The sequence below is a fragment of the Microbispora hainanensis genome (assembly GCF_036186745.1).
Lineage (GTDB): Bacteria > Actinomycetota > Actinomycetes > Streptosporangiales > Streptosporangiaceae > Microbispora.
Genome location: NZ_CP108086.1, coordinates 2,783,867 through 2,839,997, shown reverse-complemented (window position 1 = coordinate 2,839,997; position 56,131 = coordinate 2,783,867). Strand labels below are relative to the sequence as shown.

Sequence of the window (56,131 nt, the reverse complement as noted above, 5' to 3'; positions counted from 1 at the left end):
GGGCGGACGCCTCGTGGACGCCCACGAAGGCGGGGTTGTCCTCGGTGCCGATCCCGTAGCGCAGGTCGGGGCGGCCGTCCTTGGAGACGTTCTTGACCGCCTCGATGTAGTCGCGGTTGTGCACCAGCGCGATCTCGTCCTCGGTGGCGGGGACGCACCCGGTCGTCTCGGTGCCGTCCAGCACGCCCAGGTCGCGGGCGAGCGCCATGGTGAGCTCCACGCGCACGGGCGCGAGCGGATGGCCGGGCCCGAAGTCGTACGAAACCAGAGCGTCGTCCCAGACGACCCGCACCGCCTGACTCATGCCGCGACGCTATCGCACATGCCGTCACCGGCGTCCAGGCGGGCATCACACGCCCGCTCAGTCCGTACGCAGGGCCACGACGGGATCGAGCCGGGCGGCCCGCCGGGCGGGGGCCACACCGAAGAAGACGCCCACGGCCGCGGAGACCCCGAAGGCGAGCACGATCGACCACCAGGTGATCGACGCGGGCACCGGCGAGACCGCCTGGATCAGCAGCGCGCCGCCGACCCCGCCCAGGATGCCGATCACCCCGCCGATCGTGGTCAGCAGCACGGCCTCGATCAGGAACTGGCCGAGGATGTCGCGGCCCCGGGCGCCGAGCGCCTTGCGCAGGCCGATCTCCTTGGTGCGCTCCCTGACGCTCACCAGCATGATGTTGGACACCCCGACGCCGCCGACCAGCAGCGAGATGCCCGCGATGGCGGCCAGCACGCCGGTCAGCATGCCGAGGACCGTGCCGATCGTGCCGAGGAGCTGGGTCTGGGTGACGGCCGAGAACGTCTCGCCCGGATAGCGGGAGGCGAGGGCGGCCACGACCCGCTGCCGCAGCGGCTCGATCTCGTCCGGGCCGGAGGCGCCGATGGCGATGCCGTTGATCCTCGGCAGCCCGATCAGCCGCTGGGCGGTGGTGACCGGCAGATGCACCTCCTGGTCCCGCGCGACCCCGAACGTGGATCCGACGGTCTCGTAGACCCCGATCACCCGGAACCGCACCCCGGCGATCGTGACCTGGCGGCCGATCGGATCGACGTCCCCGAACAGCTTGGCCGCGACCTCCGAGCCGAGGATCACCACGCGCCGCCGGGTGTCCACGTCGGTCTCGGTCAGATAGCGGCCCCGGCGCAGCGGCCGGTCGAAGACGTGCGGCATGTTCTCGTCGGTGCCGGTGAGCGTGGCGAACACCTCCACGCGGCCCACCCGCACCGGCTCGCCGGAGTTCACCGCGACCGTCACCTTCGAGGGGTCGCCGACCACGCGGCGCACGTACGCGACGTCCGACAGGTCGAGGCGGCTCTGGGTGGGGGCCGCGCCGAGCCCCACCTGTCCGGGGACCACGAGGATGATGTTGCTGCCGAGCCCCGCGATCTCCTTCTCGACGGCGTTCTTGGCCCCGGTGCCGATGGCGACGAGGATCACGACCGACAGCACGCCGATGATCACGCCGAGCATGGTCAGCATGCTGCGCAGCCGGTTGACCCGCAGCGCCTCCACCGCCATCCGCAGCGCCTCGGCCGTCCTCATGACGCCGCCCTCATGTGTCGCGCTCGATCCGGCCGTCGCGTACGTGGATCTGGCGGCGGGCCCGGGCCGCGACGTCGGCGTCGTGGGTGACGAGGACGACGGCGACGCCGCCCTCGTTGAGCCGTTCGAGCAGGCCCATCACCTCCTCGCCGTTGCGGGTGTCGAGGTTGCCCGTGGGCTCGTCGGCCAGCAGCACCCGAGGATCGCCCACCAGCGCCCGGGCGATCGCCACCCGCTGCTGCTCGCCGCCGGACATCTGCGACGGCCGGTGGGTGAGCCGGTGGCCGAGCCCGACCGCCTCAAGCGCCGCCCTGGCCCGCTCCCTGCGTACGGCGCGGGGCACGCCCCGGTAGACCAGCGGCAGCGCCACGTTGTCGAGCGCGGACGTACGGGGCAGAAGGTGGAACGACTGGAACACGAAGCCGATCGCGCGGTTGCGCAGATCGGCCAGCCGGGCGTCGTCGAGCGTCGCGACGTCCACGCCGTTCACCCGCAGCGTGCCCGAGGTCGGCCGGTCGAGGCAGCCGAGCAGGTGCATGAGCGTGGACTTGCCCGAGCCCGACGGGCCCACGATCGCCGCGAACTCCCCCTGCCCGATGCGCAGGTCCACACCGCGCAGTGCGTCGACCTGCACGCCGCCGTCCAGCCGGTAGGAGCGGGTGAGGCCGACCGCCTCGAACGCCGGCGCCCCGGCCGCCCCCGGCTCCGCCGGTGCGCCGGCGCGCTCGTCGTGGTTCACGACAGCGTCTGGCCGGGGCGTACGGCGTCGGCGCCCTTGACCACCACCCGCTCACCGGGAGACACCCCGCTGAGGATCTCCACGACCGCGTCGCCCTGCGCGCCCAGCCGGACGACCCGCCGCTCGGCTCTGCCGTCGCGCACCGCCCACACGATCGACTCCCGGCCGCTCGTCACGATCGCCGACGCGGGCACGGCCGTGGCGTTCTCCGAGCGGCGTACGGTCAGCCGCACCACGGCGCTCATCCCCGGCTTGGGCGCGGGGGCCGCGCCGCCGTCGTCGTAGGCGCCCCGGCCCAGGCGCAGCCGTACGGGATAGCTGACCCCGCCGGTCGCGCCCTCCTTGGGGGTGACCCCCACGCCCGTCACGGTGGCGATGTAGGTCGCGCCGGTCACCGCGTCGAACTCGACGTCGGCCGGGGTGCCCTCGCGCACGAGCAGCACGTCGGTCTCGTCCACGTCGGCCGACAACGTGAGCACCGACACGTCGGTCACGGTGACGATCGGGTCTCCGGCGGCCACCGGGACACCGGTGGCGATCGTCCCGCCGGAACGGCCCGCGGGTGCGGCCGCGGCCGCACCCGCCTGGCCCGCCAGACCGGCGGGCAGCTGTGAGACCAGCGCGCCGAGACCGGCCGCGCCCCCGGTGGAGGACGCCCCGCCCAGGGTGACCACGCCGCCGAACGGCGCCCTGACGACCAGGGCGTCCACGGTCTGCTCGGCCGCGCGCACGGCCGCCTTGGTCTGCGACCTCGACGCGGCCCGCAGCGACGCCATCGACGCGCTCAGCCCGCTGATCCCGGCGCTCATCTGGCCGCTGACCTGCGACAGGCTCTGGCCGATCGCCCGGGTGAGCCCGTCGAGCACCTCGCCGAGCGCCCGCCGCTGGGCCCGCTGCCGCTTCTCGGCGGTGTCGATGGCGGCCAGCAGCCGGGCCCTGGCCCCGCGGTCGCCGATCGATTTTGCCGCCTTCCTGGCCTGGGCGAACGACCGGGCGACGTGTGCGTCGAGCGAGCTCGGCAGCCGCAGGCTCGGCAGCCGTACGCTCACCGGGGCGCCGCCGCCGAAGGAGACGGGCTTGGCGGCCTGCCGGTCTGCCTCACGCGCGGCCGAGAGCTGCTGCTTCGCCTGAGGAGAGCTGATCCTGGCGAGGACCTGGCCCTTCTTCACCGTGTCGCCGTCCTGGACGTACAGGCGGGCGATCGTGCCGGACGCGGGGGCGGTCAGGGTGGCCGTCGCACGCGCGCCCACCGTCGCGGGGGCCTCGACGACCTCGCTGACGGTGGTCCTCGTGACCTCGGCCACGGCGGCCTTCTGCGGTTCGGACGACGTGCACCCGGCGGCGAGCAGGACGGCGATGAGCGGGACGACCACGCGACGACACGTCACGCGCCAATCGTAAAGCGGTGGTCATCTTCCGTCCCGGGAATGCCGGTCGTCACAGGGCAAACTGCGGCAACCGGCACAGCCGCTCGCGAACCGGACGCCGCGTCAGCCGGCGGCGAGACGGCGGCTGCGCTCGCAGGCCGCCTCGATCGCGTCGAGGAACGCGGCCCGCACCTTGTGGCGCTCCAGCTCGGCGATGGCGGAGATCGTGGTGCCTCCGGGCGACGTCACGGCCTCGCGCAGGATCACCGGGTGCTCCCCGGAGTCGCGCAGCATGATCGCTGCGCCGACGATCGACTGGGTGACCATGTCGAGGGCCGCGGCGCGCGGCATGCCCAGCAGGATCCCGGCGTCGACCATGGCCTCGACCAGGTAGAAGAAGTACGCCGGACCGCTGCCGGACAGCGCGGTGGCGGCGTCCTGCTGCGACTCGGGGATGCGCAGCACCTTCCCCACCGGGCTGAGCAGCTCCTCGGTGCGCTTCAGGTGCTCCTCGGAGGCGTGCGCCCCGGCCGAGATGACGCTCATGGCCTCGTCCACCAGGACGGGCGTGTTGGACATGACGCGGACGACCGCCACGCCGTCCGCGAGCCGCGCCTCCACGAACGCGGTCGTGATGCCGGCGGCCACCGAGATCACCAGCCGATCGGCGGCCACATACGGGGAGATCTCGGTCAGCAGCGCGTTCATGTCCTGCGGCTTGACCGCGAGGATCAGCGTGTCGGCCAGCTTGGCCGCCTCTGCGTTGCCCGCGACCCGGACGCCATAGCGCTCGCGCAGCGCCTCGGCCCGCTCGGGCCTGCGGGCCGTCGCCACGATCTCGTCGGGCCCCAGACCTGCGCGTACGAGCCCGGAGAGCAGGGCCTCGCCCATCTTTCCTGTCCCGAGAATCGCGATCATTCCTGCACCTCTTCTGGGCTTCGCCGGGATCTCCCCGCAGCTTACCGACCCTGCCGTACGGAGCCGAACGCGATGGGCCGGCCCGGAGGGTCAGTTCCAGTGGCCCGCGGCGGCGGTCTCGGCGACGTAGTCCTCGAACCGCCGGGGCGGCCTGCCGAGGGCCTGCTCCACGCCGTCGGAGGGGGCGGCGCCCTGCCCGTCGCGGATGTCCACGAGGAGACCGGTGAGCAGCCGCGCGGCCTCGGGCGGGACGCCGTTCGCGACCTGGCGTTCCACGAAGGTCTCGGGGGCGACGTCGACGTGCCGGATCGTGCGCCCCGTGGCACTGCCGATGAGATCGGCCGCCTCTCCGAAGGAGACGGCCCGCGGGCCGGTGAGGTGATAGATCCGGCCGCTGTGCCGCTCGTCGGTCAGCGCCGCCGCGGCGACCTCGGCGATGTCCTCGGCGTCCACGAACGGCGTACGCCCGTCTCCGGTGGGCAGGGCCAGGGCGCCGGCGAGGATGCCCTGCCGCCAGAACGCCTCGCTGAAGTTCTGCGCGAACCAGTCGGGCCGCAGGATGGTCCAGCCGACGCCCGAGTCGCGTACGGCCCGCTCCGCGGACTTCAGCGGGTGATCGTCACCGGCCTCGCCCACGCCGTAGGCGGACAGCAGCACCAGCCGCCGAGCTCCGGCGGCCACCGCCTCGGCGACGAGAGCGGGGACGCGCGCCCGGCGGTCCAGGCCCGGCCGCAGGTCGGGCTCGACGATGTAGACGGCGGCGGCCCCGTCGAGCGCGGGCGCCCAGGTCTCCGGCCTGCCCAGATCGAACGGGACGTCCCCGCCGGTGCGGGACGCCGTACAGGCCTGCACACCGGCGGCCTTCAGGCGCCGGACGACGCGGCGGCCGGTCTTGCCGGTGCCGCCGATTACGAGGATCTTCTCCATGCCCCAAGGAAACCGGGGAACACCGAGACGATCCATGGGAGAACGTCCCTCATTTCTTTGTCAGCGTCTAGCGTGACGGCATGGACGTGCTGAGCGACCTGCTCCATCGGGCTCACGCCAGGAACGCGCTGGTCAGGCAGTTGATCCAGCGGCCGCCATGGGCGCTGGCCTTCACCGGCGCCCCGCCTCTCACCGTGGTGGCCGCGCTCGGGGGCCACGCGTCGGTGCGGCTCGACGGCGCGGGCGTCGCCCCGATGCGCCTGGCCCCGGGTGACATCGCCCTCATCGGCGGCGCCCACCCGCACACGATCGCCGACGATCCGTCCACCCCGCCGCAGGCCGTGATCCACGGGAGCAGGAAACACGTCGTCGGCGACGGCGAGGCGGCGGCCGGGGCGCAGCGGAGTCTCGGCCCGCGCACCTACGGCGACGGCCTGCCCGGGGCCACGATCATGCTCAGGGGCGCCTGCGAACTGCGTGGTCAGGCAGGCGCCCGGCTGCTGGGCATGCTGCCGCCGCTGGCGGTCGTGCCGGCCGGGCCGAGCACCCGGGCCGCCCTGGACCTGCTCGCCGCCGAGGTCGCCCCCGACGAACCCGGCCAGGACGCCGTCCTCCACCGGCTGCTCGACCTCGTGCTCGTGCTGGCGTTGCGGGCCTGGTGCGCCGGGCCGGGGGCCGCGGCCCCCTCCTGGCACCGGGCGCTGGCCGATCCCGCCGTCGGCGAGGCGCTGCGCCTGCTGCACGAGCGTCCCGCCCGTCGGTGGACGGTCGCCGAGCTGGCCGCGGGGGTGGGCATGTCGCGCGCCGCCTTCGCCGCGCGCTTCCGGAGCATGGTGGGCGAGCCCCCGCTCGCCTACCTCACCGGCTGGCGGATGACCCTGGGAGCCGATCTGCTCAGCGACACCGACGCCACCATCGCCGCCGTGGCTCGCGAGGTCGGCTACGGGGACGCGTTCGCCTTCAGCGTGGCGTTCAAGCGCGCCCGCGGCGTCAGCCCCTCGGCCTGGCGCCGCCGGGCGCGTTGAGCCCGATTCCCGAGACGTACGGCCGACGTGCAGGGGGTCGCGCAGGGGACTCGGCCAGGGGGTTCGGCCAGGGGGTTCGGCCAGGGGGTTCGGCCAGGGGCTGCGCTCAGGAGGTCCGGCGGCGCAGCGTGGCGGCGCCGAGCAGCAGTGCCAGCACTGCCGACCCCGCCACCACGACGACGTCGCGCCAGAACTCGCCGCTCGGATCGGTGTCCGCGACCGCGTGCGCCATCGCCTCGATCGCGTACGACATGGGCAGGACGTTCGAGATCCACTCCAGCACGGTCGCCATCTGCCCGCGCGGCACGAGGATCCCGCCGAGCAGGATCTGGGGGATCATCACGATCGGCATGAACTGCACGGCCTGGAACTCCGTGCGGGCGAACGCGCTGCACAGCAGGCCGAGCGCGGTGCCGAGCAGGGCGTTGAGCAGGGCCACGAGCACCAGCGGCCACAGCGGGCCGGGCAGGTCGAGGCCCAGCCAGGTGAGGGAGACGGTCAGCGCCAGCGCCACCTGGACACACGCCGCCAGCCCGAACGCGAGGCCATAGCCGAGGAGGAGGTCGAGCCGTCCGAGCGGCATCGCCATGAGCCGCTCAAGCGTGCCCGACGTGCGCTCGCGCAGCGTCCCGATCGAGGTGATGAGGAACATCACCAGGAAGGGGAAGACGCACAGCAGAATCGGCGACCAGTGGCCGAACGCGCGCTCGTCGTCCATCACGTAGTAGAGCAGGATCATCACCAGCGTCGGCACCAGGACCATGAGCGCGACCGTCCGCCGGTCGTGGCGAAGCTGGGTCATGATCCGCCTGGCGGTGGCAAAAGTGATCGCGAAGCTCATGCCGACTCCTCGCCTTCGGCTCGGAGTGAGGTCGTGCCGGAGGCGCGCAGGGAGGTCGTGCCGGAGGCGCGCGGTGAGGCCGTGCCGGAGGCGCGCGGTGAGGCCGTGCCGGAGGCGCGCAGGAGACCGCCGCGCCGGACGCCGCGTCTGTCGATTCGCTCGCGAAGCGCGTTCATGCCGCCGCCCTCTCTTCGATCAGGCGCAGGAACGCCTCCTCCAGGTCGGTCGTACGCGTGTGGTCGCGCAGGGCGCCGGGGGTGTCGTCGGCGAGGATCTTCCCCTCACGCAGCACGATCAGCCGCTCGCACCGCGCGGCCTCGTCCATGACGTGGCTGGAGACCAGGATCGTGGTGCCGCCCTCCGCGAGGCGGTTGAAGAGCGTCCACAGCTCCTGCCGCAGCACGGGGTCGAGCCCGACCGTCGGCTCGTCGAGCACGAGCAGCTCCGGACGGCCGAGCAGGGCCACGGCGAGCCCGGCGCGGCCCAGCTGACCGCCCGAGAGCGTGGACGCGAGCTGGTGGGCGGCCCCGGAGAGCCCCACCTCCGCGAGCACCCGCTCGGGGTCGTCCTTCGGCGCGCCGAGCACGGCGGCGAAGTAGCGCAGGTTCTCCAGCACGGTCAGGTCCCGGTAGACCGCCGGGCTCTGCGTCGAGTAGCCGATCCTGCGGCGCAGGCCCGCGCTCCCGGCCGGCTCGCCGAGCACGCTCACCTCGCCGCCGGACACGACCTGGACGCCCACGATCGCCCGCATGAGCGTCGTCTTGCCGCAGCCGCTCGGCCCGAGCAGGCCGGTGACCTGCCCTCGCGGCACCTCGAAGGTCAGGCCGTGCAGGACCTCGGCCCCGCCCCTGACCACCCGCAGATCCCGTACGGCGATCGCGGGATCCGATAAATTCATCATGTGATGAATTTAAACCCGCGGCAAAGGGCCGTCAATGCGTCCATCGCGGTGACATTCCGGCCCCCGCGGCGCGCACCGACCGCGAAAAGCGATTTGTCCGAGGGTGCGCCGCATGGGTAACTTCACGCCCCATGACCCCGACTCTGCGGACCGAGCGCCTGCTGCTGGAGCCGTACGTCCCCGAAGACGAGGACGACTTCGTCACCCTGTTCCTGGACGGGCGGGTGTCGCGGTGGATGGGCGACGGTCCCGCCCCCGAGGCGGACTACCGCGCCCTGTTCGGGCGGATCTTCACGAAGGTCTACGCCCAGGAGCTGTTCGACGTCTGGGCCGTGCGCCGGGACGGCCGCTTCGCCGGGCACGCCGAGATCAAGCCGGCGAAGGTGGCGGACGGCTACGAGATCATCTACGCCCTGGCCCCCGGCATGTGGGGATTCGGCCTGGGGAGAGAACTGGCCGGGGCGATCGTCGCCTACGGCTTCGACACCCTGGGGCTCACCGAGGTGTACGCCACCGTGGCGGCGCCGAACACCGCCTCGCTGGCCGTGCTGAACGGGATCGGCTTCGAGCACGTGCGGGACGTGACCGAGGACGACGGAGGCGTCACCCACGTGCTGAGGCGCAGCCGGGCCACAGGGTGAACCGGTCGCTCCGCACAGCCGTGTATGGGACATGAGAAAGCTCTGGCTCGTGGCCCTCCTGTTCCTGGCGGTCGCCTGCGGAGGGACCTCCTCCACCTCGGCCTCACCCGAGCAGCCGGACGGCTCTCCCACCGGGACCGATGCCGATCAGGCCGTCAGCGTGCCGGCCGCGCCTGCCGCGCCGTCCGGCGCGCCGAGCGGCACCCCGTCTCCCGTGGCCCCGGCCGGGCCCACGCTGCACCCGCGCAAGGTGCCGTGGGAGAGCGCCACCCCCACCGACGACGGCAGGGCCCTCGACATCGTGTGGTGGTCCGGGGTGGAGCCCTGCAACGTGCTCGACCACGTCGAGGTGACCGAGACCGCGCGCGAGGTCACCGTCACCCTGTACGAGGGACAGGACCGGCGCTCGCCCGACGCCGTCTGCATCGCGATCGCGATCCTCAAGACCACGAAAGTGCAGCTCAAGGCCCCGCTCGGCGACCGGAAGGTCGTGGACGGCGCGAAGTAGAGAGGACAGACCGTACGAGTTCCCGGCCACGGGATGAAATCCGCGCGCTCCAGGGTTGAGCCACATAGACTCAAGACGATTGACAGACCCCTCGGCGGGGCTAGTATTTGAGTCTGACCGACTCAACTTTGACTACAAGGACGTACTCATGGCACGTGCGGTAGGTATCGACCTGGGGACGACCAACTCCGTCGTCTCGATCCTCGAGGGCGGCGAGCCCACGGTCATCGCGAACGCTCAGGGCTCGCGGACCACGCCGTCCGTGGTCGCGTTCGCGAAGAACGGCGAGGTTCTCGTCGGCGAGGTCGCCAAGCGGCAGGCGGTGACCAACGTCGACAGGACCATCCGCTCGGTCAAGCGCCACATGGGCACGAACTGGTCGATCGAGATCGACGGCAAGAAGTTCACGCCCCAGCAGATCAGCGCGTTCGTCCTGCAGAAGCTCAAGCAGGACGCCGAGGCGTACCTGGGCGAGAAGATCACCGACGCGGTGATCACCGTTCCGGCGTACTTCAACGACGCCCAGCGGCAGGCCACCAAGGAGGCCGGTCAGATCGCGGGCCTCAACGTGCTGCGCATCATCAACGAGCCCACCTCCGCGGCCCTGGCCTACGGCCTCGACAAGGAGAAGGACCAGACCATCCTGGTCTTCGACCTCGGCGGCGGCACCTTCGACGTGTCCCTGCTCGACGTCGGCCAGGAGGACGGGCACGGGTTCGTCGAGGTCAAGGCCACCAGCGGTGACAACCACCTCGGCGGCGACGACTGGGACCAGCGGGTCGTCGACGAGCTGGTGACCCGTTTCAAGAACGCGCACGGCGTCGACCTGGCCAAGGACAAGATGGCCCTCCAGCGTCTGCGCGAGGCGGCCGAGAAGGCCAAGATCGAGCTGTCGGCCCAGACCGAGACGACGATCAACCTGCCCTACATCACCGCCTCCTCCGAGGGCCCGCTGCACCTGGAGGAGAAGCTGACCCGGGCGGAGTTCCAGCGGATCACCGCCGACCTGCTCGAGCGCTGCAAGGGCCCGTTCCACCAGGTCATCAAGGACGCGGGGATCAAGGTCTCCGACATCGCCCACGTGGTCCTGGTCGGCGGTTCCACCCGCATGCCGGCCGTGTCGGAGCTGGTCAAGGAGCTGACGGGCGGCAAGGAGCCCAACAAGGGCGTGAACCCGGACGAGGTCGTCGCCATCGGCGCCGCGCTCCAGGCCGGTGTCCTCAAGGGTGAGGTCAAGGACGTCCTGCTGCTCGACGTCACCCCGCTCAGCCTGGGCATCGAGACCAAGGGCGGGATCTTCACCAAGATCATCGAGCGCAACACGACGATCCCGACCAAGCGCTCGGAGGTCTTCACCACGGCCGAGGACAACCAGCCGTCGGTGCAGATCCAGGTCTACCAGGGCGAGCGCGAGATCGCGGCGTACAACAAGAAGCTGGCCACCTTCGAGCTGACCGGCATCGCCCCGGCCCCGCGCGGCATCCCGCAGATCGAGGTCACCTTCGACATCGACGCGAACGGCATCGTGAACGTGTCGGCAAAGGACCTCGGCACGGGCAAGGAGCAGTCGATGACCATCACCGGCGGCTCGGCCCTCGGCAAGGAGGACATCGAGCGCATGATGCGCGAGGCGGAGTCCTACGCCGAGGAGGACAAGCGGCGTCGTGAGGAGGCCGAGGTCCGCAACAACGCGGACGCGCTGGCCTACCAGACGGAGAAGTTCCTCCGCGAGAACGACGAGAAGGTCCCGGCCGACGTCAAGACCGAGGTCAACGACTCGCTCGCCGAGCTGAAGAAGGCGCTGGAGGGCACCGACATCCCGGCCATCCGCACCGCCGCCGAGAAGCTCGCCACGGTCAGCCAGAAGATGGGCTCGGCCATCTACGCCCAGTCGCAGGCCGGCGCCGAGGGCGCCGCGCCCGGTGCGGACGCCGAGGGCGCCCAGGCGAAGGCCGACGAAGACGTGGTCGAGGCCGAGATCGTCGATGACGAGCGGGAGGGCGGCCGCAAGTGAGCCCGCGCGAGAACGGCTCCGAGGAGGAGCCGGTGATCCGCGACAACCGCAAGATCGACCCGGAGACCGGCAAGGCCCGCGAGTCCGCCGGGGAGGCCCCCGAGGCCGCCCCCGCGGACCAGGGCACGCAGGTGGCGGCGCCGGCCGAGGGGTCCGCGTCGGACCTGCTCGCCGAGCGCACCGCCGACCTGCAGCGGCTCCAGGCGGAGTTCAGCAACTACCGCAAGCGGGTCGAACGCGATCGGATCGCCGTCAGGGAACAGGCCGTCGCGAGCGTGCTCACCGAGCTGCTGCCGGTGCTCGACGACATCGGGCGCGCCCGCGACCACGGCGAGCTCACCGGCGGGTTCGCGAAGGTGAGCGAGTCGCTGGAGGCGGCCGTCGCCAAGCTGGGCCTGACCTCGTACGGCGCGAAGGGCGACCCCTTCGACCCGACCGTGCACGAGGCCCTGCTGCACAGCTACTCGGCGGAGGTGACCGAGGCGACGTGCGTCGAGATCCTCCAGCCGGGCTACCGGATCAACGACCGGATCCTGCGCGCCGCCCGCGTGGCCGTCGCGGAGCCGAGCGAGGAGGCCGCGGCGCCGGAGGAGACGGCGGCGGACTCCGGCGAGTCCGGCGAACCGGACGAGAACTGAAACCGCGGAGTCTCTCCCGATCGGCGAAGATCGGGAGAGACCCGCGAGGGCTGCCCGTGACGACACCCTCGGGGGCCTGCGCGGAAACACCGATTCACTCCCCTTTCGTGCGAAGGAAGCGATAGATGAGCACCAAGGACTACTTGGAAAAGGACTACTACGCCGTCCTTGGTGTGCCCAAGACCGCGAGCGCCGACGAGATCAAGAAGGCGTACCGCAAGCTCGCCCGCAAGTACCACCCCGACGCCAACCCGGGCAACAAGGAGACCGAGGAGAAGTTCAAGGAGGTCTCCGAGGCCTACGACGTGCTCTCCGACGTCAAGCGGCGCAAGGAGTACGACGAGGCGCGCACGCTGTTCGGGTCGGGCGTCGGCGGCTTCGCGGGAGCGGGGGGCCCGCGCGGCACCGGCGGCGGCTTCAACTTCGACCTCGGCGACCTGTTCGGCGGCTCGGGGTCGGGCGACCGGATCGGGGACCTGTTCGGGGGGCTGTTCAACCGGGGCGGAGCGGGCACGCGCACGACCACTGCCCGGCCACGGCGCGGCCAGGACGTCGAGTCGGAGGTGACGCTGACCTTCGGCGAGGCGGTCGACGGCAGCACCGTGTCCCTCCGGCTCACCAGTTCGGCCGCCTGCACCGCCTGCGGCGGCACGGGGGCGAAGGCGGGCACCACGCCACGGGTGTGCCCGACCTGCGAGGGAACCGGGGCGGCCAGCCGCAACCTCGGCAACTTCGCCTTCTCAGAGCCGTGCCGCGACTGCCGCGGCCGGGGCCTGGTGGTCGACGACCCCTGCCCCGTCTGCGAGGGCAGCGGGCGCGGCAAGAGCACCCGTACGATCCAGGCCCGCATCCCCGCCGGGGTCGGCGACGGCCAGCGCATCAGGATCAAGGGCAAGGGCGCGCCCGGTGAGAACGGCGGCCCGGCCGGCGATCTCTATGTGCTGGTCCACGTCAAACCGCACCCCGTGTTCGGGCGCAGCGGCGAGAACCTGACCGTCACGGTCCCCGTCACCTTCCCCGAGGCCGCGCTCGGCGCCGAGATCAAGGTGCCGACGCTCCGGGGGATGCCGGTGACCCTGCGCATCCCGGAGGGAACGCCCAACGGGCGCACGTTCCGGGTGCGCGGCCGTGGGGTCCCCCGCAAGGACGGCACGAAGGGCGACCTGCTGGTCACCGTCCAGGTCACGGTGCCCCAGCACCTCGACGACAAGGCCCGCGCGGCCCTTGAGGAGTTCAGGAACGCCACAGAGGGCCAGGACCTTCGCGAAGAGCTGATCAAGCAGGCCAGAAGCGAGTGAGCCGATGGATGCCAGGTTTTTCGACATCTCCGATGACACCCCCGTCTATGTGATCTCCGTAGCCGCCCAGCTGTCGGGGCTGCACCCGCAGACGCTGCGCCAGTACGACCGGCTCGGGCTCGTGAGCCCCGGCCGTACGGCGGGGCGGGGACGGCTGTACTCGACACGGGACATCGTGCTTCTGCGCGAGGTCCAGCGGCTCTCCCAGGAGCACGGCATCAACCTCGCCGGCATCAAGCGCATCCTCGAACTCGAAACCGAGAACATGCGCCTGCGCGAGGAGGTCACCCGGCTCAGGGGTGAGCTCACCATGCTGCGGGCACTGGTCCGCTACGAACTGCCACCGGCCTGACCGGCGAAACGAGGCATTCACATATGGACTACAAGTTCACCCAGAAGAGCCAGGAGGCCCTGTCCGCGGCCGTCCGGCGCGCCGCGGCCGACGGCAACCCCGAGGTCGCGCCCGCCCACCTGCTGACGACCCTGCTCGCGCAGAACGGCGGCATCGCCGGGTCGCTGCTGCAGGCCGTCGGAGCGGACCCGCGGCACCTGCGCGCCCAGGCCGAGGAGCTGCTCGACCGGCTGCCGAAGGCGCAGGGCTCCACGGTGAGCGCGCCGTCCAGCTCTCGTCAGCTGCTGACCGTGCTCAACACCGCGGCGCAGCGGGCCAAGCAGCTCGAAGACGAGTACGTCTCGACCGAGCACCTGCTCGTCGGGCTCGCCACCGACGGCGGGCAGGTCGCCGATCTGCTGAAGGCCGCGGGCGCCACGCCCAACGCGCTGCTGGAGGCGTTCGAGAAGGTCCGCGGGCACGCGCGGGTGACCAGCGAGACCCCGGAGGACACCTACCAGGCGCTGGAGAAGTACGGCGTCGACCTCACCGAGCGGGCGCGTTCCGGCAAGCTCGACCCGGTGATCGGCCGCGACAGCGAGATCCGCCGGGTCGTCCAGGTGCTGTCGCGCCGCACCAAGAACAACCCCGTGCTGATCGGCGAGCCCGGCGTCGGCAAGACCGCCGTGGTCGAGGGCCTCGCCCAGCGGATCGTCGCGGGCGACGTGCCCGAAAGCCTGCGCAACAAGCGCCTGGTCGCGCTCGACCTCGGCGCGATGGTCGCGGGCGCGAAATACCGCGGTGAGTTCGAGGAACGCCTCAAGGCCGTGCTCAACGAGATCAAGGAGAGCGACGGCCAGATCGTCACGTTCATCGACGAGCTGCACACGATGGTCGGCGCGGGCGCCGCCGAGGGCGCGATGGACGCCGGCAACATGCTCAAGCCCATGCTGGCCCGCGGCGAGCTGCGCATGATCGGCGCCACCACGCTCGACGAGTATCGCGAGCGCATCGAGAAGGACCCGGCGCTGGAGCGGCGGTTCCAGCAGGTCTACGTCGGCGAGCCGACGGTCGAGGACACGATCGCGATCCTGCGCGGGCTCAAGGGCCGCTACGAGGCGCACCACCAGGTGCAGATCTCCGACAGCGCCCTGGTCGCCGCCGCGACGCTGTCCGACCGCTACATCACCGCGCGGTTCCTGCCCGACAAGGCCATCGACCTGGTCGACGAGTCGATGTCGCGGCTGCGCATGGAGATCGACTCGCGGCCGGTGGAGATCGACCAGCTCCAGCGGATCGTCGACCGGCTGAAGATGGAGGAGCTCGCGCTCGCCAAGGAGACCGACGAGGCCAGCCGGCAGCGCCTGGAGAAGCTCCGCGAGGAGCTGGCCAACCGCCAGGAGGACCTCAACGCCCTGGTCAGCCGCTGGGAGCACGAGAAGGCCGGGCTCAACAAGGTCGGCGAGCTGAAAAAGCAGCTCGACGAGGCGCGCAGCGCGGCCGAGCGGGCCCAGCGCGACGGCGACTTCGAGGCGGCCTCCCGGCTCATGTACGGCGACGTGCCGCGGCTGGAGAAGGAGCTCGCCGAGGCCACCAAGGCGGCCGAGAAGGTGGAGGCCGAGGCCGAGCCGATGGTCAAGGAGGAGGTCGGGCCCGACGACATCGCCGAGGTCATCTCCTCGTGGACGGGCATCCCGGCGGGCCGGCTGCTGGAGGGCGAGACCGCCAAGCTGCTGCGCATGGAAGACGAGCTGGGCAAGCGCCTGATCGGCCAGCAGCAGGCCGTCCAGGCCGTCTCCGACGCCGTACGGCGGGCCCGGGCCGGCATCTCCGACCCCGATCGGCCGACCGGCTCGTTCCTCTTCCTCGGCCCCACGGGCGTCGGCAAGACCGAGCTGGCCAAGGCGCTCGCCGAGTTCCTGTTCGACGACGAGCGGGCCATGACCCGCATCGACATGAGCGAGTACGGCGAGAAGCACAGCGTGGCCCGGCTGGTCGGCGCGCCGCCCGGATATGTCGGCTACGAGGAGGGCGGCCAGCTCACCGAGGCCGTACGCCGCAGGCCCTACACCGTCGTGCTGCTCGACGAGGTCGAGAAGGCTCATCCCGAGGTCTTCGACATCCTGCTGCAGGTGCTCGACGACGGCCGGCTCACCGACGGGCAGGGCCGTACGGTCGACTTCCGCAACACGATCCTGATCCTCACCTCGAACATCGGCTCGCAGTTCCTCGTGGACCCCACGATGGAGAGCGCGGCCAAGCGCGAGGCGGTGATGAACGCGGTGCGGGGGTCGTTCAAGCCCGAGTTCCTCAACCGGCTCGACGACATCATCGTGTTCGACGCGCTCGGCACCGAGGAGCTGTCGCAGATCGTGGACCTGCAGGTCGCCCGGCTCGCCCGGCGCCTGTCCGACCGGCGGCTGACGCTGACCGTCACCCCCGCCGCCCGTGACTGGCTCGCGTTGACCGGCTACGACCCGTTGTACGGCGCGCGCCCGCTGCGCCGCCTGATCCAGACGGCCATCGGCGACAAGCTCGCCAAGGAGCTGCTGTCGGGGGCCATCCGGGACGGCGACGAGGTAATCGTCGACTTTGACGAGGCAGGGGACACGTTGACGATCCGGCCCTCTCGGTAAGGTCTTTCCCACCATTGAGGCAAGCGCGCCCCGCCCTATCCCCTCGCTGCTACGTTCGGCGTTCGTCGGACTACCGTACGCGATCAGGGGGACGTGGATGTCCAGGACATCACGAAGTATTCGAGGACGGTGCGTCGCACTCGCGGCGGTCACCGCCGGAGTGAGCTGGTTCGCCGGGGGCCCGGCGATGGCGAAGGACGGCGCGCTCGCCGACGCCTGCCGGGCCCAGGCCCACAACATGACGGCACGCGGCGTCACCGGCCATGACGTCACCGGCCGCGACCTCACGAGCGGGCTGACCAGCCTTCCGGCGGCGGGCGTGCTGAGCATCGCCGACGCGGCCGGGGCGGCGGCAGGGCAGGGACACAACTCGCTCCCCACCGGCTCCGCCACGGTCGCCCGCACCCTCCCGGCGCCCGCGGCGCTGCCGGCCGTGCCCGGCCCCCGTACGCTGCCGAACACGGCAACCGGCGCCACGGCGGCACTGCCCGCACCGGCGAGCGCCACGAAGACGCTTCCCACCGACGCCACCACCCTCTCGGCGCCCGCGAAGGCGGTCACCGCACCGGTGCACGGCGCCGCGGCCGGCGCAGCGGCCGTCGCCGACCGCCGCGCGGCCGCCGTGCCAGCGACCGACGCCAATAGCCTGTTCCCGGTCAGGAGCGCCGTGCCCCTCCTCGCCACCGCCCCCGCCAAGCCCAGCGCCGCGAACGGCTGCGCGCAGCAGGCGCTGCGGACCGCGCCGGCCGCCCGGGAGCGGGAGCACCCCGTCGCGCAGGGGCACCCGAAGAAGAGCCACCGCAATCCCAAGCCGCAGGACCAGCAGGCGGGCGCGAACTCCCGCGGCTCGGCGCCCCAGCAGCCGGGAACACAGCAGCCGGGCACGCAGAAGCCCGGGTCCCAGCAGGCCGGAGCGCAGAAGGCCGGAGCGCAGAAGCCGGGTCAGCGGCCGGAGGGGCGCAACCAGGGCAACCAGGGCGCTCTCGCACCCCAGGGCGTGTCCCACAGCACCAGCTCGCAGAGCGGCGCCTCGAGCCAGGAGCAGATCACCAAGACCTTCCCGGTGAAGGACCGCCGCCACCGCAAGGCGCACCACCCCCGCAAGCAGCCGGGCGCCGCCGCTCCCGCCCAGGCCGCCAACCAGGCGGGTCAGGCCGGGCGGCCCATGCCCGGCACGCGCAACACCGCCCTGGCCGAGGGCGAGCGCGTCAAGAAGGCCAAGGACAAGCGTCAGCGCGACGACGCCGCGCGCGGACGGGGGCCCGCCGTGGGCGTGGCGCCCGACCTGGCGGACGGCCGGCACGTGCCGCGGCTGCGTCCGCGCGAGTACCCCAGGGCGGCGTCGCACCAGCCGAACGGTGACATCACCGCCCCGGCCGCCCTCGCCAAGGTGACGGGCACGAACGCGGTGACCGACTTCGCCGCCACGACCGGCAAGAAGCTCCTGCCGTAGCCCTCGCCGTACGACGCTTAAGGACGGCGGCCTCGCGGCAGCGCAACCCTCGTCCGCGCGACCCACGTCCGCGCGACCGAAGACCGCGCGACCGAAGACCGCGCAAGCGCGGACACTGAAACGAAAACACCAGAACGAAGACGCTGCGACCGCAGACGCCGTGACCAAGGGGCCGTGACGCACGGCCCCTTTTCACATGCCTGCTGCACTTTTCCCATGCCTGCTGCACGAGCCCGACTACACGTGGCCCGGCTACACATGGCCCGGCTACACATGGCCCGGCTTCACGTGGCCCGGCTTCACGTGGCCCGACTGCACATGCCCCCCACCTGGACATGCACCCCACCTGGACATGCCCCGACCTCGCCTGCCCTCCACTGCGCACGTCCCGGTCGCGCATGCCCCGCCCGGCTTCACCTGGCCGGCTGCACATGCCTCCACCTGCACAAGGCCCCACTTGGACACGCCCTCCGCGTACCCTCCCGAAACCGATCCACAGGTCCTGAGCATTGCTCGCACATGGCCCCCAACTGGACATGGCTGAGTGTGCATGCGCCGCGCCGGCTGCCGTTCGTCACCGCCGGCGGCCCGCAGCGATGGCCGGGGCGCCGGAAGGGCTCAGCGGGAGACGTCGAGAAGGGCGTCGAGGTCGTCCTCGGGCAGGCCGAGATCGACCCGGATGCGATAGCGGGTGCGCAGCAGCGAGTCGCGGATGCCCGACCCCGTCGCGCCGCACGCGCGGATGCCGTCGGTGGCCCACCCGTGCGCCGCGTCGAGATCGCCGTACGCCATGAGCGTCTCGGCGATGGTCAGCGCGGTGGCCGGGTTCCAGTCCCCCGACCTGACGGCGGCGATCACCGCCCTGGCCTCCTCGGGCCGGTCGAGCTCGAACAGTGTGTCGGCGATTCCCGCCCGCGGGTCCACCGGCACCTCCCCGCCGTCCTCCAGAGCGCTCTGGTAGCGGTCGAGGGCGGTGGCGAGCTGACCGGCCGAGCGCCACTCCTCCGCGGCGAGCACAAGGATCGCCGCTCTGGACATCTCTCCCGACTCGTACCCCTGGGCCAGCGCGTCGAGGCGGCGGGCGAGGGCACCGTGGTCATCGAGCAGCAGAGCCTGTTCGAGCAGTCGGTCCACCTGCTCATTTGTCACATGTGCCACAGAGCCGAGGCTACCGATCCCGGCCTGTTTTCGCAGGACAACACCAGGCATTGCCGAAGCAACGATTAGTACACGTTTGACTACTATCCGCTTTTCCTGGCAGATAGTCGGGCATATCGCTCCATGCCTGTGCCAACCGAAGCTCGGCGAGGAGCGTTACAGCATGTCCAAGCGGGTGATATTGACTCTCGCCTCCACAACGGTGCTCGCCGCCCTGGTTCCGGGTTTCGCCGGCTTCGTCACGGCCCAGTACGAGGCGCTCGACCAGGCCCGCGCCGAACTGGCCCGGCTGCAGGCGAAGCTGCAGATGATGGAGCTGAGAGTCGAGCCGGCGGCGAGCCTGCGATGCCGCGACGACGCGGCCGGGAAGAAACAGCCGCGCCTGGCGGACGAGGACGACACGCGGCAGCTGTCGATACCGCCGCGCACCCGCACCAGGTCGTGGCAGAACACCGCCTACGTCCAGGGCACCGGGCCGGGGCTGTGGCCCTCGATCGGCGTCCCCCACGCCATACCCGGCCCGCATGCGCCGGACGGCCCCCACGCGCCCGACGGTCCCCACGCGCCGGATGGTCCGCACCGCCCCCACGAGTGACCCGCTCCGCCCGCCTGATGCTCCCACCATGGTCACCGAGGCGAAAGGAGCGCGCAATGACCCACCCGGCGCAGTGACCGAACCGGCCGGGGCCCCTGGACACCCCGCTTGGGCGTCAGCCGCGCCGTGAGACGGCGGAGGCGAGCTGGCGGGACAGATAACCGCGGACGAGCTGTTTGGCCTCGGCCACGATTCCGGGGTCGCCGTGCGGGTCGTGCCGGAAGGCGAGCTTCAGCACCGCGTCCCCGGCCTCGACGGCGACGAGAATGGCACGATCCAAATCCTCGCTGTCTGCCAGTCCGAATTCGGCGAACAACAACGCGCGCAGCCGTCCGGCGATCACGGTGTTGTTGTCGGACACGGAGTCGAGAAGATCAAGGTCGAAGACCTCGCCGAAGTGCAGCGAGCGGAACCCCGGCACGCTGCGGTGCATCTCGACGTACTCGTCGATGATGGCGTCGACGGCGTCCCACCAGCCGGTGTAGTCCTCCATCATGAAGCGACGCCCGACCCGCGCGACGAACAGCTCGACGTTGCGCCGCGTCAGGGCCTGGCTGAGCGCCCGCTTGTCCGGGAAGAACTGGTAGACCGAGCCGATCGCCACTCCGGCACGCTCGGCCACCCGGGTGGTCGTCAGCGCGTCATACCCTCCCTCGTCGAGCAGCTCGGCGCACGCGTCGAGCATCCGCTCGACGCGGCGGGCGCTGCGACGCTGCGACGGACGCCGCCGCAACGGCTCACCGGGACGCGACGCGCCCGGCGACATCCCCTCACCACCCCCACGGCCCCGTTTTTCGGCGGCACCACAGGTCTCAACGGCAGCACACTGCTCGACGGCCAAAGCGGGGCCGCCTGCTTCCCTCACGTACCGGCTGGACACTCACTCATCTTGCCTGTTTCACGCGCCGTGGTCAGCGCTTACCGACCAGTCGTCTGATTTGCGGCAAGAATTCTGTAGCCCTGCCGTCAGGAGTCCACGGGTGCGGCCGACAGGCCGGTGCAGCCGCGCAGCGCGCGGTACGCGCCGAGCGCCTGCTGCCTGGCACCGCCCGTCACGGGAATCGGCACGCCGCCGTTGATCCGGGCGGGGGTCCACTGGTCCTTGAGCACCTTCCTGCCGTTGATCGTCAAGGTGAGCACCCCGGTCGTCCCGGTCTCCGGGCCCCAGTTGTAGAAGGCGAAGTTGCCCAGGCCGTAGTGCACGTACGAGCGGCCGGAGTAACCGCCGCCCAGCAGGATGTGCGCGTGGCTGCCGACGATCACGTCGGCCCCCGCCGCGACCAGCTTGTCCGCCAGGCTGCGCTGCACCGGCGTCGGGCACTTGACCAGCTCGGCGCCCCAGTGCAGGAACACGATGACGGTGTCGGAGTTCTTGCGGGCCTGCCGTACGGCACGCAGCAGGCGGGGCTCGTTCTTCGCCGACGCGAGCCCGGCCTTGTCGCCGGAGGCGGTCCACGACTGGATGAACTGAGCGTCGATCACCTGGGTCGCGCCGATGATCGACACCCGGTTGCCGTTGACCGTCCTGCGGTAGGGCCGGTATGCCTCGGTCTCGTTCGCGCCGATGCCGATGACGGGGAACCTCGAGGACCTGATCGCGGCGAGGGTGTCCCGCAGGCCGCTCTCCATGTAGTCCATGCCGTGGTTGTTGGCCATCGTGACGACGTCCACCCCGGCGGCCTTGAGCGCCGTGAACGCCGTGGCCGGGGCGCGGAAGGTGAACTGCTTGCCCGGCGCGGGCGTGCCGGCGGTGGTGATGGCCGTCTCGAGGTTGAGCGCGGTGAGGTTGGACCTGCGCAGCACGGCGGCGATCGGGCCGAGCGCCGTACGCGGGTCGGCGTTGAGCCGGTTGCGCAGGACGCCCTCGAAGTGCACGTCGCCCGCGAAGGAGATCGTGAAGGGGCGCCGCTGCGGCTTGGGAGACGGCGGCGGCGTCGCCGTCTTGACCTCCAGTGGTGACGCGCCGGGGACGGGCTCGCTCTCCGCCGGGCTGCACCCCGCGACGAGGAGGGGGGCCGCGAGGAGGGCGAGCAGGGGCAGGGCGAGGGGCTGACGTCTCACGGCACCCGAGCATGCCATCTTCCACCCTCATCCGGGAGCCTGTGGGAGATCCACGGGCAAATAACTGGGAGAGTTCCTTTACTTGAACCATTCAAGTGTGCTGATAACGTGGGGGTGTGGACGACGCCGGGCGCCTTCGCCAGGCCGGACTTCGGGTGACCGCGGCCCGGCTCGCGATCCTGCAGACCGTGAGCGGGGGCGACCACCTCGACGTGGAAGCCATCCATCGCGGTGTCTGCGACCGGGTCGGGCAGGTGTCCCTGCAAGCCGTCTACGACTCGCTGAACGCGTTGCACTGCGGCGGGCTGCTGCGCCGCATCGAGCCCGCGGGCAGCCCGACGCGGTACGAGACGCGGGTGGGAGACAACCACCACCATCTCGTCTGCCGCAACTGCGGACGAGTCGCGGACGTCGACTGCGCGGTGGGGCACGCGCCCTGCCTGGAGCCGGCCTCGAACGCCGGCTATCTGGTGGACGAGGCGGACGTCATCTACTGGGGCCTGTGCCCGGCGTGCCGGACGGAGACCGGCAGCGCCCCGCCCTGCCCCTCCCGCGACTGAGCACCCAGCCCTGAACACCCGAGCACCCGAGCACCTGAACATCCGAGCAGCGGGAACCGAGCGCAGCGCGCCCGCTTTCCGTCGCTTGTCCGCACATGGATCCAAAGAGTGACCCCGGAGGACAGCCGCATGACCGACAGGCACATCACCACCACCGACGCCGGGGTCCCCGCTCCCAGCGACGAGTTCTCGCTGTCCGTCGGTCCCAACGGCCCGCTGCTGCTGCAGGACCACTACCTGATCCAGAAGATGGCCCACTTCAACCGGGAACGGGTCCCCGAGCGCGTGGTGCACGCCAAGGGCGGCGGCGCGTACGGCGTGCTGCGGATCACGGAGGACGTCAGCCAGTACACCAAGGCCTCGCTGTTCCGGAAGGGCAAGGAGACCGAGCTCTTCCTGCGCTTCTCGACCGTCGCCGGCGAACTGGGCAGCGCCGACACCGTGCGCGACCCCCGCGGCTTCGCGATCAAGTTCTACACGGACGACGGCAACTACGACATCGTCGGCAACAACACGCCGATCTTCTTCATCCGCGACCCCTCGAAGTTCTCCGACTTCATCCACTCGCAGAAGCGCCGCGCCGACACCCACACGCGCGACAACAACATGCAGTGGGACTTCTGGACGCTGTCGCCCGAGTCGGCCCACCAGGTGTCGTTCCTCATGACCGACCGCGGCACCCCGCGCAGCTGGCGGCACATGCACGGCTTCGGGTCGCACACCTTCCTCTGGTACAACGCCGCGGGCGAGAAGTTCTGGGTGAAGTATCACTTCAAGACCGAGCAGGGCATCGAGAACCTCACCGACGCCGAGGCCAGGGCGCTGGTGGCGGAGGACCCGGACTTCCACCTCCGCGACCTGCACACCGCCATCAGGAACGGCGACCACCCGGCGTGGACGGTCAACGTCCAGATCATGCCGTTCGAGGACGCGGCGGACTACCGGTTCAACCCGTTCGACCTCACCAAGGTCTGGCCGCACTCCGACTATCCGGAGATCACCATCGGCCGGTTCGTGCTGAACCGCAACCCGGAGAACTACTTCGCCGAGGTCGAGCAGGCGGGCTTCGAGCCGGCGAACCTGGTGCCGGGCGTCGGTCCCTCCCCGGACAGGATGCTCCAGGGCAGGCTGTTCTCCTACCCGGACGCCCACCGCTACCGCATCGGGCCGAACTACCTGCAGCTTCCGGTCAACGCGCCGAAGGCGCCCGTGCACAGCTACAACCGCGACGGTCACATGCGCTACCGCAACCCGGGCGACCCGGTCTACGCGCCGAACAGCGTCAACGGCCCCGCCGCCGACCCGTCGCTCTACGAGGGCGAGAACTACCACGTCGCCGGTGAGATCATCCGGAGCGCCCAGGTCAGGCACCGCGAGGACGACGACTACGTGCAGCCCCGCGCGCTGTGGGAGAACGTGCTCTCGGACGTCGACCGCGACCACATGGTGAGCAACATCGTCGGCCACGCCTCGGCTCCCGAGGTCACCGCCGACATGAAGAAGCGCGTCGCCGACTACTGGACCAATGTCCACAAGGACCTCGGCCAGCGCGTCGCGCAGGGGCTCGGCGTCGCCTGACCCCCTTCCCCTCACGTACGGCTCGCGCCCTTTCCGGGCGCGGGCCGTACGCGCGTCCGCGCCCGGCCGGCGTCGTTCGAAAAGCGGACGTCGTTCGAAGAGCCGACGTCGCACGGAAAGCCGGCGTCACCGAAAGGCCGAAGTCGCCGGGAAGCCGAGGCCGCCGGGAAGCCGGGGGCCGCAGAAAGGCCGAACTCGTTTAAAGGTCGAACTCGCCGTCTTTCACGCCGCCGATGAACGCGTCCCATTCCGCGGGGGTGAACACGAGAGCGGGGCCGTCCTGGTTCTTGCTGTCGCGCACACCCACGTGGCCGTCGGGCAGCACGGCCACTTCCACACAGGCGCAGTTGTTCGCGCTCCGGCTGCTCTTCCACCAGACGGCGCCGGACAGGTCAATCGAGTTCATGGACAATGTTTCTCTCCCCCCGGAAATCACGCGCAGGTTCCCGGGGCGGTCTAGAGCTGGCTAACGCCAGTGACGGACAGTTTTCTCCAAGAACCGGCGGGAGTCGTCCACGTCGAGCGCCTTCGTCTCCAGGTAGTCGAACGCCACCTCGTACCGGTAGACGATCGCCTCGTCCTCGACCAGACGGCCGCCCAGGAGCGCCTCCAGGTACACGACGTCGTGGAAGTCGGGCACCTTGAGGTGACTGAACGCCCCGGTGTTGATCGGGTGGTCCGCGTCGAGCGGCAGGATCCGCAACTCGACGTTCGGCAGCTCGGACACCTCGATCAACCGTCTGAGCTGTTCCCGCATCACCTCGTGGTCGCCGAACCGGCGCAGCAGGACCGACTCTTCCAGAACGGCCGAGATGGCCAGCGGGCTCTCCGCCCTGAGAACCGCCTGCTGGCGCGCCATCCGGACCTCGATCCGGCTGCGGACGCCGCCCGGCAGCTCAAGGGTGCTTCGTTGTCCGCTCTCCATCATGGCCCGGACGTATGCCTCTGTCTGGAACAGACCCGGCACTACCTGGGGTTCCCAGTCGCGTGCCGCCGTGGCTTCGGCCTCCAGGCCCAGGAACGTCGTGTATTCCTTGGGCAGGGAGTCGCGGTAATCCTCCCACCAGCCCTTCCGGGTCGCGTCCCGGTGCAGGGCGAGCAGCTCTTGGCGTTGGCGGGAATCTACCATGTAGATCACCAGAAGTGCCTCAACATCGCTCGTGCGAGGCGAGGTGCGCGCCGTCTCGATTCTGCTGATCTTCGCCGCCGACCAGCCGAGCCGGGCGGCCACCTGGTCGCCCGTCAGATCGGCGCGCTCGCGTAAGCGGCGCAGTTCCTGCCCCAGCCGACGGCGGCGGACGGTGGGACTGCCGTGCTCGGGCACCCCTGCCGACCTCCTTCATCCGGTGAATCCGGTGGTTGCGGTGGACGCACGGATGGTGGGCGCGCCCTGGCGGATCGGGCGCGCGGGTGAGGGGCGCCCTGTCCTGAGATTACCGCGCCCGCTCGTGCAACTTGCATCGCAATTTGCAGCGCATCGACACAAGATTCTTGCGGATTTCTTTTCGTCAAGTATTGCAGCGCATTGCGTCCTGAGTCACGATCGATGCGGGAAGGGTCTTCCGGCGTGTGGGGGCGCCGGCGGTCGCCGGCGAAATACTCCGAGGCCCGATTCCCCATCCGGGGCACGCGCCCGGCGAGGGGCGCCGACCGCTCCGGATGCGTGTGACAACGGGGAGGCATCCGGGCCAGCGGGATTTCGAAATTCGACCGGCAATCACCGGCGCTCGCCGCGCACGAGCGGCGAGCCGGCGAACAACGAACGAGCCGTTCCGAGGGTGGGACGCGCTCTCCCTACGACGAATTGAGGACGACGAGATCTCTATTTGGCACCCCTCCGGAAGGAGTCCCTTGGTGAATCCCGGTGCCGCCTGGTTATCACTGATCAAAAGCCGGATGACGATGGCAGACCTGGCGCTGTGCGCCGATCAGGACAGGTGGGCGCGTGAACTGAAATGGACCGTGAGCCGCACCGGCTTCGGCGCACGCCACTACCGCGACCCCCGCTTCGACCTCGTACGCGAGCTGGAGGAGGTCGGCCGCCTCTTCACCGTCTGACGCCCTCCGACGCGCCGCACCGGGCCCGCGCCGCGAAGACGGCGCGGAGGGACGCGGCCCGACGGCCCTGACGGCGTGGAGGGACGCGAGGACAGACGCGGCCCGACGGCGCGCGGCGCCGGGTCGGGGACGAACTGATCGTGACCGGTTAGGCTTGCACGGGTGACGACCGCGCTCATCCACGAACGGCTCCAGTCCCAGCTCGCCTTCCACATGGAGATCGACAAGCTGAAGCGCGTCATCCGCCGCAACTCGCTGATCGACGGCTCGCGCCGGGAGAACGACGCCGAGCACTCCTGGCATCTGGCCATGATGGCGATGACGCTGGCCGAGCACGCGCCCCCGGGCACCGACATGTCCAAGGTGGTCGCGATGCTGCTCGTCCACGACCTCGTGGAGATCGACGCCGGTGACACCTTCATCTACGACCCCGTCGCGGTCGAGGCGCAGGCCGCCCTCGAACGCGCGGCGGCCGACCGGATCTTCGGGCTGCTGCCGGACGACCAGGGGGCGCGGCTGCGCACCCTGTGGCACGAGTTCGAGGAGCGGCGCACGCCGGAGGCGAGGTTCGCCCGGGCGCTCGACCGGCTCGCGCCGATCATCGCCAACCACCACAACGAGGGCGGCACCTGGCCGCTCTACAAGGTGACGGCCACGCAGGTCATGGAGAAGGTGCGGCTCATCGAGGAGGGGTCGCCCACGCTCGGCGAGTACGCCGCGGAGCTGGTCGCCGGCTCGGTCGCCCGGGGTCATCTGGCGCCCTGACGTCGACGACGTCAGCCCGAAACTCGTACATACCGTCCCATGCCTGTTCCATGTTCACACCTGTGACGCGGGGGTACGTGATCCCGTGTTAGGGGGCGAAACATGGAAGAGACGACCAGGCCGCGTGCGGGCCGTACGGCACGGAGGGTCCCCTCGGCGGAGCTCCTCGACGGGCTCGAGCGGGCCACCGCGCTCGACCGGCCGATCACCGTCATATCCAAGAAGGTCCGCCGCAGACTAGGCCCGGGCAAGCTCAGGGACGTCCTGCACGGCGTGCCCATGGGCCACCCGCTGCACCCGGCGCTCGCGGTGACGACCTTCGGCTGCTGGCTGTCGGCGAGCCTGGTGGACATGACCAAAACCGGCTCGCGTGCGGCGCGGACGCTGATCCTGGCGGGGCTGGGCAGCGCCGTTCCCACGGTGGCGGCCGGCCTCACCGACTGGTCCACCCTCCACCGCGAACAGCAGCGCGTGGGCCTGGTGCACGCCATGACCAACGCCGCCGCGGCGCTCTGCTACACCGGCTCTCTCTTCTTACGGGTGACGGGACGCGAACGCGCCGGGCGCATGCTGGGGTACGCGGGACTCGCGGCGGCCTCCGCGGGCGCCCACCTCGGCAGCCACATGTCCTATCGCCAGGCGGCCGGGGCCAACCACGCGGAGTCGGTCGGCCACCTCATGCCGCTCGGCTGGCACGACCTGTGCGTGCTCAGGGACCTGCCCAACGGGCGGCCGGTGCGGCGGCGGCTCGGCTACATCGATCTTTTCGTCCTGCGTCTCGGCGACGACGTGAGCGTGCTCGCGGACAACTGCTCCCATCTCGCCGGTCCGCTCCACCAGGGCCGGGTGGCCATGGAGGAGGGCCAGGCCTGCATCGTCTGCCCATGGCACGGCAGCGCCTTCCGCATCTCCGACGGCCGGGTCATGCACGGCCCCGCCACGTCGCGCCAGCCGGCCTTCCAGACGCGGCTGCGGCAGGACGGCGTCGTCCAGGTCCGTCCCGCGGAGTGACCACCTGCGACCCGTCCGTGCCCGCCCGGGCCCGGGTCAGCCGGTGTCCGGGCCGCGGTCGTCGGCGGGATGCTCGACCAGAGCGAGCACCCGGTTGGACATGAACCTCGCGGTGCGAACGGGTGTGCCCGCCCGCGTGACCTCGGTGACCTCGACCACTCCCCGGCCCGTCGTGATCTCGATCCGGCGGCCCGCCCTGGTCGCGACCACCTCGTAGGTGCGCGGGGTGCCCCCCGCATCGATGACGATCTCCACCCGGTCGCCCTTCACAAGGGCAGACATACCCTTTCAGGACACCAGCTTCACAATCGCCACGATTCCGACGACAACAATGAAGCCCCGCAGCAAGGGTGCGGGCAGCCTGCGGCCCACGCGGGCCCCGAGGAAGCCGCCGGCGGCCGAGCCCAGCGCCACCAGCAGCACGGCGATCCAGTCCACCGGCGCGACGAACGCGAACAGCACCGCGGCCGTGGCGTTGACCAGCAGCGACAGCAGGTTCTTCGCCGCGTTCACCCGTTGCAGGTCCTCGTCGAGGAAGCTGCCCAGCAGGCCGATCAGCACGATGCCCTGGGCGGCGCCGAAGTAGCCGCCGTACATGCCCGCGCCCAGCACGCCCAGCCACAGCCACGGCCCGCCGTGGGGGTGCGGCCTGCGCCGTACGGCCAGCCACTCGTTGATCCTCGGCTGGAACACCACCAGGAGGCAGGCGATCGCGATGAGCACCGGGACGATGACCTTGAACGCCTCGGCGGGCAGGACCAGGAGCAGCACGCCACCGGCGAGCGAGCCGATCACCGACGCGACGCCGAGCCGGAGCAGCCGCTCACGCTGGCCCTTGAGCTCGGCGCGGTAGCCGAGCACCCCGGTCACGCCGCCGGGGACTAGCCCGACGTTGTTGGACACGTTCGCGACGATCGGCGGAAAACCGACGGCCAGCATCGTCGGGAACGTGATGAGCGAACCCGATCCCACGACGGCGTTGATCGCCCCGGCCCCGATTCCGGCCGCGAAGACCGCGGCCGCCTCCCACGGCGTCACTCGCACCTCTCCCTGCTTACCTGCCTCGCTTCGCTCGGCAGTTCGGGGCGCTTCCAGGCCGTGGGGTCGTGCCGGAGGCGCGCGATCAACACTTCCCTCGTCGCGCTTGATCGCTTCGCTCCCGCGCGCTCCTCAGTCCAGAACACGGCGCGCCCCTCCCTCGAACGGCTATCCGCCAAGGGTAGGCCGGGGGCTCCGCCAGGACGTCAGAGGGGACGGGCGAACCAGCGGCCCTCCTGGCCGCGGTCGAGGTGCAGCGGCACGCCGAAGGTCGCCGACAGGTTCTCCGCCGTCATCACCGCGTCGATCGGCCCCTGGTCGACGACCGAGCCGTGCCGCAGCAGCAGCACGTGGGTGAACCCGGCCGGGATCTCCTCGACATGGTGGGTGACCAGCACCATCGTGGGCGACTTCGGGTCGCGCGCCAGCGCGCCGAGACGGCGTACGAGGTCCTCGCGGCCCGCGACGTCGAGCCCGGCGGCGGGCTCGTCGAGCAGCAGCAGCTCGGGGTCGGGCATGAGCGCCCGGGCGATCTGCACCCGCTTGCGCTCGCCCTCCGACAGCGTGCCGAAGCGCCGCCTGATCAGGTGGGCGCAGCCGAGCTGGTCGATGAGCTCGACGGCCCGGGTGACGTCGTGGGAGTCGTACTCCTCCGTCCACCGGCCCAGGATCGCGTACGACGCGGTGAGCACGAGGTCGATGACCTTCTCGTCCGGAGGGATGCGCTCCGACAGGGCCGCGCTGGCCAGGCCGATCCGGGGCCGCAGGTCGAACACGTCCGTCTGGCCGAGCCGCTCGCCGAGGATCTCCACCGAGCCCTCGGACGGGAACAGCAGCGATGCGGCCACCTGGAGCAGCGTCGTCTTCCCCGCGCCGTTCGGCCCGATCACCACCCAGCGCTCGTCTTCCCTGACGCTCCAGTCGATGCCGCGCAGCAGGGCCGCGCCGTCCCTGCGGACGGCCACGTCCTGAAGCTGAAGCACCTGACCGCCCATGTGGCCCCCTCCCGTGGTTCTCTGAGATAAAACTATGGCAGTCCGACCACATATCGTGGATCGGGTGCGCATCGATTCACCGATCTCCGCCACGCTCGTCGCCTGGGGCAACGCCTGGCTCGGCGGACACGTGAGCCTGGAGCACGCCCTCGACCGCGTCGAGCGCGAGGCCGGGCCTCAGGTGGTGGCGGCGGATGACGTCGAGACCCCCCTGCTCGCCTACCTCGTCGATCAGCGGATCGAGGGGCTCGGCGCGTTCCGGCTGGCCCTGCCGGTGCCCGGCGACCCGCTCGGGCTCACCGGCCCGCCCGTCTTCAACGGCGCCGCGATCGACGCGGGCCAGGCCGCCGTGGCCGTGCTGTCCGGCCGCTGCCTGGGTCTCGTGCCGTCCGCCGACCGGCGCGGCTCCTCGTACTCCGGAATCCGCTGGACCGTGACCGAGGCGTCGGCGGTCCCGCCCGACGTGCCGTCGCTGGCCGAGGCGGAGCAGGCGCTGCGGACCGCCATGATGGCCGCCACCGAGGCGCTGCTGGGCGTGGGCGGCCCGGCGCAGGGCTTCCCTGCGGCCGACGCGCTCGACCGCGCGGGCGAGGCCCTGGCTCCCGGCTACCCCGGCAGGGCGCACCGGGTCGGCGCCCTCGCCGCCCGGCTGTCGGTGGCGCTCCGTCTCGCCGACGAGCGAGGGCTCACGTCCGGGCAGGTCGCCGTGCGCGGGCAGGCCCTGCGCGACCTCGACCGCGCCGTACGGCGGGCCAGGGTGGCCGCACACAACGCCATCGTGGAGTCCCAGGTCTGAAGCCGCACTCAGGCCAGGCCGTGGCGTACGGCGTAGAGCGCGGCCTGGGTGCGGTCCTGCACGCCGAGCTTCATGAGCACGTTGGAGACGTGCGTCTTCACGGTCTTCTCCGCCACCACGAGCTCACGGGCGATCTCGCGGTTCGAGCGGCCGGCGGCGAGCAGCCGCAGCACCTCGCGTTCGCGGTCGGTCAGCGCGGAGCCCGCGTCGGCCTGCTCGCGGTCCGCCGGGCCCGCCAGCATCGCCTCGGCTGCCTCGGACGCGAGCAGGACCTGCCCGCCGTGCACGGTCCGGATCGCCTGGACGAGAGCGGCGGGATCCACGTCCTTGTAGAGGAAGCCCGCCGCGCCCGCCCGCATGGCCGGGGCCACGTCGCCGCGGTCGCTGACCGAGGTGAGGACGATCACCCGGACGTCCCGTCCGGACAGCTCCGCGAGCGCGCCGAGGCCGTCGAGCACCGGCATCTTCAGGTCGAGCAGCAGCACGTCGGGGGCGAGCGCGCCGGTCATCTCGACCGCCTCGGCGCCGTCCGCCGCCTCTCCCACGACGCTGATGTCCTCCTGGATCTCCAGGAACGTACGCAGGCCCTGCCGCACGACGGGGTGGTCGTCGGCGATGAGCACGCGGATCACGCGGGCACCTCCAGTCGTACGGTCGTGCCGCGGCCGGGCGCGGAGGAGACCGTCAGCGTGCCGCCGACGGCCTGGGCCCGGTCGCTCATCGACGGCAGCCCCAGGCCGTGCACTCCCGCCCCGTTTGGTCCGGTGCTGTCGAAGCCCACGCCGTCGTCGGTCACCTCCAGCACCAGCGTGGCCTCCCGGTGCGAGAGCCGTACGTCGATGCGGGCGGCCCTGGCGTGCCGTACGGCGTTGTGCAGCGCCTCCTGGGCGACCCGGAGCACGGCGACCTCGATCTCGGGCGCCAGGTCGCGGTCGTCCGGCGACTCGCCCTCGGCCGAGAACGCGACCGTCATGGGGTGCAGGCGGTCGAGGAGGGCCGCCAGCTTGCGCACGCTCTCCACCAGCCCGTGCCGGTCGAGCTCGGCCGGGCGCAGCTCCACGATCATCGCGCGCAGCTCGGTCAGCGCCTCTCCCGCCATCCGTTCGACCCGCTCGATCGCCTCGGCCGCCCGCTCGGGGTCCGTACGGGCGAGCGCGGCGGCGGCCCGCGCGGTCAGCCGCAGCGAGAACAGCTTCTGGCTGACGGCGTCGTGCAGCTCGCGGGCCATCCGGGTGCGTTCCTCGATGACCGTGAGCTCGCGCCCCCGCTCGTACAGCCGGGCGTTGGTGATCGCGATGGCGGCGTGCGCCGCGAACAGCGTCAGCAGCTCCTCGTCGGCCTCGTCGAACCCGCCGGGCGTCCGCTTGTTGGACAGGAAGATGATCCCGAGCACGGTGTCGCCGTCGGTGATCGGCACACCGAGGAAGTCCTTGAGGATGGGGTGGGCCTTCGGCCACCACTCGAACCTGGGGTCCCTGCGGATGTCGGGCAGCCGCACCGGCGTCCCCTCACGGAGCATCGCGCCCAGCATGCCGTGCTGGCGCGGGGTGGGCCCGATGGCCGCCCACTGCTCGTCGGAGATGCCCTCGGCCACGAACTCGGCGAACGCGCCATCGTCGTCCGGCACGCCGAGCGCGGCGTACTTCGCGTCGAGCAGCCGCGCCGCGGACCGCACGATCACCTGGAGGACCTCGCGGACCGACAGGTGACGGGTGACGGCGAGCACGGCCGAGCTGACCGCGTGCAGCACGGCGTCACGGTCCCGCTCGCAGGCGGCGGCGGAGTGGGCGGGCTCGGGCACGCAACACAGACTAGGTCCCGCGACGGGCGGGCCGCGTCGGCCGCAGGACCTAGACCCAACTGCCGAGCGACGGCCGGGCCTCGGTCCGATGCGCTCGTGACGTGCCGATTCCTAGCGTGAGGCGCATGAAGCACGCACTCATCACCGGAGCCTCGCGAGGGCTGGGGCTCGCGCTCGCCAAGGCGCTCGCCGACGACGGCTGGTCGCTCCTGCTCACCGCGCGCGGTGAAGAGGACCTGATGTCGGCCGCTTTCGACCTCGGCGCCCGGGCCCTTCCCGGAGACGTCGCCGACCCGGCGCACGTGGCGAGGCTCGCCGACTCCGTGCCCGAGCTCGACCTCCTGGTCAACAACGCGAGCGGGCTCGGCCCCACCCCGCTGCCCAGGCTCGCCGACTATCCGCTCGACGCGCTGCGCGCGCTGTTCGAGACGAACGTGATCGCGCCGCTCGCGCTGGTCCAGGCGACCCTGCCGGCGCTGCGCAAGCGGCGGGGCGCGATCCTCAACATCTCCTCCGACGCCGCCGTCGAGGCGTACGAGGGCTGGGGCGGCTACGGCGCGACCAAGGCCGCCCTCGACCAGGTGTCGAACGTCCTGGCCGCCGAGGAGCCCGACGTGACGGTCTGGTGGGTGGACCCGGGGGAGATGCGCACCCGCATGCTGACGGACGCGGTCGGCCCGGAGGAGGCCGGAGCGGCGCCGCCGCCCGAGAGCGTGGTGCCCGCGCTGCTGCGCCTCGTCGGCTCCCGCCCCGCCCCCGGCCGTTTCACCCGGGGAGCGCTGGAATGACCACCCCCGATCCGGAGATCCGGCCCTACGGAGAGTCGTTCGAGTTCGCGCTGGGGGCGGCGCTGGAGGCGCACGAACCGCCGGAGGCGCGCGGGCTGCGCCGCGACGAGGTCAGGCTGCTGGTGTCGCGCCGCGACACCGGCGAGATCACCCATCACGTATTCGCCGACCTGCCGTCGCTGCTGTCCCCCGGCGACCTGCTGGTGGTCAACGACTCCGCCACCCTGCCCGCGGCGGTGCGGCTCGACCGGCTGGCCGTCCACTTCTCCGGCCGTCTCGCGTCCGGCGAGTGGCTGGTCGAGCTGCGCCGCCGTACGGGGACGGCGACGGAGCCCTACTCGGGCGCCGCGCCCGGTGAGTGGCTGCCACTGCCGGGAGGGGCCACGCTGCGCCTGCTGGCGCCGGAGACGCCGCGCCTGTGGCGGGCCCGCCTCGACCGCGACGTGCTCTCCTACCTCGCCAGGCACGGCGTGCCCATCCGCTACGGCTACGTGAGGCGCGACTGGCCGCTCGCCGAATATCAGACGGTCTTCGGGGTCGAGCCGGGCAGCGCGGAGATGCCGAGCGCCGGCCGGCCGTTCACCCCGGAGCTCGTCACCGCCCTGGTCAGCCGGGGAATCGGGGTCGCGCCGATCACGCTGCACACCGGGGTCGCGTCTCCGGAGAAGGACGAACCGCCCTATCCCGAGTGGTTCGCCGTCTCCGAGCGGACGGCACGGCTGGTGAACATCACCCATGAGCACGGGGGCCGGGTGATCGCCGTCGGCACGACCGTCGTGCGGGCGCTGGAGACCGCCGCCCGCGACGCCCCGGACACGGTGCGGGCGGCGTCGGGCTGGACCTCGCGCGTCGTCACGCCCGAGGGAGGCGTACGCGCGGTGGACGGCCTGGTCACGGGCCTGCACGAGCCCCGGTCAACCCACCTGATGATGCTGTCGGCGATCACCGGGACGGGCGTGCTGGCCCGCTCGTACGAGGCGGCGCTGGAGGAGGGCTACCTCTGGCACGAGTTCGGCGACAGCCATCTCATCCTCTGACACGTGATTCCTGACGCGTGATCGAACCGTGACCTCGATCGTCAAGGCTGGCCCGCATGCGTACCCTCATCGGCAAGCCGACCGCGCTGCTGGCCGTGCCGCTGGCCGCGGGCGCACTGGTCGCGTCCGGCGCGCCCGCCTCCGCCGCGTCGTCGGCCGCGTCCGCATCGTCCGCCTCCTCGTCAACGGCGGCCTCGGCGCCCGTCCGCATCCAGGTCAGTTTCCCCTACCGCGCCCGCGCCGGGCACGTGGTGACGTTCACGGTCAAGCTCGTCAACAGGCTCAAGACCAAGACCGACGAGATCTTCCTCGCGGTCAAGTTCCCCAAGAACGTCACCAAGACCCGGATCTACGTGCCGCACGGCTCCCGCTATCACGAGCACTGCACGCGGGAGCGGACCCGCTCGCTGTGCGTGCTCCCCGGTCTCAAGAAGGGCAAGAGCTACACGTTCTATGCGAAGGCCCAGGTGAGCGGGTCCGCCCGCGGCAAACTCTACGGCTACTTCGGCGGCGCGGTCGTCGACACCTCGACGAACACCGACCCCAGGCGGCTGCTCTCGGAGTTCGGCGACAGCATCGGCTGGGTGAAGTCGAAGAGCACGATCACCCGCTGACCCCGTCCATCCTCCACGGCGCCCGCCCGGGGTCTCCGGGCAGGCGCCGCCGATCGTCCGGCGGCTTGTCCGGCGGTTTGTCAGGCCGCCGCGGCCCGCTCCCCGGGCTCCACCAGTCCCGTCCTGACCTGGGCCTCGGCGATCCGCGCGAGCTCCGCCCGCGCCTGTCTCCGGTGGGCCCGGCTGCCGTACACGGGCGGGCGGTCCAGCCGTACGGCGGGGAAGACCGTCACCTCCGCGACGAGGTCCCGGGCGGCGACGATCCGCAGGACGGACGCGAGCAGCGTGTCGTCCCCGACGTACGACGGCCGGGTGGACACGCCTGTTCCGGCGCCCTCGGGAAGCTCGAGGAACCGCAGCGCCACCGGCCGCACGGGCACCCCGGCGTCGATCGCCGCCTGGAACACCGCGGGCCGGAACCGGCCCATCTCGCGTCCGCACCACGTCGTGCCCTCGGGGAACGCGGCCACGCTCTCACCGCGCCGCAGCGCGGCGGTCATGTCCGCGACTACCTCCGGCAGGGCGGACGGCCGGTCCCTGTCGATGAACAGGGCGCCGCCCCCGGCGGCCAGCGTGCGTACGACGGGCCACCTGCCCACCTCGGCCTTGGCCAGCGGGCGGCAGGCGAAGGTCGCCGTGATCACCAGGGGGTCGAGCCACGAGACGTGGTTGCCGACGAGCAGGGCGGGCCCGTCCTCCTCCGGCACGGCCCGCGCCCGCGCCGAGCCCCCGATGCAGGAGAACCCGCGACGCGTCACGATCCTCACGCCGAGTGCCCGCAGCAGCAGCCGTGACCAGCGCGTCGTGACCGCCTCTCGCCACGCCGTACGGCCGAGGGCGAGCGCGATCGGCAGACCGGCGAGCAGCACCACGACCACGCCCAGCAGGCGGGCGGCCCGCCGCAGGGGGCCCGCCGTACGGGCCTGTGCCCGCACGCAGAGGTCCGGCGCGCAGGGGGAGGCGGGCAGCCAGGCGGAGGAGGCCGCGGGCAGGTGGGTGACGGCGCTCATCGCGACCGCCCGAGGAAGTGCCGCAGATAGCGGGGGTCGGCGTCGGCCACGCGCAGCAGCACGAAGAAGTCCGCGGTGCCGAAGTCGGGATCATGGGCGGGCGCGCCGCAGATCCACGCCCCGAGCCGCAGATATCCGCGTAGCAGCGGCGGCACCGCGAACCGGCCGGGGCGGGGGACCCCGTCGCCGCGCCAGGGCGTGCGCGGCGTGACGCGATACTCCTGCGGCCCCAGCGCGACCCGGTCGACGACACCGGCGGCGACCACGCCGCCGTCGTCCAGGGGCACCGAGCAGCAGCCCGCCAGCCAGGCGTGCCCGCGGTCGGCCATGTAGCGCGCGATCCCGGCCCACATCAGCGCGACGACCGCGCCGCCGCGGTGGCCGGGGTGCACGCAGGTGCGCCCGGCCTCGACCAGGTCGCCGCGCAGGCCCTCCAGCGCCCGGAGGTCGAACTCCGCGTCGGAGTAGAGCCGGTCGGAGCGGCGGGGCGGCAGCAGGCGGTAGGTGCCGACCACCGTGTCACCCTCGCGGACGAGGAGATGGTCGCAGTAGGCGTCGAGCGGTTCGACGTCGAGCCCGTTCAGCGGGGAGTCGAGCCGGGCGCCCATCTCCCCGGCGAAAACCTCGTAACGCAGGCGCTGGGCGGCACGCAGATCCGCGGCGCTCTCGGCGAGCCCGACGGTGTAACGGCCGGAATCAAGGGAATGCTGGGGCTGCAGCGAGATCGTCATGCGTGTCGCGTCCTTCCTCGGGGGGTGCCGGCCGCGGTGAGGCGTCCCGTCTCTCCCGGCCCCTTCCACGGCCCACCACCATGACGACATGCGGAAATGACAACGGAGCCTCAGAGCGGGGGCATGAAGGCGTCCGCATCGTGAACCTCGTGCGCGCACACGACAAGCGGCGCAGTAACCTCAAACAACGTGAACCAGCGCACGCTCCTGATCACGCTGACCGGTCCGGATCGCCCGGGCGTCACCTCGCGGCTGTTCTCCGTACTGTCCGGGTTCCCGGTCGTCGTGGCCGACGTGGAGCAGGTCGTCATCCGAGGCCGCCTCACCCTGGGCGTCCTCGTCGCGTACGCCGGGGGTCCGCCCACCGGCACCGGAGGCACGATCGGCGGCCTGTGGACGGCCGTCGAGCAGGTCGCCGCCGACCTCGACATGGACCTGGAGATCGCGACCGGCACGCACTCCAAGGAGAAGCGGCGACGCGGGCGGCTGCACGTCACCGTCCTCGGCGCGCCGCTGCTGCCCGCCGCCATGGCCGGGATCGCCGGCCGGATCGCGGCGAGCGGAGCCAACATCGACAGGATCGAACGGCTGTCGAGCTATCCGGTGACGTGCATCGAGCTCGCCGTGTCCGGCGCCGATCCCGAGTCGCTGCGGGCGGAGCTGGCCGCGGAGGCGGCGGCCCAGCAGGTGGACGTGGCCGTGCAGCGCAGCGGCCTGCACCGCCGCGCCAAGCGCCTCATCGTGATGGACGTCGACTCGACGCTGATCCAGAACGAGGTCATCGAGCTGCTGGCCCGGCACGCCGGGTGCCTGGACGAGGTCGCCCGGGTCACCGACGACGCCATGCGCGGCGAGCTCGACTTCGCCGAGTCGCTGGTCAGGCGGGTCGCGCTGCTCGAAGGGCTGTCGGAGGAGGTCTTCGAGAAGGTCGCCAAGGAGGTCGTCCTCACCCCCGGCGCGCGCACGCTGGTGCGGACCCTCAAGCGGCTCGACTATCGCTTTGCGATCGTGAGCGGCGGCTTCACCCAGATCACCGACTCCCTCGTGGCCGATCTCGGCATCGACTATTCGGCCGCCAACACCCTTGAGGTCGTGAACGGCCGGCTCACCGGGCGGGTCGTCGGCGAGATCGTCGACCGGCCGGGCAAGGCCCGCGCGCTGGAGCGCTTCGCCGCCGAGGCGGGCATCCCGCTCAGCCAGACCGTCGCGATCGGCGACGGCGCGAACGACCTCGACATGTTCGCCGCCGCCGGGCTCGGCATCGCCTTCAACGCCAAGCCCATCGTGCGGCAGGCCGCCGACACCGCGGTCAACGTGCCCTATCTCGACTCGATCCTCTATCTGCTCGGCATCTCCCGCGAGGAGGTCGAGGCGGCCGACGCCGAGGACGGCATGCCGCCCACCATGAACTGAAATTTCAGGACCTGGTCGCGAACGCGCCTGATGCCACCGCGCACAGCCGTACGGCGTCGGCACCGAGTGAGCGCAGGGCCTGGTCGACGGCGGCGGTGCGCAGCAGCGCCCGCCCGGAGCCGGGCTCGGCGTCGTCCGCCTCCAGTTCGGTGAGCCGGCGCTCGGCCTGGGCGCCGACCCACACGGCGTCGTCCGCGAGCCCCCGGCTCACCTCCCCCGCCGGTTCGTACGGCTCCCGCCCCCACACGGCCTGCGCGGCGCCCCGCAGGTGGACGGCCACGGCGTCCAGGACGTCGGGCACCGGCCCGGCCCCGGTGGGTTCGTCGCGGAGCACCGAGATCAGCGTCAGCAGGTCGTCACGCACCCGCTGGGCGGCCTCCACGACCTCCTCGACCGCGTCGGGGGCCGTGCCGCCGGGCTCCTTGGCGATGTAGCCGAGCGCCGCCGTGACCATGTCGGCGTCCACCGCGGCCTTCCTGATCCGCTCGTCGGCCCGCTCGACGCCCGCCTTCCCCCGGGCCATCTGCGCCAGCGTCCGGGCGGCCGCCGCGTGCGAGTCGAGCATCCGGCCGACCCGCTCGGCCAGCCGGTCCGTCTCCCCTCGCGGCCACAGCAGCCGCGCGCACGCGATGGCGATGACACCGCCGAGGATGGTCAGCACGACCCGCGACTCGGCGATCCCCGCGGTCTGCGGCCTCTGGAAGTCGAGCAGCAGCAGCACGCACATCGTCATGAACGTCGCCCAGTAGGCCTGGTGGGTCGGGGCCAGGCCGAACGCCAGCGCGGCCGACACCCCGATCAACGCGACGAGCGTCCAGTGACCCGGCATGAGGTGGAGGATGCCGGCCGAGATCAGGCCCCCGGCCGTGCTGCCGCCCACCCGCGCCCACACCTTCGCCCGCGTCTCGCCGTACGTCGGCTGGATGGTGACCAGCACCGCGATCACCAGCCAGTGCGGATAGGCGGGCTTGAACAGCACGATGACGATCGAGGCGAAGGCGGTGCCGAGCACGACCCGCAGGGCGTGCCGCACGCGCGGGTCGTCGAAGGCGAGCGACGGGGAGACCGCCAGCGTGGTCAGATCGAGGCCGGGTGTGCACAGGCGGCGGGCCGCCTCAAGGGAGCCGTCGAGCGCCTCCCGGATCCGCCCGGCGCTGTGCGCGATCTGCCGGAGGAGGACGAGCACGACCATCTCGCGCCTGCCGCCCGCGGCCCGGTCGCGCAGCCGGTCGACCCGGTCGCCGAAGTCCACGATCGACACGCGCTCGGGCGGGCACTCGGCCAGATAGGCGCGCAGCGTCGCGGACAGCGAGGCCACGAGGTCGCAGATCCCCGCCTCGTCCGCCGCGCCGGGCGCACGCCGGGCCAGCGTGCCGCACAGCCCGCGCAACGCGATGATCTCGTGGAACACCCGGCGCAACGCGAGCGCGACCTCCTCTGCCGCCCGCGACCGCTCCCACTGGACGCGGCGGGCGCGGGCCATGCGGACATCGGCGATCGCGGCGGTGGCCTTCCTGCGGCGCTCGTCCCACTCGTCCTGACCGACGGCGGGGTCGGCCACGGCCTCGGCCAGCTCGGCCAGGGTGTCGGCCGCCTCGCCCAGCACCGCGACGACCGGGCGGGTGCGCCGCCACGGCCAGGGCAGCGTGAGCAGGACTGCCGCCAGCAGGCCGCCGAGCAGTTGCAGGCCGGTGTGCGGCGCCGGATCGAGCGGCAGCGGGTTGGCGGCGGTCAGCAGCAGCGTGAGCGCCGGGGTGACGCCGATCGGGCGCACCAGGCCGCCCAGCCCGGCCAGGGCAGAGGCGACCAGCACCATGGCCCAGCTGCTGCCCGACAGCAGGATCCCCAGCGACGTCCCCACGCCGACCGACAGCACGACGCCGAGCAGAAACGGCGTGCGCACACCCGCGGGGTTCACGATGGCCCGCCCCGCGACCAGCCACGCGCCGACGCCGACCGTCGCGCCGCCCGCGGGATGGCCGGCGAGCAGGCCGGTCAGCAGCGGGATCAGCAGGCAGGCGGCCCCGGTCAGGCCGAAGCCGAGCGCGAGGCGTGGATCCTCCAGCCTCGGCGCCCTGGCGAGCACGACGTTCCTGAGCGGCAGGCGAGTGTTTCTACCCGCCGTGCCGCCCGGCAATCAGGGGCGGCTCATCCGGGCCAGCCGTCCGGTGCCGGGGGCGAGGTGCTCCCACGACGGCACGTCCAGCTCGATCACCGCGTACGCGCAGGGCGGGAAGCCGTCGAGCCGCGCGTCGGTGAGGGCGACCACGAGCTCGTGCACGCCCGGGTTGTGGCCGACGAGCACCACCGCCGCGATCTCGTCGTCCGTACGGCGCAGCACGCCGAGCAGGTCGTCGGGGTACGCCTCGTAGATGTCGCGCTCGATCTCGACGGGAGCGTCGAGGCCGAGCAGCTCGGCGGTCCTGCGGGTGCGGACCGACGGCGAGCACAGGACGAGCTCCGGGGCGAGCCGCCTGATCTCCTCCCCCGCCGCGCGGGCGTCGCGCTCACCACTGGGGGTGAGCGGACGTTCGGTGTCCAGGAGGCCGGGCACCTGGCCCGCCTTGGCGTGCCTGACCACGACGAGCGTCCGGGCGCTCACGGCATGGCCCACACGGCGAGACCCACGATCACGGCCATCATCACGGCCATGGTCAGCAGGATCAGCGCCAGCGTCCTGCCCCCGTTCGGCTTGTCCATAAGTGCTCAGTGTATGGAGAAGGTCCCCCGCTCCAGGAGCGAGGGACCTTCGTAGTCAGTGCTCTCAGTGAGCGACGGGCTCCGTGGCGCGGGACTCCACGTCGGCCTCACCGGACGGGGCGATGCCCGTGGCGCGGCGCTTGGAGACCACCACGGCGCCGACCACGACCGCCACCGCGACGACCGTCGCGGTGACACGGACCGCGACGTTGTCGGCGTACGTGACGACGGCCGGGGCGATCAGCAGCGCGACCAGGTTCATCACCTTGATCAGCGGGTTGATGGCCGGGCCGGCGGTGTCCTTGAACGGGTCGCCGACGGTGTCACCGATGACGGTGGCGGCGTGCGCCTCCGAGCCCTTGCCGCCGTGGTGGCCGTCCTCGACCAGCTTCTTGGCGTTGTCCCAGGCGCCGCCGGAGTTGGCGAGGAACACCGCCATCAGCGTTCCGGCCGCGATGGCGCCGGCCAGGTAGGCGCCGAGCGGCGCGTACCCGAGCGCGAAGCCGACCGCGATCGGGGTCAGCACGGCGAGCAGGCCGGGGGTCGCGAGCTCGCGCAGCGAGTCGCGGGTGCAGATGTCCACCACGCGGCCGTAGTCCGGCAGCTCGGTGCCGTCCATGATCCCCGGCTTGGTGCGGAACTGCTCGCGCACCTCGTACACGACCCGGCCGGCGGCGCGGCCGACGGCGCTGATCGCGAGGGCGGAGAACAGGAACACCACGGCCGCGCCGACGATGAGGCCGACCAGGGCGTTCGGGGCGTCCACCGACAGGCTGAAGTTCGCGAACGACCCGAGCGCGTCCTTCACGCCCTGTGTCGCCTTGGCCAGCTCGCCTTCGACCGCCGTACGGAACGAGCCGAACAACGCGGTCGCCGCGAGCACGGCGGTCGCGATCGCGATGCCCTTGGTGATCGCCTTGGTGGTGTTGCCGACCGCGTCGAGCGAGGTGAGCACGCGCGCACCCTCGCCCTCGACGTCGCCCGACATCTCGGCGATGCCCTGGGCGTTGTCGGAGACCGGGCCGAAGGTGTCCATCGACACGATCACGCCGACCGTGGTCAGCAGGCCGGTGCCCGCGAGGGCCACGGCGAACAGCGCCACGGTCACGTTGCCGAAGCCGAGCAGGAACGCGCCGTAGACCGCGCCGCCGATCAGCAGCGCCGAGTAGACCGCGGACTCCAGACCGACCGAGATGCCGGACAGGATGACGGTGGCGGGGCCGGTGAGCGAGCTCTCGCCGATCTCCCGCACCGGGCGCCGGTTGGTCTCGGTGAAGTAGCCGGTGAGGATCTGGATGGCGCTGGCCAGCACCAGGCCCACGAGCACCGCGCCGATGGCGATCAGGCGCGGGTCGGCGGTGAGCGCGGCGACGTCCGCGGCCGCGCCGGACAGCTCGGCGAAGCTCGACGGGAGGTACGCGAACGCGGCGACGGCCACCAGCACGGCCGAGATGGCTGCGGAGATGAAGAAGCCGCGGTTGATGGCGGCCATGCCGGAACGGTCGCGGGAGCGCGGAGCCGTGGTGAAGATGCCGATGACCGCGGTGATCACACCGATCATCGGGACGATCAGCGGGAAGACCAGGCCCTCGGTGCCGAACGCGGCCTTGCCCAGGATCAGGCTCGCGACCAGGGTGACGGCGTACGACTCGAACAGGTCGGCGGCCATGCCGGCGCAGTCGCCGACGTTGTCACCGACGTTGTCGGCGATGGTGGCCGCGTTGCGCGGGTCGTCCTCGGGGATGCCCTGCTCGACCTTGCCGACCAGGTCGGCGCCGACGTCGGCGGCCTTGGTGAAGATGCCGCCGCCGACACGCATGAACATCGCGAGCAGCGCGGCCCCGAAGCCGAACCCCTCGAGGACGTTCGGCGCGTCGCCCTTGTAGACCAGCACCACGATCGCGGCGCCCAGGAGGCCGAGGCCGACCGTGAACATGCCGGCCACGCCACCCGTACGGAACGCGATGCGCATCGCGGTCTTCTCACCCGACTCGCGGGCGGCGGACGCCACGCGGACGTTTCCGCGTACGGCGAGCCACATTCCGATGAAACCGGTCAGCGCGGAGAACACCGCGCCGACGACGAAGAAGACGGACCGGCCGATGCGCTCGCCGGTCGAGCCCGCGGGGAGCAGAAGGAGCAGGAACGGAATGACGACGACGAATATGGCCAGCGTCCGGAACTGCCGCGCGAGATACGCGGCGGCGCCCTGCTGCACGGCACGCGCGATGTTCTGCATTCGCTCGGTGCCCTGCCCTGCGGCGAGCACCTCGCGGACGAGACCGCCCGCGACCGCCAACGCCAGCAACGCCACGACGGCGACGACTATGACAAGAGTGAGATGGGAACCGTTCAGAGCTACCGCTGCGCCTTCGCCAGCGGCGTGCAAGGCAAACATCCGTCCTCCTCGGCCAGACGGGGTTTCGGTCCTCCTGCCCGGACGACGCTGAACGAACCCACTGGCCGTGCGGCGCTTCCGGGCGGGTTGGCAAGTGCCGCTTCCGGTTGCATCCGCAATACCTTGGCCGGTGCCGGGAGTCTACGCAGCGACGCCACGGATATGAAGGCCCTCGCACCTCGTAATCGAAACGGCGTCCAGTAATGCCCGAACATTTGCACCGCTATGAAGGGGCTTTGACCAGCGGAGTCAGGGGCGCGGCGGCGATGGACGCCCTGGTTACGGCACTCCCCTGCTCCTGGTTTCGGCCTGTCCGAAATAGGGCCGGACATAGCAAAAGATCGAGTGTCACGCCGGGGGCGACACTCGATCTGCTCGTAGGTTTCGCCTCGAAGCCTGCCGCGGCAGGTCTTCGAGGTGCGTGAAAGTCCTCTTGGATGCCCTGTGAGGCTTGGCGGCTTTCGCCGGTCAGGGGGCGGCGATGCCGGGGGACGACGCGGGCCAGCTCATGCGGATGCGCATGCCCTTCGGCCCGGGGAGCACCTCGACGTCGTCGGCAAGTCCCGCGATGACCGCGATGCCCAGATTGTCGATCTCGGGCATGAGGCTGCCGTTCGCCTCCAGCACCTGGGGCGTCACGTCCTCGCTGGGGGCGGCGTCCGTGACCGTCACCTCGAAGCGCCCCGCGTCATCGCGTAACTCGATGCGTACCGGCTCCCCCGGGCAGTGGAGGCGGTGCGCCTCCACAGCCCGCGAGCACGCCTCCCCGACGGCGAGCCGCACCTCGTCCAGGATCGCCTCGGCCACTCCCGTGCGGCGGGCGATGGCCGTGGCGACCAACCGGGCCGTACGCACGTGGGCGGGCAGAGCGCTGAACGTCAGCTCGACGGTGGCCATGTTGCCGAGTCCTCGGCCGTCACTTGTCCCGGCCGTGGGCTTCCTTGGCCTCCTCGACCGAGGCGTAGATCCCGAAGACCTTCGTCAAGCCGGTGATGCGGAAGATCTTCAGGATGCGCTCCTGCGTGCAGACGAGCTCCAGGGAACCGTCGTGCGCCCGCACCCGCTTGAGGCCGCCGACCAGCACGCCAAGACCGGTCGAGTCGAGGAAGTCCACCTTCTCCATGTTCACGAGCAGGTGGAAGTTGCCCTTGTTGACCAGGTCGATCAGCAGCTCACGCAGTCTGGGCGCGGTGTAGACGTCGATCTCACCCTCGACATCGACGATGGTGAGATTGTCCTCGGAATGGTGGTCCAACTTCAGATCCACAGATCCTCCAGCGCCTTACTTGCGTAGGTCTCGATACAGGTCATGCATCCTGGTAGTCCAGAGGCACGACCCGATGCGCGGCATTCAACCACGCTACGACTCCGTGTCTATACGAAATCACGACTCCGGGCGACTCTCCCCGCAGATGCCAAACTGGAAACCAGTGACTCCGACTTCTTCGTCCTCTGCCCGAACAGGCGACCTTCTCACCCGTCTGCTCGCGGTTCCCGCACGCCGGGGACGCGTCACTCATGTGGAGCATGTTCCAGCACGTCAGGCAGGTGAGGCGAGATGGCCGGAATGGGCTCCTGAGCTGCTGCTCTCGCGCCTTCGCCTGCAAGGTGTCTCTGGCCTGTGGGAACACCAGCTTATAGCCGCCGAGCTGGTTAAACGTGGCCAAAACGTGATCATTGCCACAGGAACCGCGTCCGGAAAATCGCTGGCCTACCTGGTGCCGGCCGTCGCGGACATCTTCGCCGGTGGCACCGTGCTTTATCTCACCCCGACCAAGGCACTCGCCGCCGACCAGCTCAGAGCCCTGCGCAAGCTGCGGCTGACGCAGGTGCGCGCGGCGACGTACGACGGCGACACGCCGCCAGAGGAACGCCGGTGGGTCCGTCAGAACGCCAACTACGTGCTGACCAACCCGGACATGCTGCACAGGTCGATTCTGCCCCGGCACTCGTCCTGGTCGTCGTTCTGGCGGCGACTGCGGCTGGTGGTCGTGGACGAGTGCCACGGCTACCGGGGCGTCTTCGGCTCCCACGTCGCCCAGATCCTGCGCCGGCTGCGCCGGGTCGCCGCCCGATACGGCTCTTCTCCCGTGTTCCTGCTGGCGTCGGCCACCGCGAGCGACCCCGCCGCCGCGGGAATGCGCCTTACCGGGCTTGAGATGGCCGAGGTGACCACGGACGCCTCTCCCCGGGGTTCGACCACCTTCGCCCTGTGGGAGCCGCCTCTGACCGATTTACGCGGGGAAAGCGGCGCTCCCGTCCGCCGTACGGCCACGGCCGAGGCGGCCGATCTCCTGGCGGACCTCGTGATCGAGGACGTCCGCACGCTCGCGTTCGTCCGCTCCCGCCGCGCCGCCGAGGCCGTCGCCCTCACCGCCCGCCGCACTCTTGAGGAGGTCGAGGCCCTCCTCGACGCCGAGCCCCTGCCGTACGGGGAGTACGGAGAGGGCCTGCCGGAAGAGATGAGCGACGCGGGCCGGCCCTTCGGCAGCGTTTCGGGCGGCGCGGGCCAGGCCTTCGGCGACGGCGCGGGCGACGGCACGGCTAGGGGCGACGCCTCAGGCGCCGGCGGGGCACGCGACGCGGGCCGGCCCTTCGGCAGCGTTTCGGGCGGCGCGGGCCAGGCCTTCGGCGACGGCACGGCTGGGGGCGACGCCTCAGGCGCCGGCGGGGCACGCGACGCGAGCCGGCCCTTCGGCGAGATCGGCGGCGGGCGGGAGCGGCCCTCCTCCGTGGCCGCCGAGACCCCCCAGGGCACCAAGACCTCCGACACCGCCGAGACCTCCCATGAAACGGCTGAGACCGGCGCGGGCCGCGGGACCGACCATAGAGTGCGGCTGGCCGACCGGGTGGCGGCCTACCGGGCGGGCTACCTGGCCGACGATCGGCGCGTGCTCGAAAAGGCCCTGCGTTCGGGCGAGCTGACCGGCCTGGCCACCACCAACGCTCTCGAGCTCGGCGTCGACGTCTCGGGGCTCGACGCGGTCCTCATCGCCGGGTGGCCCGGCACCCGTGCCTCCTTGTGGCAGCAGGCGGGCCGGGCCGGGCGTGCGGGCCAGGACGCGCTGGCCGTACTGATCGCGCGTGACGATCCGCTCGACACCTACATCGTCCATCATCCGGAGGCGGTGTTCGGGCAGCCCGTGGAGGCCATCGTCCTCGATCCCGACAATCCGTACGTGCTGGCGCCTCACCTGTGCGCGGCCGCCGCGGAGATCCCGCTGACCGAGGACGACCTGAAGACCTTCGGCCCGGCGGCGCGGGGCGTGCTCGACGATCTCGTGGAGCAGGGGCTGCTGCGCAGGCGCCCCACGGGGTGGTTCTGGACGAGCCGGGACCACGCCGCCGATCTGGCGGATATCCGCGGCTCGGGCGGCGCTCCCGTACAGGTCGTGGAGGCGTCCACCGGCCGTCTGCTGGGCACGGTCGACGAGCCGTCGGCGCACACCATGGTCCATGCCGGGGCCGTCTACCTGCACCAGAGCGAGACGTTCGTGGTCGACGTGCTCGACCTGGAGGCGGGGGTCGCCCTGGTCACCGCCGCCGACCCGGACTACACGACCTTCGCGCGGGACGTCACCGACATCCGGGTGATGGAGTCGCTGCGGTCGCGGCCCTTCGGGCCCGGCACCCTGCACTTCGGCTCGGTGGAGGTCACCCGCCAGGTCGTCTCGTACCTCAAGCGGCGCACCCAGACCGGGGAGGTCCTCGGCGAGGAGCCACTCGACCTGCCGCCGCGTACGCTCTGCACACGCGCGGTCTGGTGGACCCTGCCCACGCCCGCGCTCGCCGACCTCGTCAAGCCTGGAGAAGCGGTCGATCTCGGCGGGGCGGCGCACGCGGCCGAGCACGCCTCGATCGGCCTGCTGCCGCTCTTCGCGACCTGCGACCGCTGGGACATCGGCGGCGTATCCACCGAGCTCCACCCCGACACCGGCCTGCTCACCGTCTTCGTCTACGACGGCCACGACGGTGGCGCGGGCTTCGCCGAGCGCGGGTACGCCCGGGCGTCCGACTGGCTGACGGCGACACGGGAGGCGATCGCCTCATGCGAGTGCGAGCGCGGCTGCCCGTCCTGCATCCAGTCCCCCAAGTGCGGCAACGGCAACGAGCCGCTCGACAAGGCCGGAGCGATACGCCTCCTCGACATCCTCCTGGCCACCTGATTACGGCGCACAACACGGCAGACCACGGACGGGACCGAACAGACAGGCAGGCCCTCCGGGGAGCGGAGCGACCTGCCCCCGCAGGCGGGCCCTCCCAGCACGGCCCCCCACGAGGCGATCAACGGCGGAGGCGGCCGACGCGCACCGGAGGCACATGTCCGAGGGATCCGCCTTCTGACCTCTGATCACGGCGCACGGAGACACGGCGGGCCGCCGCCCCTGGCAGGCGGATCGGCTCGCCTCATAGGCGGGCGGGCGGCGGAGGTGCCGGGACGATGCGGCCGTCAGAGATCGCGCCGACGGCCGGAGTAGAGGTGGTCGTCGTCCTCCGTCCAGATGTCCGGCTCGGGCTGGCGGAGAGGCCGTTCCAGCATCTGGCCGTTGATCGCCGCACCCGCGGGCACCACCGGCGCCGGTATCACCGGCGGCGGCTCCTGCCGGTCCGGCCGGTCGAGAGCGGGCGCCGGTTCCTGACCGAAGGTCGTGGTCTCCTGGTCCGTGCCCGTGCCCGTGTCCGTGCCCGCGTCAGGATCGGCATCCGCGCCGACACCTGAGCCAGGACCGGAGTGGGTGCCCGTCCCTGCGCCCGCGCCGACGCCTGTGCCAGGGCCGGGGTAGGTGCCCGTGCCGGGGTAGGTGCCCGTGCCGACGCCTGCGCCAGAGCCCGGCAAAGTGCCCGTCCCTGCGCCCGCGCCAGAGTTGGCGCCCGTGCCGACGCCTGAGCCAGAGCCCGGCAAAGTGCCCGTCCCTGCGCCCGCGCCAGGGTTGGCGCCCGTGCCGACGCCTGAGCCAGGGATGGTGTCCACACCGACGCTTGCGCCCGGGATGGTGTCCGCGCCCGCGTCAGGGTTGGTGTCCGTGCCGGCATCTGCGGCCGGGATGGTGTCGGTGTCCTCGGTCGTCGAGGAGACGGCGTCCAAGTGGGTCTCGGTGTCGGCCTCCGTCTCCGGGAGACTCTCGCGGGCCTTCGGCCTGGCCAGGATGACGGAGGGACGTCGCAGGGGCGCCTTCCCCCGGGCCTTCGCCGTGGCGCCGGCACTCAACGCGGCCGCGCCACTCGCCACCATGGCGGCCTCAGGTGAGGCGCCCGTCTGTCCTGTCAGCGGCCGCGGCTCCGGACCGCCGGATCGTCCCGCGCCCGCGCTGTCACTCGTCAGGCCCTTGCGCCGCAGCCAGGCGCCCAGGTTCGCGCCTGTGAGGAGCAGGACGACGGCGAGGGCGACGTACACGCCGAAGCTCAGCCCGCCGAGCGGCAGGAAAGACGACTGAGCCGTCATCTTCGGGTCGTCGGCCTTCTCCGGGACGACCACCGGCTCGGTCTGGTCACTGCCGCCGTTCGCCTCCGGCAGCGTGAGCTTCGGCAGCTTGGTGTCCTTGGGCAGTGCCGGTTCCGGGTTCGGCACGGCGGCGGACTGATGCGTCTTCGGAGTGTGGACGGCGGGTGGCCTGGCCGCCGACCGGACCGGCTTCTTCGACGGCTTCGGCGAGGGGCTCGGGGACGCCTTCGGAGCGGGAATGGTCACGTACGCGGCCGAGGAGCGCTGAGAGGCGACGGTGCCGCCTGTGCCGTCCGATCGGTACGCACGGACGGAGACGTCCACCTTCTGCCCGCCCAGGCCGGCCGGAAGCGCCATGCTCGTCTGACAGATCGAACCGGAGCAGGCGGAGTCGGCGGAAACGGAGCCGGACTTACCGGCCTTGACCGAGGCGATCTCGTACGACTGGAGATCCGGCTCGGCGCCCTTCGCCCAGCGGACCAGGACTGTCGAAGGATTCTTGAGCTGCGCCTCGACCCCGGCGGGAGCCTCCGGCGGGCGGCTGAGCACAAAGGTCGAGGTGGCGTAGGTCTTGTGCGTGACCTCGCCGAACAGACTGACCGTGAACGTGCCGTTGGGGGCGTTGCCAGGGTCGAAGGCTCCGCTGATCGTCTGGTTCGCGCCACCCGAAGCGATCTTCTGCCGGGATATGGACGGTCCCTCGACGTACAGGGCCATGCTGATCTGGTACCAGTCCGTCTTCGCGGACACGGCCACCGCGCCGGACGACTTGACGACCTCCCCGTCCGCGGGAGACAGGATCTCGGCGTCGGCCGCGTTCGCGGGTGCGGCACCGATCATCGGCGTGCACGTCAGAGCCGCCAGACCGATCAACGCCGTTGTGCCCAGCCTGCGAACCCTGGTCACGACGCATCCCTTCGTACAGAACCGTCCGCCCCGGCTGCATCGGCCGAACACGAACGGCGACTGAGAGTACGCGGCACTTTACGCCAGCCGTCCGCTCTTGGACCTTGTGTCTAAGAAGTCGTGATTCTATTGCGACAGAAGCAGCCCCAGATGCGGAAGATCCAGATGCGCTCTGTGCCAGGTCGCGCCTGACCGGCCGATAAGGCCTCATCACGGCTCAACGGGTGTCAGCGGCGGGCCCGCGGCTTCGATGGCGGCCACCGCCGCGAGGCAGAGATCCTTTCGGAATCGGGGACCGATGATCTGCACCGCCTGTGGAACCCGCCGCGTTCGGCGATCGGCACCGCCACCGCGTTCACCCGTGGGTTCACCGCCTCGATGCGTCGCAGATGGGCCTCGATCGCCTCGCGGCACGACACCTCCCCGCCCCTGACGAGCTCGGCCAGGTCGCTCGCCGCCATCTCCCAGAGCTCCGTCACCGTGCACTCCTTTCGCCCGCCATGGCTGCCGAACCTAGGGCGGATCTCCGGGAGAGAGCGGATCTCCGGGAGAGAGCAGTCTTGTTCTTCGCCGCACGCTGATCCGCCCACCGGGCCGGTCTTCGCATGCCGGGGCACCGACTCATGCCGGGGCACCGACCGGACCGGCGGATGCGGAGGCGGTGGCCGTCGCGGAACCGAGGAGGGGGACCGCGAACCGCATGGTCACCACGATCTCGGCGACACCACCCGACAGCGAGCACGACCGCAGCACCGCGCCGTTGGCGACCGTGATCGCTTCCGCTCGATGACACGCCTCGTCCGGCACGGCCAGCGCCACGCGAGCGGCCCCGAGCGCGCTGAGGTCGGCGGCGCTCTGCGCTCGGTGTCGCGCGACCCGAGCGACGCCCACCTGGACGACGACCATCGCCGCCGCCCAGACGGAGATCATGAGGGCGATCGTCCAGATGGTCGCCGAGCCGCGTTCCCGCCCGAAGCTCGCCGGACCCCTGCATGCCTGCGATCTGCTCATCCACATGCCCCGCTATCCGCGATCCTCCAGGTCGGCCCAATGCCAGATCGTCCGAGTCCGGGCCTCCGGGTCCGAGCCCCCATGTCCGGGCCTCGTGTCCGGGCCTCGTGTCCAGGTCTTCATGCCAGGGCTCCATGTCCGGGCCCCATGTCCGGGCCCCATGTCCGGGCCCCATGTCCGGGCCTCCGCGTCTGGGCCTCCGCGTCTGGGCCTCCGTGTCTGGGGCCACGTGGTCTTGTATTCGCGCCGAGTGCATGGTGAGCCGATCCTTGAGTCGGTTCCTGCGGACTCAGGGCCGCTCTCGGCTGCGTTCTTGTGGCTTCGCCGCCGCTTCGTCATCCGCGTTCGCCCCGTCAGCCGCGCATGCCTGGTCGGTCGCGCCTGGTCGGTCGCGTACGCCTGGTCTCGGAGCGGCCAGGTCTTCCCGGAAGCCCGGAGACCGGGTCACCCGCGCGGGCGCGGACAGCGGCGGAAGAACGCCGGGTTCGGTGCTCGAGACAGCGGCGGCCCGGAGGCGAGCCGGCGGGAGCGGCGTCCTGAAAGGCGGCCGGACGGTCGCCACGACCTCGACCCGGGTGGTGTCCGCCCCCACGCGAATCGTCACCGTGGCGCCCTCCGGAGCCAGTCGCAGGACTGCCTCGCGCACCTCTTCGGCCACCTCTCCGCGCGCCGCCGCCCGTGCGCCGGCCCGGGCCGCGTCGACACATCGCAGTTGCGCGCCCACGATCGCCACCACCCACAGTGCGGCGGTCAGCACCAGCACGAGGGCCGGAAGCGCGACAGCGGTCTCCGCCGTCACCGACCCTCTGGCTGCGCTACGAAGCCTCCGTGACCCAGGCCGAGTCGCCCAACGATCCCGCCGGAGCCTCCGCCAGAGCCGCACGTCCGCCACACGGCGTCGCGGCAGCCACGCACAGCAGCGCATCGCCGGAAGACTCAGGCGGCCAGCTTCAGCGCCTTCTGGATGAGCGCGGCGAGCATCGACCTCACCTCGGCACTGGTGACCACCTTCCAGAGCAGTGCGGCGAACCCGCAGGCGGCTATCGTGCCGACGGCGTACTCCGCCGTGGACATGCCCGCGTCGGCCCTCGTCCGGGCCTGCACCGCCCACTGAACGGACAGCTCCCGAGCACGGCGCGAGGCCGTGGCGACCGATCGCCGCAGCGCGGCGTACGACCTCCGCGAGACGCCACCCATCGCTCGCACGGCGTTCCGGAGCCGGCCGAATCCCGCCCAACGGCCGAAGCCTGTGAACAGGGACGTACGTCCGGACCGGCCCAAGCTGGTGAGCACGGACATACGCGCCGAGACGACGCCCGTGAGCGCGGATATGCGCCCGGGGCAGCCGAAGCGGGTGAACGCGGACGTGCGGCTGAAGCGGGTGGACAGGAACGTGCGCCCAGAGCGGACGACGCGCCTGAGCACGGGCGCGCGCCCGGGGCGACTGAACGCGGATGTGGGCCCGGAGCGGCCGAGCAGTGCCCTTCGTGCGGAGCGCACGAGCACCGCCCATCGTGCCGGCCGCGCCCTGTGACGACCCACAGCGCCACTGTCTCGCCGCCGGAGGGTCGTGCCCGTCTGGCTCCTCCGGCCGGTCGCGGCGTGCTTGCTCATCGGTCCTCCTGATCCCGCTCGGGGCGGCCACTCCGCCCGTGCTGGGGTCAGACTGCGGGATCGCGCATGGCCGAATTCGGACCGAGCACGGTTCTGTGGACAAGAACGCCGCAGCCGTAGTTGTCCACAACGACAGCACCCCCGAATATGGAGAGACGACTAGCGAATGGTGAGCTCTTGGGTCATTTGCTCCGCTCGCTGTCCACAGGTGTGGATGAAGTTGTCCACAGGCTGTTCACGGCAGGAGCTCTGCCCCTTGTTCACAGGAGGAGGAACCGGCCTGTCGCTCACGGCAGGAGGATCTGGCCCGCCAGGCCCGCGACCATGGGGACGATCCCCAGGAAGACGAAGGCCGGCAGGAAGCAGAGCCCGAGCGGCGCGACGGCGTGGACGCCCACCCTCCGCGCCGCGGCCGACGCCGTCGCCTGAGCCGTACGCCGGGCATCGTCGGCGAGCCGGGTGAGGACGTCGGCGACCGGCGCGCCGCTCTGGGCGGCCCTGATCATCGTTCTGGCCAGAGCCCCGAGCGCCGGCTCATCGGACAGCGCGGCCCACGCCTCCTCGGGAGGCGCGCCCAGGCGCATCTGAGCCCCCACCCACGAGAGGCGCTCGCCCACCGGGCCCGCGATCGCGACGGCGGTCGTCTCGACGGCCCCGCTCATCGGCTGTCCCGCCCGGAGACAGGCGACGATCAAATCGACGGCGAACGGAAGGTCGGCCCCCATGCGCTCTCTGCGGCGCCTGACCTCGGCCGGCTCCCGCCTGCGGACGGCGACGAACAGGCCGATGGCCGCCACCGTCCCCGCGCACGCCCCCATCAGGCCGCCGAGAAACAGGAACAGCGCGACCCCCACGGGCGCCGCGACGGCCATCCCCCGGCGTGCCGCGCTCTCGCTCATCGACCCGGGGCCTGGTGACCCCCTTACCGGCGTCTCCGACGCCGCCGTCGAAACGATGGAGTTCAGCCGCGCCGCCGGCGAACGGGCAACCGGCCACGTCAGCATGGCCAGCGTGGTCAGGAGCCCGGCCAGTACAGCGATCATGTCCCGCTCCCTCCTCAGCAGACAACCGTGCGGGGCCGTCGTTCACGGCAGCGTCAGCTCCTCCGCCCGGGTGACGAGCCTGTGGGTCCACCAGACGCCGGCGGCGTCGAGGGCGAGCCCCACGGCCAGGCAGACGAACCCCGCCGGGCCGCCGAACAGGAACGCCAGCGGATCCATGCCGAGCCCGGCGGCCATCAGCAGGCCGAGCACGGGCAGGCCCGCCAGCATCCGGGCGGTCGCCCGGGGGCCGGAAAGCTGGGCGGCGACCTCCTCCCGATGAGCCTGTGCTTCCCGAAGAGACGCGCACACCCGTTCCACCAGTGCGGTAAGGCCTCCGCCCACGGCCACGCTCACCCGCCAGCACGCGGCCAGCCGGGCCAGGCCCTCGCCGCCGCGGGCGGGAGCGGCGTTCAGCAGCGCCTGGGCGACATCCCCGCCGTCCCGGGCGGCGGCGACCACCGGGGCGAGCGCCGCCGGGTCGGGTGGGTCGACCGAGGAGACCGCCCGCGCGAGGGCGTCTCCCGGAGTCCTGCCCGCCGACAGCTCGGCTGCCAGGCTCTGGCACAGCTCGATGGACGCCGCGCGCCAGGCCGCCGCCGTCGCCCCCGGCCGTGGGCGGCGGGTGAGCGCGGTCCAGAACCCGCGCATATCCCTTGGCCGCCGTCTCCGTGTGAGCGACGTCAGCCGTGTCGTCCCGGCGTCCGGCCCGGTCCACTCCCAGGCGGCGAGGGCGGCGGCGAGCATCGCGACCAGTGCCGGGACCAGCCCGCCCGGCGGCGTCATGACGGCCACGAGGCCGGGCAGCGCGCTCCCACCGCCTCGAAGGACGGGCAGCGTGCGCGCAACGTCTCGAAAGACGGGCCCCGGCGTGCCCGGCCGTCCGGATCGAAGGTCAGGGCCGGAGCCGCGGTCACCAGGCCGGACGGGCCGCGTTCGAGCACGCAGATCTCGGCGACGCGGCGGCGGCCTCCCCCGGCCTCCCGCGCGAGGTGGATGACGAGATCGAGCGCGGCGGCGATCTGACTGTGCACCGCCTCCCGCGACAGCCCGGCCGCACAGGCCAGAGCCTCCAGCCTCGCGGGCACGTCGGCGGCGTTGTTCGCGTGCAGCGTGCCGCAGCCTCCCTCGTGGCCCGTGTTGAGGGCGGCAAGGAGATCGACAACCTCGGCTCCTCGCACCTCGCCCACGACGAGGCGATCGGGCCGCATCCGGAGGGCCTGCCGTACGAGATCGCGCAGCCCGACCCCGCCCGCGCCTTCCAGGTTCGGCGGCCGTGCCTCCAGCCGTACGACGTGCGGGTGCACGGGCTGCAGCTCGGCGGAGTCCTCGACCAGCAGCAGACGCTCCGCCGGGCCGGCGAGTGAGAGCATGGCGCTCAACATCGTTGTTTTTCCTGTGCCGGTGCCGCCCGTGACCAGGAATGCCAGCCGGGCCGCCATGATCGCGCGGAGCACGGCGGCTCCGCCCTCCGCGGCGAGTTCTTCCACCGTGAACGCCCGCCGTGACGGCAGCCGCAGGGACAGGCAGGTTCCCTCGGCCGCGATCGGCGGGAGCACCGCATGCAGGCGCACGCCGCCCGCGAGCCGGGCGTCCACATAAGGGCACGCGTCGTCGAGACGGCGTCCGGCAGCCGCGGCCAGGCGCTGGGCGAGCCTGCGGACCTCGTCGTCTCCCGGAAACGTCACGCTCGTCCTGCGCAGGCCGTCCCCGTCGTCCACCCACACCTCGCGCGGCCCGTTGACCAGGATGTCCGTGACACCCGGCTCGGCCAGCAGGGCTTCGAGCGGGCCCGCGCCGATGAGATGAGCGCGCAGCTTTCGGGCGACGGCGAGGACCTCGGCGTCGCCGAGCACGGCCCGCTCCGCGCGCAGGGCCGCCGCCACCTGGGCCGCGGTGGGGGCGGCACCGGTCTGCGAGAGCCGTACGCGCACCGCCTCAACGAGATCGGCGGCGACTCCGGGAACGGTCACGGGGCCTTCACGGGTCATGAGCCGCCCGCCCCGGTGAACGGCCGACCGCTCTGGTCGGTCCGATGGCTCCGGTCACTTCGGCGGACCCGGCCGGCCCGCTCGGCCCGGTCGGCCCGGTCGGCCGGGTCGGCCGGGTCGGGTGAGGAAGACCCGGCGAGGAGGGAGTCGAGCAGTTCGGCGCAGAAGCGGCCCAGCGGAGAGCGGCGCAGTGGCGGCGGATCTCCCCGATCGAGCGTCTCCACGAGCCCGCGCACCTCCGGGAGCACACCGACGCACGGGACGGACAGAGAGGCCGCGACGACCTCGGGATCGAGCGCCCCGGCGCGCATCACCAGGCGCAGGTCGCCGGTCCCCGGCCGGAGCAGCGTCACCGTCTGAGCCGCCGCGAGCGCTCCGCGCAGGTCCGCGGGAACGACGACGATCGTCGCGGCGGCCCGGGCGAGCGCCTCGGCCTCGCCTTCGCCGAGATTGCGGGGCAAATCGACCACGATCAGGTCGCAGCCGCGCTGCGCGGCGTCGAGCACGACACGCATCGCCTCCCGGGGTATGCGCACCGGCTCACCGCGATGCGCCGACAACACCGTGAGCTCCCCGAAGGTGGGCAGCGCCTCCTGAAGGGCGGCGAAGCTCACCCTGCCTTCCCTCCCGACGACGTCGGGCCAGCGGGCACCCTGGGCCTCCTCCTGACCGAGCAGCACGTCGACGCCGCCGCCGAGCGGGTCGGCGTCGACGAGGAGTGTGCGCAGCCCGCCGCGGGACGCCGTCAGCGCGAGGGAGGACGCGAGGACTGTGGCACCGGCTCCGCCCTTCCCTCCCACGACGCACAAGACCGTGCCGGCCCTGGTCACGGGCTCGGCGGCGTCGCCGAACTCCTCCACGAGAAGCCGTTCGGCCTCGGGCAGCTCCAGCACGGTGTGCGCCCCGACCGCGACGCATCTGCGCCACATGTCGGGGTCGTCGGCCGCCCGCGTCACGACCACCACGTTCTGCCGGGGTGGCGGACCCGTGGCGGCGAGATCGTCGGCCAGGTCGCCACCGACCACGACCAGCGGGGCCCTCATCCAGTGCGGGCGGGCCTGGGCGGCCGCGTGGGCGACGTCGAGTTCGACGCCCGCGGCGGCGGCGATGCGGAGCAGATCGTCGAGAAGTTCCTGATCGTCGGTTATGGCCAGTGGGCGTGGCATCGGCGTCTCCCTGTCGTCCGGGACGACTCGGCGGTTGGGAGGACCACGATGCGAGAGGCCGCGACCGGCC

56 protein-coding genes (1 of these 56 only partly in view) are annotated in these 56,131 nt (G+C 71.8%); 21 read left to right on the top strand and 35 right to left on the bottom strand.

Going from position 1 to position 56,131, the window contains the following annotated elements:
• The 6 genes from OHB01_RS13265 to OHB01_RS13240 form a co-directional block, all read right to left on the bottom strand.
• Positions 1–304 carry the start of an acetoin utilization protein AcuC gene (locus OHB01_RS13265; RefSeq protein ID WP_142647932.1) on the bottom strand. The gene continues 860 nt to the left of window position 1, outside the view, so 304 of the gene's 1,164 nt are visible here — the first part of the coding sequence; it begins with the start codon at positions 302–304; the stop codon falls past the left edge of the window.
• A 57-nt stretch (positions 305–361) separates the two neighbouring features.
• A complete protein-coding gene (locus tag OHB01_RS13260) occupies positions 362–1,546 on the bottom strand; it encodes an ABC transporter permease (RefSeq protein WP_142647931.1) in 1,185 nt (394 codons plus the stop codon).
• A gap of 10 nt (positions 1,547–1,556) precedes the next feature.
• Complete coding sequence (locus tag OHB01_RS13255) at positions 1,557–2,285, bottom strand: ABC transporter ATP-binding protein (protein WP_142647930.1); 729 nt, start codon at positions 2,283–2,285, stop codon at positions 1,557–1,559.
• Positions 2,282–3,673, bottom strand: a complete 1,392-nt coding sequence (locus OHB01_RS13250; protein ID WP_328855445.1) for an efflux RND transporter periplasmic adaptor subunit — start codon at positions 3,671–3,673, stop codon at positions 2,282–2,284. The genes OHB01_RS13255 and OHB01_RS13250 overlap by 4 nt, the downstream gene beginning before the upstream one ends.
• Before the next feature lie 102 nt (positions 3,674–3,775).
• A complete protein-coding gene (proC, locus tag OHB01_RS13245; RefSeq protein ID WP_142647928.1) occupies positions 3,776–4,570 on the bottom strand; it encodes a pyrroline-5-carboxylate reductase in 795 nt (264 codons plus the stop codon).
• A 90-nt stretch (positions 4,571–4,660) separates the two neighbouring features.
• Positions 4,661–5,497, bottom strand: coding sequence for an NAD(P)H-binding protein (locus tag OHB01_RS13240; protein WP_142647927.1), 837 nt, complete (start codon positions 5,495–5,497; stop codon positions 4,661–4,663).
• Between the two features lie 80 nt (positions 5,498–5,577).
• Between OHB01_RS13240 and OHB01_RS13235 the strand changes: the two genes are divergently transcribed.
• Positions 5,578–6,522 carry an AraC family transcriptional regulator gene (locus OHB01_RS13235; RefSeq protein ID WP_142647926.1) on the top strand — a complete coding sequence of 315 codons (945 nt, stop codon included), beginning with the start codon at positions 5,578–5,580 and terminating at the stop codon, positions 6,520–6,522.
• Between the two features lie 106 nt (positions 6,523–6,628).
• On the opposite strand, the gene OHB01_RS13230 is transcribed toward OHB01_RS13235, so the two are convergent.
• The 3 genes from OHB01_RS13230 to OHB01_RS13220 are packed head-to-tail and all read right to left on the bottom strand — an operon-like array spanning position 6,629 to position 8,264.
• Complete coding sequence (locus OHB01_RS13230; RefSeq protein WP_142647925.1) at positions 6,629–7,363, bottom strand: ABC transporter permease; 735 nt, start codon at positions 7,361–7,363, stop codon at positions 6,629–6,631.
• Positions 7,360–7,539: a hypothetical protein gene (locus OHB01_RS13225; protein WP_142647924.1), complete on the bottom strand. Its 180-nt coding sequence runs from the start codon at positions 7,537–7,539 to the stop codon at positions 7,360–7,362. Before OHB01_RS13225 ends, OHB01_RS13230 begins: the two co-directional genes overlap by 4 nt.
• Positions 7,536–8,264 carry an ABC transporter ATP-binding protein gene (locus tag OHB01_RS13220; protein WP_240971434.1) on the bottom strand — a complete coding sequence of 243 codons (729 nt, stop codon included), beginning with the start codon at positions 8,262–8,264 and terminating at the stop codon, positions 7,536–7,538. The genes OHB01_RS13225 and OHB01_RS13220 overlap by 4 nt, the downstream gene beginning before the upstream one ends.
• 131 nt (positions 8,265–8,395) lie before the next feature.
• Between OHB01_RS13220 and OHB01_RS13215 the strand changes: the two genes are divergently transcribed.
• The 8 genes from OHB01_RS13215 (at position 8,396) to OHB01_RS13180 (ending at position 17,783) form a co-directional block, all read left to right on the top strand.
• Complete coding sequence (locus OHB01_RS13215; RefSeq protein ID WP_142647923.1) at positions 8,396–8,905, top strand: GNAT family N-acetyltransferase; 510 nt, start codon at positions 8,396–8,398, stop codon at positions 8,903–8,905.
• Between the two features lie 31 nt (positions 8,906–8,936).
• Positions 8,937–9,413: a hypothetical protein gene (locus OHB01_RS13210; protein ID WP_142647922.1), complete on the top strand. Its 477-nt coding sequence runs from the start codon at positions 8,937–8,939 to the stop codon at positions 9,411–9,413.
• Between the two features lie 148 nt (positions 9,414–9,561).
• Complete coding sequence (gene dnaK, locus OHB01_RS13205; protein ID WP_142647921.1) at positions 9,562–11,427, top strand: molecular chaperone DnaK; 1,866 nt, start codon at positions 9,562–9,564, stop codon at positions 11,425–11,427.
• A complete protein-coding gene (grpE, locus tag OHB01_RS13200) occupies positions 11,424–12,065 on the top strand; it encodes a nucleotide exchange factor GrpE (RefSeq protein WP_142647920.1) in 642 nt (213 codons plus the stop codon). The genes dnaK and grpE overlap by 4 nt, the downstream gene beginning before the upstream one ends.
• Before the next feature lie 125 nt (positions 12,066–12,190).
• Positions 12,191–13,363: a molecular chaperone DnaJ gene (gene dnaJ, locus OHB01_RS13195; RefSeq protein WP_142647919.1), complete on the top strand. Its 1,173-nt coding sequence runs from the start codon at positions 12,191–12,193 to the stop codon at positions 13,361–13,363.
• Positions 13,364–13,367: 4 nt separating this feature from the next.
• Positions 13,368–13,715 carry a heat shock protein transcriptional repressor HspR gene (locus OHB01_RS13190; RefSeq protein WP_142563365.1) on the top strand — a complete coding sequence of 116 codons (348 nt, stop codon included), beginning with the start codon at positions 13,368–13,370 and terminating at the stop codon, positions 13,713–13,715.
• A 23-nt stretch (positions 13,716–13,738) separates the two neighbouring features.
• Complete coding sequence (clpB, locus tag OHB01_RS13185) at positions 13,739–16,330, top strand: ATP-dependent chaperone ClpB (RefSeq protein WP_142647918.1); 2,592 nt, start codon at positions 13,739–13,741, stop codon at positions 16,328–16,330.
• A gap of 97 nt (positions 16,331–16,427) precedes the next feature.
• Positions 16,428–17,783 (top strand): hypothetical protein, encoded by a 1,356-nt coding sequence (locus OHB01_RS13180; RefSeq protein WP_142647917.1) that lies wholly within the window; start codon positions 16,428–16,430, stop codon positions 17,781–17,783.
• Between the two features lie 618 nt (positions 17,784–18,401).
• On the opposite strand, the gene OHB01_RS13175 is transcribed toward OHB01_RS13180, so the two are convergent.
• Positions 18,402–18,941, bottom strand: a complete 540-nt coding sequence (locus OHB01_RS13175; protein ID WP_260617266.1) for a hypothetical protein — start codon at positions 18,939–18,941, stop codon at positions 18,402–18,404.
• A gap of 163 nt (positions 18,942–19,104) precedes the next feature.
• Here OHB01_RS13175 and OHB01_RS13170 point away from each other — a divergent pair, with 163 nt between their 5' ends.
• Positions 19,105–19,536, top strand: a complete 432-nt coding sequence (locus OHB01_RS13170; RefSeq protein WP_328855444.1) for a hypothetical protein — start codon at positions 19,105–19,107, stop codon at positions 19,534–19,536.
• A gap of 115 nt (positions 19,537–19,651) precedes the next feature.
• Here the strand turns inward: OHB01_RS13170 and OHB01_RS13165 are convergent, their stop codons facing one another.
• Both OHB01_RS13165 and OHB01_RS13160 read right to left on the bottom strand, forming a co-directional pair.
• On the bottom strand, positions 19,652–20,302 hold the full coding sequence (locus tag OHB01_RS13165; RefSeq protein WP_142647915.1) for a TetR family transcriptional regulator: 651 nt from the start codon (positions 20,300–20,302) through the stop codon (positions 19,652–19,654).
• A gap of 200 nt (positions 20,303–20,502) precedes the next feature.
• The gene (locus OHB01_RS13160; RefSeq protein WP_261985731.1) at positions 20,503–21,597 is read right to left on the bottom strand and encodes a CapA family protein; all 1,095 of its coding nucleotides are present in this window, start codon (positions 21,595–21,597) and stop codon (positions 20,503–20,505) included.
• A 116-nt stretch (positions 21,598–21,713) separates the two neighbouring features.
• On the opposite strand from OHB01_RS13160, the gene OHB01_RS13155 reads away from it, so the two are divergent.
• Both OHB01_RS13155 and OHB01_RS13150 read left to right on the top strand, forming a co-directional pair.
• A complete protein-coding gene (locus OHB01_RS13155) occupies positions 21,714–22,157 on the top strand; it encodes a Fur family transcriptional regulator (RefSeq protein ID WP_142647913.1) in 444 nt (147 codons plus the stop codon).
• A gap of 129 nt (positions 22,158–22,286) precedes the next feature.
• Positions 22,287–23,735, top strand: a complete 1,449-nt coding sequence (locus tag OHB01_RS13150; RefSeq protein ID WP_147943008.1) for a catalase — start codon at positions 22,287–22,289, stop codon at positions 23,733–23,735.
• Between the two features lie 199 nt (positions 23,736–23,934).
• Here OHB01_RS13150 and OHB01_RS13145 read toward each other — a convergent pair whose 3' ends face one another.
• Entirely contained in the window at positions 23,935–24,141 is a 207-nt protein-coding gene (locus OHB01_RS13145) for a DUF397 domain-containing protein (protein ID WP_142647911.1), read from the bottom strand.
• A 60-nt stretch (positions 24,142–24,201) separates the two neighbouring features.
• A complete protein-coding gene (locus tag OHB01_RS13140) occupies positions 24,202–25,059 on the bottom strand; it encodes a helix-turn-helix domain-containing protein (RefSeq protein WP_142647910.1) in 858 nt (285 codons plus the stop codon).
• Between the two features lie 572 nt (positions 25,060–25,631).
• On the opposite strand from OHB01_RS13140, the gene OHB01_RS13135 reads away from it, so the two are divergent.
• The 3 genes from OHB01_RS13135 (at position 25,632) to OHB01_RS13125 (ending at position 27,569) form a co-directional block, all read left to right on the top strand.
• Positions 25,632–25,793: a hypothetical protein gene (locus tag OHB01_RS13135; RefSeq protein WP_159454860.1), complete on the top strand. Its 162-nt coding sequence runs from the start codon at positions 25,632–25,634 to the stop codon at positions 25,791–25,793.
• A 213-nt stretch (positions 25,794–26,006) separates the two neighbouring features.
• Positions 26,007–26,558 carry an HD domain-containing protein gene (locus tag OHB01_RS13130; RefSeq protein WP_328855844.1) on the top strand — a complete coding sequence of 184 codons (552 nt, stop codon included), beginning with the start codon at positions 26,007–26,009 and terminating at the stop codon, positions 26,556–26,558.
• Positions 26,559–26,660: 102 nt separating this feature from the next.
• Positions 26,661–27,569 carry a Rieske (2Fe-2S) protein gene (locus OHB01_RS13125; protein WP_328855443.1) on the top strand — a complete coding sequence of 303 codons (909 nt, stop codon included), beginning with the start codon at positions 26,661–26,663 and terminating at the stop codon, positions 27,567–27,569.
• A 36-nt stretch (positions 27,570–27,605) separates the two neighbouring features.
• On the opposite strand, the gene OHB01_RS13120 is transcribed toward OHB01_RS13125, so the two are convergent.
• The 3 genes from OHB01_RS13120 to OHB01_RS13110 form a co-directional block, all read right to left on the bottom strand.
• A complete protein-coding gene (locus OHB01_RS13120) occupies positions 27,606–27,851 on the bottom strand; it encodes a hypothetical protein (RefSeq protein ID WP_205830246.1) in 246 nt (81 codons plus the stop codon).
• Between the two features lie 6 nt (positions 27,852–27,857).
• On the bottom strand, positions 27,858–28,607 hold the full coding sequence (locus tag OHB01_RS13115; protein ID WP_142647908.1) for a sulfite exporter TauE/SafE family protein: 750 nt from the start codon (positions 28,605–28,607) through the stop codon (positions 27,858–27,860).
• 206 nt (positions 28,608–28,813) lie between these two features.
• Positions 28,814–29,602: an ABC transporter ATP-binding protein gene (locus OHB01_RS13110; protein ID WP_142647907.1), complete on the bottom strand. Its 789-nt coding sequence runs from the start codon at positions 29,600–29,602 to the stop codon at positions 28,814–28,816.
• 70 nt (positions 29,603–29,672) lie between these two features.
• Between OHB01_RS13110 and OHB01_RS13105 the strand changes: the two genes are divergently transcribed.
• A complete protein-coding gene (locus tag OHB01_RS13105) occupies positions 29,673–30,398 on the top strand; it encodes a hypothetical protein (protein ID WP_405396608.1) in 726 nt (241 codons plus the stop codon).
• A gap of 8 nt (positions 30,399–30,406) precedes the next feature.
• On the opposite strand, the gene OHB01_RS13100 is transcribed toward OHB01_RS13105, so the two are convergent.
• On the bottom strand, positions 30,407–31,030 hold the full coding sequence (locus tag OHB01_RS13100) for a response regulator transcription factor (protein WP_328855442.1): 624 nt from the start codon (positions 31,028–31,030) through the stop codon (positions 30,407–30,409).
• The gene (locus OHB01_RS13095) at positions 31,027–32,199 is read right to left on the bottom strand and encodes a GAF domain-containing sensor histidine kinase (protein ID WP_142647904.1); all 1,173 of its coding nucleotides are present in this window, start codon (positions 32,197–32,199) and stop codon (positions 31,027–31,029) included. Before OHB01_RS13095 ends, OHB01_RS13100 begins: the two co-directional genes overlap by 4 nt.
• Before the next feature lie 125 nt (positions 32,200–32,324).
• On the opposite strand from OHB01_RS13095, the gene OHB01_RS13090 reads away from it, so the two are divergent.
• From OHB01_RS13090 to OHB01_RS13080, 3 genes are read left to right on the top strand one after another with little or no spacing between them, the layout of a single operon-like run.
• Positions 32,325–32,987 carry an SDR family NAD(P)-dependent oxidoreductase gene (locus OHB01_RS13090; RefSeq protein WP_142647903.1) on the top strand — a complete coding sequence of 221 codons (663 nt, stop codon included), beginning with the start codon at positions 32,325–32,327 and terminating at the stop codon, positions 32,985–32,987.
• On the top strand, positions 32,984–34,024 hold the full coding sequence (locus OHB01_RS13085; protein WP_328855441.1) for an S-adenosylmethionine:tRNA ribosyltransferase-isomerase: 1,041 nt from the start codon (positions 32,984–32,986) through the stop codon (positions 34,022–34,024). The genes OHB01_RS13090 and OHB01_RS13085 overlap by 4 nt, the downstream gene beginning before the upstream one ends.
• A gap of 56 nt (positions 34,025–34,080) precedes the next feature.
• Complete coding sequence (locus OHB01_RS13080; protein WP_142647901.1) at positions 34,081–34,638, top strand: hypothetical protein; 558 nt, start codon at positions 34,081–34,083, stop codon at positions 34,636–34,638.
• 80 nt (positions 34,639–34,718) lie between these two features.
• Here the strand turns inward: OHB01_RS13080 and OHB01_RS13075 are convergent, their stop codons facing one another.
• Both OHB01_RS13075 and OHB01_RS13070 read right to left on the bottom strand, forming a co-directional pair.
• Positions 34,719–35,648 carry a lysophospholipid acyltransferase family protein gene (locus OHB01_RS13075; protein ID WP_147943005.1) on the bottom strand — a complete coding sequence of 310 codons (930 nt, stop codon included), beginning with the start codon at positions 35,646–35,648 and terminating at the stop codon, positions 34,719–34,721.
• The gene (locus OHB01_RS13070; protein ID WP_142647899.1) at positions 35,645–36,379 is read right to left on the bottom strand and encodes a GNAT family N-acetyltransferase; all 735 of its coding nucleotides are present in this window, start codon (positions 36,377–36,379) and stop codon (positions 35,645–35,647) included. Before OHB01_RS13070 ends, OHB01_RS13075 begins: the two co-directional genes overlap by 4 nt.
• Positions 36,380–36,568: 189 nt before the next feature.
• Between OHB01_RS13070 and serB the strand changes: the two genes are divergently transcribed.
• Positions 36,569–37,792, top strand: a complete 1,224-nt coding sequence (gene serB, locus OHB01_RS13065) for a phosphoserine phosphatase SerB (protein ID WP_328855440.1) — start codon at positions 36,569–36,571, stop codon at positions 37,790–37,792.
• Between the two features lie 4 nt (positions 37,793–37,796).
• Here the strand turns inward: serB and OHB01_RS13060 are convergent, their stop codons facing one another.
• The 5 genes from OHB01_RS13060 to OHB01_RS13040 all read right to left on the bottom strand — a co-directional run bounded on the left by OHB01_RS13060 (position 37,797) and on the right by OHB01_RS13040 (position 44,157).
• Positions 37,797–39,878 carry an FUSC family protein gene (locus tag OHB01_RS13060; RefSeq protein WP_328855439.1) on the bottom strand — a complete coding sequence of 694 codons (2,082 nt, stop codon included), beginning with the start codon at positions 39,876–39,878 and terminating at the stop codon, positions 37,797–37,799.
• A gap of 51 nt (positions 39,879–39,929) precedes the next feature.
• A complete protein-coding gene (locus OHB01_RS13055) occupies positions 39,930–40,394 on the bottom strand; it encodes a SixA phosphatase family protein (protein WP_260617263.1) in 465 nt (154 codons plus the stop codon).
• 162 nt (positions 40,395–40,556) lie between these two features.
• On the bottom strand, positions 40,557–42,890 hold the full coding sequence (locus OHB01_RS13050; protein WP_142647897.1) for a sodium-translocating pyrophosphatase: 2,334 nt from the start codon (positions 42,888–42,890) through the stop codon (positions 40,557–40,559).
• Positions 42,891–43,358: 468 nt separating this feature from the next.
• Positions 43,359–43,787, bottom strand: coding sequence for an ATP-binding protein (locus OHB01_RS13045; protein ID WP_142647896.1), 429 nt, complete (start codon positions 43,785–43,787; stop codon positions 43,359–43,361).
• 19 nt (positions 43,788–43,806) lie between these two features.
• Positions 43,807–44,157: an STAS domain-containing protein gene (locus OHB01_RS13040; RefSeq protein ID WP_030506779.1), complete on the bottom strand. Its 351-nt coding sequence runs from the start codon at positions 44,155–44,157 to the stop codon at positions 43,807–43,809.
• Positions 44,158–44,560: 403 nt separating this feature from the next.
• On the opposite strand from OHB01_RS13040, the gene OHB01_RS13035 reads away from it, so the two are divergent.
• Positions 44,561–47,056 (top strand): DEAD/DEAH box helicase, encoded by a 2,496-nt coding sequence (locus OHB01_RS13035; RefSeq protein ID WP_419197575.1) that lies wholly within the window; start codon positions 44,561–44,563, stop codon positions 47,054–47,056.
• A 284-nt stretch (positions 47,057–47,340) separates the two neighbouring features.
• Here the strand turns inward: OHB01_RS13035 and OHB01_RS13030 are convergent, their stop codons facing one another.
• The 9 genes from OHB01_RS13030 to ssd all read right to left on the bottom strand — a co-directional run bounded on the left by OHB01_RS13030 (position 47,341) and on the right by ssd (position 56,061).
• Positions 47,341–49,239: a hypothetical protein gene (locus tag OHB01_RS13030; RefSeq protein ID WP_328855437.1), complete on the bottom strand. Its 1,899-nt coding sequence runs from the start codon at positions 49,237–49,239 to the stop codon at positions 47,341–47,343.
• A 227-nt stretch (positions 49,240–49,466) separates the two neighbouring features.
• Entirely contained in the window at positions 49,467–49,718 is a 252-nt protein-coding gene (locus OHB01_RS13025; protein ID WP_328855436.1) for a hypothetical protein, read from the bottom strand.
• 142 nt (positions 49,719–49,860) lie between these two features.
• Positions 49,861–50,250, bottom strand: coding sequence for an Rv3654c family TadE-like protein (locus OHB01_RS13020; RefSeq protein ID WP_328855435.1), 390 nt, complete (start codon positions 50,248–50,250; stop codon positions 49,861–49,863).
• 289 nt (positions 50,251–50,539) lie between these two features.
• Positions 50,540–51,049, bottom strand: coding sequence for a TadE family type IV pilus minor pilin (locus OHB01_RS13015; protein WP_328708565.1), 510 nt, complete (start codon positions 51,047–51,049; stop codon positions 50,540–50,542).
• A gap of 137 nt (positions 51,050–51,186) precedes the next feature.
• Positions 51,187–51,447 carry a DUF4244 domain-containing protein gene (locus OHB01_RS13010; protein WP_142647890.1) on the bottom strand — a complete coding sequence of 87 codons (261 nt, stop codon included), beginning with the start codon at positions 51,445–51,447 and terminating at the stop codon, positions 51,187–51,189.
• Between the two features lie 704 nt (positions 51,448–52,151).
• Entirely contained in the window at positions 52,152–52,907 is a 756-nt protein-coding gene (locus OHB01_RS13005) for a type II secretion system F family protein (protein WP_240971433.1), read from the bottom strand.
• A gap of 42 nt (positions 52,908–52,949) precedes the next feature.
• Positions 52,950–53,690, bottom strand: coding sequence for a type II secretion system F family protein (locus tag OHB01_RS13000; protein ID WP_142647889.1), 741 nt, complete (start codon positions 53,688–53,690; stop codon positions 52,950–52,952).
• Complete coding sequence (locus tag OHB01_RS12995) at positions 53,687–54,895, bottom strand: TadA family conjugal transfer-associated ATPase (RefSeq protein ID WP_419197574.1); 1,209 nt, start codon at positions 54,893–54,895, stop codon at positions 53,687–53,689. Before OHB01_RS12995 ends, OHB01_RS13000 begins: the two co-directional genes overlap by 4 nt.
• Positions 54,892–56,061, bottom strand: coding sequence for a septum site-determining protein Ssd (gene ssd / locus OHB01_RS12990; protein WP_328855433.1), 1,170 nt, complete (start codon positions 56,059–56,061; stop codon positions 54,892–54,894). Before ssd ends, OHB01_RS12995 begins: the two co-directional genes overlap by 4 nt.
• Positions 56,062–56,131 lie beyond the last annotated feature (70 nt).

Excerpts from the sequence above, each read along its gene's own strand:
- OHB01_RS13260 (WP_142647931.1), bottom strand. The coding sequence starts at position 1,546 with ATGAGGACGGCCGAGGCGCTGCGGATGGCGGTGGAGGCGCTGCGGGTC.
- proC (WP_142647928.1), bottom strand. The coding sequence starts at position 4,570 with ATGATCGCGATTCTCGGGACAGGAAAGATGGGCGAGGCCCTGCTCTCC.
- OHB01_RS13240 (WP_142647927.1), bottom strand. The coding sequence starts at position 5,497 with ATGGAGAAGATCCTCGTAATCGGCGGCACCGGCAAGACCGGCCGCCGC.
- OHB01_RS13235 (WP_142647926.1), top strand. The coding sequence starts at position 5,578 with ATGGACGTGCTGAGCGACCTGCTCCATCGGGCTCACGCCAGGAACGCG.
- OHB01_RS13230 (WP_142647925.1), bottom strand. The coding sequence starts at position 7,363 with ATGAGCTTCGCGATCACTTTTGCCACCGCCAGGCGGATCATGACCCAG.
- OHB01_RS13225 (WP_142647924.1), bottom strand. The coding sequence starts at position 7,539 with ATGAACGCGCTTCGCGAGCGAATCGACAGACGCGGCGTCCGGCGCGGC.
- OHB01_RS13220 (WP_240971434.1), bottom strand. The coding sequence starts at position 8,264 with ATGATGAATTTATCGGATCCCGCGATCGCCGTACGGGATCTGCGGGTG.
- OHB01_RS13215 (WP_142647923.1), top strand. The coding sequence starts at position 8,396 with ATGACCCCGACTCTGCGGACCGAGCGCCTGCTGCTGGAGCCGTACGTC.
- OHB01_RS13210 (WP_142647922.1), top strand. The coding sequence starts at position 8,937 with ATGAGAAAGCTCTGGCTCGTGGCCCTCCTGTTCCTGGCGGTCGCCTGC.
- dnaK (WP_142647921.1), top strand. The coding sequence starts at position 9,562 with ATGGCACGTGCGGTAGGTATCGACCTGGGGACGACCAACTCCGTCGTC.
- dnaJ (WP_142647919.1), top strand. The coding sequence starts at position 12,191 with ATGAGCACCAAGGACTACTTGGAAAAGGACTACTACGCCGTCCTTGGT.
- OHB01_RS13190 (WP_142563365.1), top strand. The coding sequence starts at position 13,368 with ATGGATGCCAGGTTTTTCGACATCTCCGATGACACCCCCGTCTATGTG.
- clpB (WP_142647918.1), top strand. The coding sequence starts at position 13,739 with ATGGACTACAAGTTCACCCAGAAGAGCCAGGAGGCCCTGTCCGCGGCC.
- OHB01_RS13180 (WP_142647917.1), top strand. The coding sequence starts at position 16,428 with ATGTCCAGGACATCACGAAGTATTCGAGGACGGTGCGTCGCACTCGCG.
- OHB01_RS13170 (WP_328855444.1), top strand. The coding sequence starts at position 19,105 with ATGTCCAAGCGGGTGATATTGACTCTCGCCTCCACAACGGTGCTCGCC.
- OHB01_RS13165 (WP_142647915.1), bottom strand. The coding sequence starts at position 20,302 with ATGTCGCCGGGCGCGTCGCGTCCCGGTGAGCCGTTGCGGCGGCGTCCG.
- OHB01_RS13150 (WP_147943008.1), top strand. The coding sequence starts at position 22,287 with ATGACCGACAGGCACATCACCACCACCGACGCCGGGGTCCCCGCTCCC.
- OHB01_RS13145 (WP_142647911.1), bottom strand. The coding sequence starts at position 24,141 with ATGAACTCGATTGACCTGTCCGGCGCCGTCTGGTGGAAGAGCAGCCGG.
- OHB01_RS13135 (WP_159454860.1), top strand. The coding sequence starts at position 25,632 with ATGACGATGGCAGACCTGGCGCTGTGCGCCGATCAGGACAGGTGGGCG.
- OHB01_RS13130 (WP_328855844.1), top strand. The coding sequence starts at position 26,007 with ATGGAGATCGACAAGCTGAAGCGCGTCATCCGCCGCAACTCGCTGATC.
- OHB01_RS13125 (WP_328855443.1), top strand. The coding sequence starts at position 26,661 with ATGGAAGAGACGACCAGGCCGCGTGCGGGCCGTACGGCACGGAGGGTC.
- OHB01_RS13120 (WP_205830246.1), bottom strand. The coding sequence starts at position 27,851 with ATGTCTGCCCTTGTGAAGGGCGACCGGGTGGAGATCGTCATCGATGCG.
- OHB01_RS13110 (WP_142647907.1), bottom strand. The coding sequence starts at position 29,602 with ATGGGCGGTCAGGTGCTTCAGCTTCAGGACGTGGCCGTCCGCAGGGAC.
- OHB01_RS13090 (WP_142647903.1), top strand. The coding sequence starts at position 32,325 with ATGAAGCACGCACTCATCACCGGAGCCTCGCGAGGGCTGGGGCTCGCG.
- OHB01_RS13085 (WP_328855441.1), top strand. The coding sequence starts at position 32,984 with ATGACCACCCCCGATCCGGAGATCCGGCCCTACGGAGAGTCGTTCGAG.
- OHB01_RS13080 (WP_142647901.1), top strand. The coding sequence starts at position 34,081 with ATGCGTACCCTCATCGGCAAGCCGACCGCGCTGCTGGCCGTGCCGCTG.
- OHB01_RS13075 (WP_147943005.1), bottom strand. The coding sequence starts at position 35,648 with ATGAGCGCCGTCACCCACCTGCCCGCGGCCTCCTCCGCCTGGCTGCCC.
- OHB01_RS13070 (WP_142647899.1), bottom strand. The coding sequence starts at position 36,379 with ATGACGATCTCGCTGCAGCCCCAGCATTCCCTTGATTCCGGCCGTTAC.
- OHB01_RS13050 (WP_142647897.1), bottom strand. The coding sequence starts at position 42,890 with ATGTTTGCCTTGCACGCCGCTGGCGAAGGCGCAGCGGTAGCTCTGAAC.
- OHB01_RS13045 (WP_142647896.1), bottom strand. The coding sequence starts at position 43,787 with ATGGCCACCGTCGAGCTGACGTTCAGCGCTCTGCCCGCCCACGTGCGT.
- OHB01_RS13020 (WP_328855435.1), bottom strand. The coding sequence starts at position 50,250 with ATGAGCAGATCGCAGGCATGCAGGGGTCCGGCGAGCTTCGGGCGGGAA.
- OHB01_RS13010 (WP_142647890.1), bottom strand. The coding sequence starts at position 51,447 with ATGGGTGGCGTCTCGCGGAGGTCGTACGCCGCGCTGCGGCGATCGGTC.
- OHB01_RS13005 (WP_240971433.1), bottom strand. The coding sequence starts at position 52,907 with ATGATCGCTGTACTGGCCGGGCTCCTGACCACGCTGGCCATGCTGACG.
- OHB01_RS13000 (WP_142647889.1), bottom strand. The coding sequence starts at position 53,690 with ATGACGCCGCCGGGCGGGCTGGTCCCGGCACTGGTCGCGATGCTCGCC.
- OHB01_RS12995 (WP_419197574.1), bottom strand. The coding sequence starts at position 54,895 with ATGACCCGTGAAGGCCCCGTGACCGTTCCCGGAGTCGCCGCCGATCTC.
- ssd (WP_328855433.1), bottom strand. The coding sequence starts at position 56,061 with ATGCCACGCCCACTGGCCATAACCGACGATCAGGAACTTCTCGACGAT.